Raw genomic sequence first — 55,787 nt, forward strand, 5'->3', positions numbered from 1 at the left:
TTGGGAGGACCATTCAAACGTCAACAATCGAGCTGACAACTCGGCTAATGGACGACGCAACTGTATGGGGTCATAGAGCGCTTCGCGTATTTGATCCTGCGACACCACGGAAGTTCCCCCTTCGGTCCACTAACCGCGGAAATCATCCCAACTGGCTGGAAGTCATTCACACTTCTCGGCGTCCGTTAAGGGACCGATGCTTGCGGGAGCATTACTGCCGTGGACATTCCGGAAGTCCGTCGCAGTAATTTCTAGATACATGACGGCACTCGAACCACGACTGGCAGCGTGACGTGTTGAACTGGAACGAGTAACCCTCCGGCTAGATTTATTGCGTGAGTTCTCTTGTTGAAGAAGCCCTAGAGGTGCTTTATGCGGCGAAGGTTCCTCTGGCTCCGGGCTTATCGCCATGGCAGCTCGAGGATGTTGAAGAGCAGTTCTCGTTCGAGTTCAGTCCTGATCATGCGCGGTTTTTGAGTCTGGCGATGCCTATAGGCCCTGGCTGGGTTGATTGGCTGGGCGACCCCGTCGGAATTCAGAAGAGGCTCGACTGGCCGCGCGATGGCGTGTTGTTTGACGTTCGGGAGAGTGCTTTCTGGCCTGAGGAATGGGGCGAGCGGCCAACCGAAGTTGAGGAAGCCCTCCCAGCGGCACGTCAGCGATTGCGCGCGGTGCCTGTCCTCGTCCCGATCTATTCGCACCGTTTCATGCCCGCAGCTCCTGCACTCGCCGGCAGCCCGGTTTTTTCCGTGTATCAAACTGATGTGATCTACTACGGCAGCGATCTCGCCTCCTACTTTCAAAGAGAGTTCTTCAACACTGCTGACCGAAAATCATCCCCGCATCGCATCGAGTTCTGGTCTGACCTGGCAGAGGGCCGGTGGATCTAAAGGCGTCTGCTAAGGGAAGCGTCGGGTGGGCAAAACTTGATTGCGGACTTCATCGAAGCCTGGAAAAAACTGCACAACGAGGCAGTAGGAAGGTGCACCGTGAAGGATCCCGTTGCGGAGCATGCTACCGAGACCGTCGTTGCGGTGATCCTCCACGACGAAAGCGTTCCCCAGCTGGAGTCAGGCACAACACTCAACGGGGCTCCCGGCGTCCGGTGAAAGATCGTTACCCGGACACATCTACCGGCCGGGATGCGGCCAAGTGACCAAGTTCAACTGGGCGTAGACAAGCTGTGCTGCATTCCGGCTCCCGCCGCGTTACTCTATCGTCAGAGTCTTTTGGCGATACGGGGGCGTCTTATGAATGAAGGCAACACCGCTTTTACAGTTGCCTTTCCCGAGGCTAAAAGAACGAGAACGGCCAGCACCTTGGCCACAGCTTCCTTCCTGGTGTTCTGGATTCTGTGGGGTATCGATTCTTTCGGGGGTTCGGATGTCCCGGACCTTCCGTGGTTCAGCCTAAGGCTCATCTCATTCGCGCTGTTCGTGGCATTTTCCATTTACGGGTGGCGGAAGCAGAAAGAGCTTGCACCCCTCATCAACCAGCGATTCGCCGCAGAGTTTGCCGCGCACACCAAAGAGGACTACCCAAAAGACGTTGACATCTTGAAAGTACAACAGTCTGTGGCTGTTATGAGGGCGGACGGATCAGTGCGCCTCTGGGGCGTGAAGAGTAAGAAGAACGTCTTCAACGTGTTCCCCATGACCTGAATCATTGCACACCCGGAATCTTCACCGGGGCGGGGTGTCGAATTCGGCATGCTATCGCTGGAGGCTCCAGGGATACTTACTCGTGGACTGCATGATCAGGTATCGATACGTTGCGCCCGTAATCGACGGGCATCCAACATGGACTTGGACGCCTGACAGGTCAGCGGCCGCACGGATGAACTCAGACCCTGTTGTCGATGATTGGGCAAGATCCGGTTGATGATCTTCCCGCCACAGAACGCATGGACTTGCTCGTCAGTCTGCTGGACTTCTAACCCCGTAAGCAGAAATACGCCATCCCTAGCACGCCTCGGTAGCCTTCTTCATATGCAGCGCGCTGTTCCTCATGTCTCGCGCGGACGTGCTCTGCCGCGGGGTGGTCGGCATCATGTGCTTCCAGCCAGCGGGTGAACCTGTCGCGATACCCGGCCTCAAAGACGTCCCACTCCTGAACGCTTGCCTGGTCGTGGTCCACTACCTCGAAACCAGCAGCCCTGATCTGATCGCGTAGCGCATGTTCTGTCAGGTACTCGTCATCACGCCCAGCGAGTGGTGCGGTGGCCGCGGGATGAGGTGCTGCTGACCAGATTGCCTCGCCATAGACGAGCCTTCCGCCGGGCAGCACCAAAGCCCGAAGGGCCCGCAGGGCTGCGGCGTAGTCAAGCGGCTGCGCGTCCTCTACCGGCGGTCCCCAGATCTGGCTCGCACCGATGCAGATGACCGCGTCTGCGGGCCGATCCTGGGCTTCCAGCCCGGGCACTGAATCAAAAGTCACTCTCTCAAGCAGTGCACGAGCCAAGGCTTGTTGCCTGGCCCGGTTGATGAACACGGAAGCACTGTCCACTCCGCGTCCACGAGCCTGCGGGGCCGAGTCCAAGACCCGAAGAAGCAGTTCACCCCATCCGCACCCCATGTCCAGAACCTCAGCCGGCGCCGGGTCGGTCAGGAATGCCACAAGGTGTGCAGCACGTTCTTCGGAGAGCGGGGTAAGCCAGGTCAAGGACTCGTACAGGGGCGGCAGTTCAAGCGAAGTACTGTCGGTCACTCAATGATGTTCTCACGACTCATCGAAGCGACTGCTTGTCTACTCGCACTGCACTCCAGTTGGCTGCCGGGTGAGGAATCCATGGAGAAACCTCCCTCTGTCGCTGTACAGCGACATCGACTACCCCCAGAGCAGCTACCCCGTGGAGAAGCCGGATAGACTCCACTTATGGCCACTACAAGCGAGTCACCGTTGATGAGGCAAAGCCGCCTGCAGAGAGCACTGGCGCTCGTATTCGGCCTGTCGATGGTGGGTTTGTTGGCCTCGATTTTCCTGACGGGTGGTAGCCCGCTCTACCCGGGGATGACGGGACCGCTGCTGGTTCTGGTCTTCTTCCTCGCCGCCGCAGGTAGCGTCGCCGGATTGGCCATCACCAGGTCGAGGCGAGCTGCCGAGGAAGCCGTTCACGGCAACTAAGGGCCGAGCCTCAGCGGACCAAGCGGCCCACCAGCTCGGCCGCCGCACCCACAACCTCGTCCGCCTCACGCTTTGAGGTACTCAACGCCACTTCCTGCCCCGAAACAGTCACGATGTCCGTGATCACCGCTACCGTCAATCGACCGAGGGTGTCGTCGCTGGCGCCAAGCAGGACCGAGTTCTGCCGGACCCATTCGCGTCCGCGCTCGCGCCGCAAAACCTCGAAGCCCGGGGGAGTGTCGCCCTCAATGAACACCCTCTCCAGTTCCCGGTGCTTCCAGGTGTAGTCGAAGTAGCTGCGGCTGCCCACGTTGAACAGTGCCAGCGGGTCTGTCTCGCCTGCCTTGCGTGCCTTGGCCACTGCGGAAGCCACCAGTCGCTCATGTTCATTCTGGTAGTCGTTCCACAGGGCAAGGAACAGCTCGGTCTTGCCGCCGAAGTGGTGGTAGAGGCTGCCTACGCTCGATCCTGCGCGGGAAACAATGTCCGAGATGCTGGCATTGGTGAATCCATGTTCCACGAATACCCCGGCCGCCGCGTCCAGCAAGGTGCGCTGCGTAGCCGCCGTCCGGGTCCACTGCCAGGAGCCCGCGTTGCTGGCAACTTCGGAGGTCTTGCGGACCATGGTGGGGCTCCTCCCTCAGTCAGAACGAAGACCGGTGTGTCTGCTGCCTATTTTCTGGAATCCTACCCCCGGAATAATCCACATAGCGAACAGCGAACCTTGACGGACCAGCGATTGGAAGGAAATAATTCTGGAAGTCTGTTCTAGAAATACATATTGCGGCATGTATCCGAATGCTGCGATTTTTGACGTCGGACGCCCCGAAACCCGGGTGCCGTTTTCACCGTCGGGCTGCAACTGGTTGAATCGCTATATAGCGCCAACTGGTCGCAGCCAACCAAGCCAGAGAGGAACGCGGCCTGATGTCCGTTTCAAGCAAGTCGTCCGGGATCACGTCGAACAGGTGGTTCAAGCCCGTCGTCGTCACCGCAGGAGCTTTGGTGGTGGCACTGATCCTCGTGCTCGTTGCGCAATGGCTTCGGACCCTTCAGCCGGTCCAGCAGTTCCTGACGGACTACCCCGGCCATTCCGCAATCCCCGAAGGCACGCCCACGGGGTTCCCGGCCTGGCTTGGCTGGCAGCACTTCCTCAATATGTTCTTCATCGTTTTGATCATCCGTTCTGGCTGGCAGGTGCGCACCACCACTCGCCCGCCGGCGTACTGGACCCGGAACAACAAGGGCCTCATCAAGACAAAGAACCCACCCGCCAAAATCAGTTTGGACCTTTGGTTCCACCTGACGCTGGACGCCCTCTGGGTTTTGAACGGCATCATCTTCATCGTGCTCCTCTTCGCCACCGGCCAATGGTTGAGGATTGTTCCCACCAACTGGGACGTCTTCCCGAACGCCGTCTCGGCCGGCCTGCAGTACGCCTCCCTGAACTGGCCGGTGGAAAACGGTTGGAACAACTACAACAGCCTCCAGCTGCTGACGTACTTCATCACCGTCTTTATCGCCGCCCCGCTGGCCATCATCACGGGTATCCGGATGTCTGGGGCATGGCCCAAGAAAGCCGCGATCAACAAGTTCTACCCGATCGAACTGGCCCGCAAGATCCACTTCCCGGTGATGATCTACTTCGTAGCCTTCGTCATCGTCCACGTAACCCTGGTGCTGGCCACCGGTGCGTTGAACAACCTCAACCACATGTACGCCTCGAACAACGATTACAGCTGGTGGGGATTCGCCATCTTCGCAGCATCGATCGTGTTCACGGCGGCCGCTTGGTTCCTTGCCAGGCCACTGTTCCTGCGACCTATTGCCTCGCTCATGGGCAAAGTCTCGCGCTAAGCGCCTGCAAAAGAAGAGCCGCCCCGGAAGGCTTTCCAGGGCGGCTCTTTCGCGCGCAGGCGCTCGGCTTTCGTACGCGGGTGCCAGCCTCTCGCACGCAGGAGGCGCTAGCTCAGCGCGCCGCCCTGCCACAGGGCATCAAACGGCGCCCCCGAGGCCACACGGTTCTTGATACCCGCCGTCACGAAAGCCTTGGCCGTACGGGCTGCTTCCACCGGGGTTGCGCCCTTTGCCAACTCCGCGGTCACAGCAGCGGCAAGCGAGCAACCGGCGCCCGACACGGCAACCTCGCCCACCTTCGGGGCCCGCAGGACTTCCAGCGTGTCGCCGTCGTAGTAGACGTCGACGGCGTCCGGGCCTTCCAGCCGCACCCCGCCTTTGGCGAGGACTGCCGCGCCGCTGATTTCGTGGATGCGGATGGCAGCAGCCTTCAGCGATTCTTCGTCCGTGATGGTGAGCCCGGACAGCGACTCGGCTTCAAAATGGTTCGGCGTCACGAAGGTAGCCAGCGGCAGGATTTGTGCCTTCAAAGCCTGGTCGGTGTCCAGCGCGTGGCCCGGTTCCTGGCCCTTGCAGATCAACACCGGATCCAGCACCACGTGTTTGAACGAGCCGTCCGTCAAAGCCTTCTCCACCGTGCTGATGGTTGCCGGGCTTCCAAGCATGCCGATCTTCACGGTATTCAGAACCGACGGTGCGCCGGAAGCGGCGCCGTATGCCGCCGTCGTGGCTTCCAGCTGGTCCGCGATGACCTGCTGGTCCACCGGCACGAAGCGGTGGTTCCAGTTGTCCTTCGGGTTGAAGGAAACGATGCACGTGAGGTTCGCGATGCCGAACACTCCGAGTTCCTGGAAGGTCTTGAGGTCGGCCTGGGCGCCGGCGCCACCGGTCGCTTCGGAGCCGGCGATGGTCAGGGCAATGGCAGGGGCAACGGCAGAAGTCATGACTTCATTTTGGCAGTTGCTCCGGTTTGACTCCTAAACGGGGCTAGCCGTGCAACGCCCGGTAAGCGGCCTCAGCGGCCGGATGCAGCGGCACCCCGGCAGTGTTGATCAGCGTTTCGGGACTGAGGAACTGGACCCCTGCGCTGGACTTGGGAACCAGGTCCTGGGCCTGCTCCACCAAAAGTTCGACGGTCTGCCGGACAACGTGGTCGGCAAGATCGCTCCGGCACAGGAGAAGGTTGGCGACCCCCACCGTCCAGACGGCGGGCGCGTCCCCGTAACTGTTGGCAGGGATGAGGACCCGGTCGTAGAAGAAGCCTGACTGTGCTCGCGTTGCCGGAATCAGTTCGGAGAGATCAAGAAGCCGCACGCGAAGGTCCTGCGCAGCCGCGGCGATCGGCGCCGTCGGGACCCCTCCGGACTGGATCATGACGTCGATCGAACCATCGGCAAGGGCCGCGATCGCCTGGTTCAAGCCAAGATTGACCTGTTTCAAGGACCGGTCCGGCGTGGCGGACTGCGGTGCCAGCCCCGCTGCGGCGATGATCCTTCCGGCGGTGAGGGTGGTCCCCGAACCGACTTCGCCCACCCCCGCGGTCTTGCCGGCGAGATCCGCGAAGGACCGGATCGAACTGTCCTCCCGCACAATGCAGTGCACGTAGTTCTGATAGACCTTCCCCAAAGCCATCAGACGTCCTTCGCTGTGGCTGTTCGCGGCGGGTTGGGCTGCCGCATCGGCGAGGGCGACGGCGAAGGTCGCCTCGCCGGACAGCACCCGCTGGATGTTCTCAAGGCTCCCGCCGGTGGTCAGTGCCCGCGCCTTGTCGGCGATCCGTTCCCGTTGCAGCAGGTCCGCAAGGAGGGTGGCGAACTCAAGGTAGAAGCCGCCCGATTCGCCACCGGCCACCGTGAGTTCCTGCGGCCGTTCCTCCGCGGAGCAGCCAACCGTTGACGCCAGCAGGCCGAACGACACAGCTGCCCTCATGGCATTCCTTCGCGTCACTGTGCGGCTTTCAGGCATCGGAACCGCCCTGCGGGTGCACAAACTCGAGGCGCGCCGTCAGCCCGTGCGGCACGCGGGGTTCCAGCACCAACCTTGCTCCGTTCGCCTCGGCCAACCGTTCCACAATGGTCATGCCCAGGCCATTGCCCGGGATCTTGCTGTGCTGCGGCGCCCGCCAGAACCGGGTGGTTGACGCGGCAAGCTGATCGGCGGGGAGGCCGGGACCGTCGTCGGAAACCACGACGGCGGTGCCACCCGGGGTGGGTTCGGTCGCCACCGTGATGTGGGAACCTGGGGCGTATTTGACGGCATTGGCCAGAAGCTCGCCCACCATATGCGCAAGTTCTTCCGGATTGCAGGCGATGGTGATGGGCCGGACAGGCTCGAGAAGCGTGATCGTGGCACCTGCCTGAAGGGCAGAGGGCGTGGCCCGTTCCGCCTCACCTTGCAGGACAGGAAAAGGGTCGATGACCGTCAGGCGCTGGTGTCCCGTTTCCTGATCCCCGCGGGCAGCCCCGGCAGAGGCGCGATGTTCCGCGGTGGCCAGCTTCAGCACGCCGTCGAGCATTTCCTCCACGCGCTCAAGTTCAGCGACGACGCCCGAAGCGGCGGCCTTTTCCGGTTCCGATCGCAAGGCGACCTGCAGCAGATCGATCCGCAACCGCAACGCCCCCACCGGATTGCGGAGCTGGTGCGAGGTGTCGGCGATGAGCCGCCGCTGCGACTCCATGCTCTCGCTCACGGCCTGGGCCATGGTGGTGAAGGAGCGGCTGAGTTCGCGCAGCTCAGGCGGCCCGGCTTCAGGCAGTTGGGTGGTCGCGCCGGTGGTTTCGAGCTCGTGGACGGCTTTGCTGAGGCGCTGGACCGGGCGCAAAACCCAGCCGGTGATACGGGCAGCGGCCAGCAGGAGCAGCGCGCCAAGCGCCACGGCGGCAACGACGACGACGAGCCACCGCTCCCGTAGCTTCTGGCGGGCGGCGTCGAGGTTCACCTCCATGACAACTTCACCGAGAACCTGGCTGGCCGTGCCGAAGGACCTTGAGATGATCTCGTTGCCCGTCCCGAAGGCGCGGATTGGACTGAGCGTTGTGTCGCTCAGGTTCAGGCTTGCCCTGCCGAGCGCGTCCATGACCTCCGGTTGATCGTCGCGAAGGCCGCCGGAATGGATGCTCTGGCCTTGCATGTGGATCAGTATTCCTTCGCCGTAAAGCTCGGCGTAGCGGTCCATTTCACGCTGCAGTTGAGTGGTGTTATTGTCCTCCAGGGCGTCACTGGCCAGCTGGGCGAAGCGGTTGAGGGCAGCGACCCTGTTGATCTGCAGCTCTTGCGTGAGCTCCCGGCTGGCCGACGTCAGGATCACGCTGGACACCGTCACCACAATCACCACCACCAGCAGGCTGAGGATGCCCAGGACCCGGAGTTTCACGGCTGCTCGACGCGGTAGCCGACGCCCCGGACATTGATGATGAAGCCGGGCAGCTGGAGCTTGGACCTGAGACCGGTCAGGTGCACGTCCAACGACCGGGAGTGCGCAAGAAACGCGTCGCCCCAGAGGGCGTCCAGGATTTGTTCCCGGGTGACCACTGAGCCCGCATGCCTGACCAGCAGGCCCAGGAGGTCGAACTCCGTGGCGGTGAGGGCCAGTTGCTTGCCTCCGACCGACGCCACACGGCGGTCGAGGTCCACCTCCAGCTCACCGAGGGCGATAGTGTGTGGTGCTGCCTGGCCGCCGCGGTTGGTCCGGCGCGTCACCGCCTCGATCCTGGCGAGCAATTCCACGAGTTTCACGGGCTTCACCAGATAATCGTCGGCGCCCGAGCGAAGGCCAAGGACCACGCTCCGCTCGTCATCGCGGGCCGTCAGGATCAGGATGGGGATCTGCGTGACCTGGCGGAGTTTCCTGAGGACGTCCAGGCCATCAAGGTCCGGCAAGCCCAGATCGAGCAGGATGACCTCGTGCTGACGGTGGGCCAGGAGCGCGTCCTCGCCGCGGGAAACCCGGGTGTGCTTGTGCCCGGCAGAGGCGACGGCGGCGCTCAAGGCTGAGGCCATGGCGTCGTCATCCTCGACGATGAGCACATGCACGGTGTAGTCCTTCGGGGGTTCGCTGAGCGGGGATCGCTGGTGGGGTTTCGCTGGTCGGGTTCGTTGGTTGGGTTCGCTACTAGAGCTTAACGTTGTGAGGCCCGCTCTGCGCCCTTCGGAGTATCCAAAGAGTGCAGAACGGGCCCCAAGAGGCAGCCAAGTCAGGCGTTGACGCGATCCTTCTTGTCGCCGTCGTCGTCTGCAGTGGCCCGGGCCTTGAACGCGTGGCCCTGCTCCGCATCCAAGTGCGTCGGCTTCTTGTTCTTCAGGGCGAAGATGTACACCAGCAGCGAGATGAAGATGGCCGCCGTGACGTAGGTGAAGAACAGGTCCACCTGGTCCGACTTCTGCAAAGCTGCACCAATCAGCGGAACCGTACCGCCGAACAGCGAGTTGGCGATCGCGTAGCCGAGGCCCACACCGAGCGCACGGATGGATGCCGGGAAGAGTTCGGCCTTCACCAAGGCATTGATGGACGTGTAGCCTCCCACCATCAACAGGCCGCCGAACATCAGCAGGAATGCCACGAACGGATCCTTGGTCCCGGCCAGCGCCGAGAGCAAAGGCCACGTGAACAGAACACCCGTCACACCGAACCAGATCAGCAGCGGCTTCCGGCCGATCTTGTCCGAAAGCATGCCGTAGACGGGCTGGAGCAGCATGAAGATGAACAGCGCCCAGAAGTTGATCACGGAGGTATCGGTCTTGGCTATTCCGGACGTATCGTTCATGAACTTCAGGATGAAGTTGGTGTACGTGTAGAAGGCAACGGTGCCGCCGAGTGTGATGCCGATGCAGATCAGCAGCGGCTTCCAGTGCTTGGTGAACAGGAGCTTCATGGTTCCCGGCTGGGCTTCGCCTTCAACCTTGACGTGCGCAGCACGCAGCTGATCGGCAGAGAGTGTCTCCTCCATGGAGCGTCGCAGCCAGAGCACTACCAGCGCGGCCACGCCGCCGATCGCGAACGGAATCCTCCAACCCCACGCGGTCAGGTCTTCCTTGCTCATGGTGTTCTGCAGGATCACGAGCACCAGGAGTGCCAGCATCTGGCCGCCAATCAGCGTCACGTACTGAAAGCTGGAGAAGAAGCCGCGGCGTTTGGCCGTAGCAGCCTCGGACATGTAGGTGGCGCTGGTTCCGTACTCGCCGCCCACCGAGAAGCCTTGGACCATGCGGATGAAGACCAGGAGGATCATGGCCCACAGACCGATGACGTCCTGGGTCGGCATGATCGCAATGGCGAACGAGCCGGCGGACATCATGGTCACACTGAGTGTAAGCGCGGCTTTACGGCCCTTGCGGTCGGCGTAGCGACCAAAGAACCAGCTACCGATCGGGCGCATGAGGAACGACGTCGAGAACACGGCCATCGCTTCAAGGCCGGCTTGGAGATCGTCCGAGGAGTTGAAGAAGTGCGACTGGAAATACGCCGCAAAAGCGGTGTAAACGTATACGTCGAACCACTCCACGAGGTTGCCCGCGGAGCCTTTGAGGATGTTGCTCACTGCCTTGCGTGTCTGGGCGGCTTCGCTCAGAGGTGCAGCTTGTTGGGTGCTCATCAATGAACCTTCCTGGCGGCTGCGCATGCGGCAGCCGTGTCTTGCATGAGTTCGTTCTGTCCATGAAGCTCGTGCTCATGGCGTCCTTGCGCATGGCTCTTCGTCGACTAAGAAAGGCCCTCTTGGGGTGAAGAGGACGTATTCCAAACTATGGGTGATGCACGGCACAACCAACGTGGGAGGGGATTTCCTAACACTTCCTTAGGTTTCGGGGTGAGGTGAAGTGGCCCGTTCCGGGTACAACCGACGCTTGCTCACATCCCTAGGGTTTGGTGGGGACGCTTGCTCACATCCCGGGGGTTTGGTGGGGACGCTTGCTCACATCCCGGGGGTTTGGTGGGGACGCTTGCTCACATCCCGGGGGTTTGGTGGGGACGCTTGCTCACATCCATCCGTCCATGATCGGGAGGGGCCTATTGATGCGAACGAGCTTCCAGATTGCGAGCCGTCCGAAGCCAGCTGCACTGGCTATGGACATTGAAAAGAAGATCGCGCCGTTCGGGGAGAGCCCGCCGAATGGCGCGCAGACGAGCAACGGGGCGAGGAAAAAGACCGCCACGTGGATCCATTGGTTGGTGATGCGTCGCAGGACGAGGCCGAGCAGAGATCCCGCGGAAACACCGATAGCCCACACTGGAATCAGGCTGTAAATGAAGAAGACGAGGGCCCAGCCCCCCGGTGACTGGACTGCAAGCAACAGGCAGAAAGTCAGATGCGCCACCGCGACGCCGACAGCGAGGCCTCCGCCTCCGATCACTACCCGGTCTTTCGATCCGTATCGCCAGCTATTCCGCGACCCAGGCGCCACCAGTCCGTACTCGGACTCGTCCGCCCAACTGTCATCGTTCATAGTTGCTCCCGGTTTGGTGAGTAAGGGTTGGGCGGATGGGGCGGTTTGGTGAGTGAGGGTTGGGCGGATGGGGTGGTTACGTGAGTGAGGGTTGGGCGGATGGGGTGGTTACGTGAGTGAGGGTTTGGGGCGCCCTGTGGCGATCTCGTTGAGCGCACCGGCCAACGATGGGTATTCAAATGCGAACCCCGCGTCGAGCAGTTTCCGGGGCTCCACCCACCGGCTCTTCAGCACCAGCTCGGTCTGGGTCCGAATGAGAACAGAGCCAGCCTCGAGCAGCCACGACGGCGTCGGGACGCCAAACGCAATACCAAGGCTCCGCCGAACCAGTGCCATCAGCTCCCGATTGTCCACGGTGTAGGGCGATGCTGCATTGACCGGGCCGCTCAGTTCAGGCCTGGCGTGGAGAAACAACACTGTCCGGAACAGGTCCTCCACATGGATCCAGCTGAACTTCTGCGTTCCGGGCCCCATGTGCCCACCCAAACCCAGCCGCGCAAGGTTCCGGAAAGGAGTCATGACCCCGCCGCCGGGACCCAGCACGATCGCAATCCTGAGCGGAATCTTCCGGGTCTCCGGCACAACAGCCGACGCCAACTCGTCTTCCCATGCCCGGGCAACGTCCACGGAAAACCCGCTGCCCAGTTCGCCTGCGATCTCTGACTGCGGACGGTCCTCGGCATGCCGATAAATGGTGCCGGTACTTGAGTTGATCCATGTCCTGGGCGGCTCGTCACATGCAGCAACGGCCCGGCCCAAGGCCCGTGTGGTCAGAACCCTGGAGTCCAGGATTTCCTGACGGTGGCGCTCGTCATAGCGGCAGTTCACGGATCGTCCGGCGAGGTTCACCAGCAGTTCCGTGCCGTCCAGCGCCTTGGTGATGGCGCCGTCGTCGTTCCATTGCGCGTCAGACGAAGGGCCGCGTCCAACCGTCCGCACCTGCCATCCGGCATCAGCAAACCGCCGTCGGAAGTAGCTGCCGATGAAGCCGCTCGCGCCCGCGATCACCACGGTCCGGGTCATCACGAGTCCTCCTTCACACTACGCACGAGTCCCAGGACGTCGTCAAACACCTTGCTCACTCCGGGAATTTTCGCGAGCGACAATCCACGAGCCACCAGCGGTGCCGCACCGTCGATCAGTTTTCGCGTGCGGCGTTGGCCCGCGGATTTGTCGTAAACCCAGAACAACGCGACGCCCATGTATGCCAGCCATAGCAGTTCGGGCAGATCGGCGCGCAGTTTCTTAGCGACCGCGGGGGAGGAGCCCTCGACGGCGGAACGGAAGATCGCGAGCGAAGCGTCGCGGGCGGCGGTGGACGCCTCGCCGAACGGGTTGACAGGCGACGTCGGCCGGATGGCCGTTGAGATGAAGTCGGAACCGAATTGGTGATACGGCGCCATGACATCGATTCCGGTGTGGAGGACCGCCTTGAGCCGGCCCGCGAGGTCTTGGACATTTTCGAGTGCCTGCGCTGCGGCAACTGCATGCTCATCCTGTACCTGGATGTATAGCTCTTGGACCAGTTCATCCTTGGATGCGAAGTAGTAGTAAGCATTGCCGACCGACACCCCGGCTTCCTGGGCGATGGCGCGCATGGTGGTTTTTTCAAAGCCGACCTCGCGGAACATTTTCAGCGCGACGTCGGCCACCAGTTGGCGGGTCTGCTCACTTTTCGCGGCCATGCGGTGCTCCTGACGGAAATTTTGAACGTGTTCAGAAATGAGTATGGCACATTATTGAACGTGTTCAAAAGAGGAGGGGGTGGGGTGTGAGGGAGGGTTTGGTTGAAGGGGGTGGGGTGTGAGGGAGGGTTTGGTTGTAGGGGGTGGGAGAATGGTGGAGGTGCCGGCTGCATGCCCCACCACCCCAGTGCTAATACAGCGGGGCTCCTCGGAACAGGATGCCTGCGCGAACCACTACGAAATGGATGACCCATGCCCTCGCCCTCCGGCTCCAGCACGCTGAGCAAGCCTGCACCCCGCTTCGCCTCGATCGGATCACCGTACTTCGGCATCATGCTTGCCGTCATGGCCGTGGTGCTGATCCTGTCCAATATCGGCGCCTCGAAGGGTGTGGTGCTCGGACCGATCATCACCGATGGCGGGTTCTTTCTGTTCCCGCTGGCCTACATCCTGGGCGATGTCATGAGCGAGGTCTACGGCTTCAAAGTGGCTCGCAAGGCCATCATCACTTCCTTTGCCCTCTCGGTGTTCGCATCCCTCTGCTACTGGGTGATCATCATCCTTCCCGGCTTCAACGACGACTACGGAACCGCCAAGCAGGCCGCCATCGAGGGCGCACTCGGCCCCGTGCCGCAGATCGTGCTCGCGTCGCTGCTTGCCTTCCTGGCCGGCCAGACCATCAACTCGTGGATCCTTGTGAAGATGAAGGCACGCACGGGTGAGAAGAGCCTGTGGGCACGCCTCATGGGCTCCTCGGTGGTGGGCGAGTTCGTGGACACTCTGATTTTCTGCAGCATCGCGGCGTCGGTCATCGGCATCACCGACGCCGGCTCGTTCGTCAACTACGTCCTGGTGGGCTTCGTCTACAAGACCGCCGTGGAGTTCCTGTTCGTGCCGGTCACCGTGCTGGTTGTCGGCTGGATCAAGAAGCGCGAGCCGAGCTACGGAGTTAGCTGAGTTCGCCGGAACAGCGCTGCGGGAAGCGGGATCTGTGCGAGATCGCCGGACACGAGCGGCGATCTCGCACAGATCCCGCTTCCCGCGCAGTCCAGGCGATCTCGCGAACCAGCACGACGGCGGTCCTCGCGGCCGGCGTTGAGCTCACCGACGGAGGGCTTTCAGGACGCCCGCTTTGAACTCCTGCTCCTGAAACAGGTCCCGCCACTCCACCCGGATAAAGAACCAGCCGTCCTCGACGAGTGCTTTCTCCCGGCGTCGTTCCTCGAAGATCACCCGATCCGTACGGGCGTACTTGAAGTACTTCACCTCTCCGTCGAACTCCAGGGCAACCTTCTCCTTCTTCCACGCAAAGTCCATCCGGTAGCTGCCGATCCGGCTTTGCACCTCTACCTGCGACTCGGGCATCGGCAACTTGAGCCGCTGGAGGAGATCACGGCACAGCGTCTCACCTGCGGATTCGGAGGCGGGGTCAGCATTGGCCAAGCATCTCCGCAGGGTCGTGACTCCTCGGCGTCCCGTTGAGGCACCGGCGCACGCCATCATGAGAAGCCTGTCGGCTCCGAGCCGAAGCGCATGATCCATGATGATCAGGGCCTGCGGGTAGCTCAGGGTCATGGCACAGTCCACCACCGTTCGTTCCAGGTCCGTTACGGGTAGGTACTCCACGGTGACGATCTGGGAGGCCGGCAACCGCAGCCTGTGGCCGCGGACATCCTTGCCAAGCCGGCCGCTGGAGGGGTTGGTGGGAAGAATGACATGGATCAGCTGGTCCACGTTCCATAGGAACAAGCCGTGCAGGCGGGCCGCGGAAGTATGGCTGTAGACGAAGTCCCCTTTGGACGTGACGAGAGTTCCGTGAGCATGCGCGTGAATCAGTTGTTTACCGCGGGCATCGACGGGCTGTTTGTCCCACGCCGCCTTTCGGACGTAGCATCCCCGGCGTACACGGAGAAGCTCACCCTTCCGGACCAATCCGGCGATTGCGCGTGAACCAAGTCCCAGTTCGTTGAGTTGCTGTGTGCGCCACAGTGTTCCCAGCTGGGGGAGGGTCGGCATAAGTTTCTGGCTCATGTAACCAGCCTTGGCTGCGCGTCCGCCCCAAGACAGCCCCTGCTGCCGCTATGTGGAAAATGCTTGAGATCGCTGTAGTCATGCCGACGACGCGGGAGCTGTGCGAGGTCGCGGCTCAGCTCCAGCGATTTGGAACCGGACTAGCGATTTGGCGCCGGACCCGCGATCTCGGGGCGGGCGCGCCAGCGGGAGCGCGCCAGCGGGCGTCGGGCCGGGAGCGAGCGCAACCCCGGCCTACGAGTAGTAGCGCCCCAGCGTCTCGGCCTTGAACTCAAAGAAGTCCCCGGATTCGATGGCAAGGCGGGCATCGTCCACCATCTTCACCACGAACCGCTCGTTGTGGATGGAGATCAGCGTTGCCGAGATCATTTCCTTGGCCTTGAACAGGTGGTGGATGTACGCGCGGGAGTAATTCACGCACGTGTAGCAGTCACAGCCGTCCTGCAGGGGGCCGAAGTCCGTCTTGTAGCGGGCTCCCGACAAGTTGAAGCGCCCGAACGGAGTGTAGAACGCGGAGTTCCGGGCCACGCGGGTGGGGGAGACGCAGTCGAACGTGTCGGCGCCGTTCTCGATGGCCGTAAAGATGTCGTCCGGCTCGGAGATGCCCAGCAGATGCCGCGGCTTGTCCTCGGGAAGTTCCTCGTTGCACCAGCGGACGATCGTGCCCAGGTTCTCCTTCTCCAGCGCACCGCCGATTCCGTAGCCGTCGAAGGGCATGGCACCGAGGTCCTGGCAAGCCTTGCGGCGAAGGTCCTCATACTGGGCGCCCTGGATCACGCCGAACAGTGCCTGGTACGGCTTGCCCACGCGGGACGCGGTCAGTGAAGCGTGCTCTTCCAAACACCGCAGCGCCCACAAACGGGTCCGCTCCAGTGACTCTTCCTGGTACGCCCGCGAATTTTGCAGCGTGGTGAGCTCGTCAAAGGCGAACATGATGTCCGCGCCGATCTGGTGCTGGACCTGCATGGAGATCTCGGGGGAGAAGCGGTGCCGGTCCCCGTTCAGGTGCGACTTGAACCAGACGCCGTCATCGTCAATGTGCGCCAGCCGCTCCTTGCCGGGAGCCACGGCGTCATCGGGGCCGGAAGAATCCACGTTCTTCATGTCGATGACCTTCTTGAACCCCGAACCCAGGCTCATCACCTGGAATCCGCCGGAGTCGGTGAAGGTGGGCCCGGACCAGTTCATGAACGCGCCCAGCCCGCCGGCGGCGTCGAGGATTTCGGGGCCGGGCTGCAGGTACAGGTGGTAGGCGTTGGCAAGGACGGCCTGGGCGCCGAGCTCGGCGATGGACTCAGGCAGCACCGCTTTGACGGTGGCTTTGGTCCCGACGGCGATGAACGCGGGCGTCTGGATGGTCCCGTGCGGCGTGGTGATGGTCCCGGTGCGGCCCAGGAAGGCGCCGCCGTTGGCGTCCACTTGAGCGTCCGACGGCGAGCACGTCTCAGTCAGGCGCGTGCCCACCGAGAAGGAGAACTCGGATTGCCGGTCGGACAAACCGGGCAGCGCAGGGGAAGAAGCAGGAGCAGGAACTGAAGCTGGCACGCTACCAAGTGTGCCAGCTTTACCGTGGGTAACCTGCCCGGGTAAGGCTACGACCCGTAGTTTTCAGCTTTCCAGTTGTCCCACGACGACCGGATGTCCGCCAAGGTGTGGGCCCCCAGATCGTACGTGGAGGCAATCACCATGGAGCCGCCGTCGGGCCTTTTCTCCGGAATTGGCAGCTGCTCGGCGACGATCAAAAGCCCATCCCCGTGCTCGGCGTAGCTGTGGACGGTGAGGCCAACCTGGTGCCGGCTCTTGAACCAGACCTTGCCGGAGATCTTCTCACCCGTCGCGAGAGTGAGCGAGTACTCCTCCCCAACGGGCGGCAAATCTCCGAGCCCCAGCTTCTCGATCGCGGGGCCGCCTTTGCCCGGCAGCGAGACGAAATGCGTCCGCCGGTGCCCGTGCGGGTGCCGTTCCAGGGCGAAGCGCAGCTGGTGCAGGAAAGTGAGCCAGCCCTGCGTGATGTCCTCGTCCCAGTCAGCCCACTCGGAATCGTGGTCCAGGGCGACCCTGGTGATTCTTACTTCCGTGCCGCCGGAGACGGGGTGCAGTTCAAAGATGTCCCCGCCGTTGACGGTGAGGCTGGTGTGATCGGGTCCTTCCACAACGTCCGTGTTGAAGTAGATTTGCTTGATTTCGTCGGCGAGATCGTCGGCTTCCCAACCGTGCCATTGGGCAACCAACGACGGTTCGCGCAGCATGGTCCAAACCTGCTGCGCATCGGCATTAACCACAACGCTCAGATTGTTCGTCATGGCCCCGAATCTACCGCCGTTGGCGCCCACATAACAGGTCTTGAATTTCCCGGAAAACGGCTTAGGCGCGGACCGATTCCAGTTCGTTTGCGATCCTTCGGGCCAGCTCGTCCTCGCCAATGGTCTTGGACCCGCCGTGGGCGCGCAGGAACATCAGCGCTTCGAGGCGCAGGAAGCGCCATTCGCGTTCGGCTTCGTGGTTGCCGTTGTCGATCGCGCGGAAGATTTCCTTGTCATAAAGGTTGGGTTCGTTGAGCGAGCGCTGCCGCACCCTGGCGTTGATCCGGGCCTTGAACGGGTCCTCTTCCTGGGACTCCGGTGCCCGGAGCAGCTTCTCGTAGACGGCGGCGCGTTCAGGCTGGCCGGCCTCGCGGCAGATGAAACTGGACAACGCCAAAGCACGCTCGATCGACGCCCACCGGTCCAGGTTTCCATCGAACGGCAGAACGTTCAGCAGATCCGCGACCTCCAAAGCGTGGTCCGGATCCCGCAGCACAATGCACAGATCGAATGCGAGGTTGCTGAGGTCCCGGAGGCAGCTACCGGATTTGGTGTTGATGCCCTTCGCGAGCCGGTCTGCGAGCACTTGCACGCCGTTTTTGCCCTTGTGGTTGGCCGCGGCGGCGCTCACCACAGCTTCCGGGGTTCCTTCGGGTTCGGGAATGAGCGCGAGTTCTTCAGCACTCGGTCCGGTGTAGGCGGGCGGCGTTTCCGGGCGTGGAGGCACGACGACGGCGGGTCCGGCGGGAGCATCGGCGTCGGCTTCGGAGGAGGTGCTGGAGTCCGTGGTGCCGGAGTCGGGCCCGGGCGAGTCGGCCGTGCCAGCGTCGCCGGCGTCCGCGCCTGAGCCGGCCGGAGCCCCGTCACCCACAGGAACACTGGACGCGACAGCGATCCGCACCGTGCCGCCGTCGTCCATTGCCAGGCGCAGCAAAGCGGCAACGCCGTAGTCATCGTTCTCGACGTCGATACTGATGATTTCCTGGGCCGGCCCGTCACCGGGCGGGAACACAAAGTCCCCGGGCCGCAGGTCCCCAGCCTGCTTCTCTCTGTACTGCTGTGTGGCTGGGCTGTGAGTCATCGGAAGTCCTTTGGTTCTCTTGGGGTCCGCCGTCCAGTCTACAAAGACGCGCTGCTGCCGGGGCCGGGACCCGCTAGAGGATCACGCCCGAGAATGCCAAAGCCTGCCGCACGAGGTTGCCCCGGCCGCCGTCGAATTCCTGCTGGACGTTCTCGCTCAGCACTTCCTGGGGCGTCATCCAGGTCAGTTCCAGGGCGTCCTGGCGCGGATCGCATTCTCCGGTCACCGGAATGACATAGGCGAGGGAAACCGCGTGCTGGCGGTCGTCCGTGAAGCCTGTCTGGGACGGCGCCGGGAAGTATTCGGCCACCGTGAAGGGAACGGGGCTGATGGGCAGCTGGGGGAAGGCCAGGGGGCCGAGGTCCTTTTCCATGTGCCGTAGAAGCGCCGCGCGGATGGTTTCGCGGTAAAGGACGCGGCCGGAGACGAGGTAGCGCACCATGTTGCCATCGGCGTCGCCCTGCAGGAGCGTGCCAACCTCGTTTACGTATCCGAGCGGATCCAGCCGGACGGGGACGGCCTCCACGTAGACCATGGGGAGGCGGCCGCGGGCTTCGAAGAGGTCCTCATCAGAAAGCCAGCCTGGATACGGGTCCGGTGTACGTACGCTCATGGTTAAGTTCTACCGCATCCCCGGCCGAAGTTCCGTGGAGGCATTCCGGTTGCCGGGGCCGTTACGCTCTCGGCTGTATTACGGATGGGAGCCGGGGGCCTTCTCCACCACAATCGACGCCGGCGCGGAACCGCCCACGGCATCCGGATTGGCCACGTACAGGACGTCCTCGCTGATCCTCGCCTCGATGTCCGCTGCCTTCAGCCGTCCCAGCAAGGGTTCCAGATCGCCGTCGTATTCGAACGCGAGGTCGCCGTTGGTGCTGTCCGCGCCGTGGATAACCCGCAGGACGCCGCCGTTCTTTGTGGTGAAGGAGGCCGATTCGTCGTCGTCGGCGCGTGGGCGTGCGCCGATGTTCCGGAGGTCGACGGCGGCCAGGGCCACCAGCGGGCTGACCCAGGTCGCCACGACAGTGAGGGCGGGATCAGCGTCGGCGGACGTGGCCCAGGAGCCATCAGCGGCACGCGTGGCCGGGAAGGCGAAGAACTCGAATCCGTCGTCCGACGAGATCCGGACGGCAGGCCCGTCGGGGCCATGGTGGACTTCGGCTTGCGTGCCGTCGTCGTCGGTACGCCGCGCGAACTCATCCAGGTCTCCTGCCTCGACGCTGAAGACCGTGCTGCCATCCAGGGGGTGTCCGTGCTCCACACGCCCCAGGGCGACGCGCCCGGAACCGGCGTCGAACTCCAACCAGTCACCGTCCTCGACGGTCACCACCAAACCCAGGGCCCGCATGAGTACGGACCACTGTTCCGGACGGGACGTGTAATGGATGGGGCGTGCGCGCAACATTGGTCCTCCAGGTTCCGGGTTTCATTCCAAGCCTATTCCGCGTGGCCGTATCCGGTCCTGCCTTTTCACCAGCAGAATGGGACCATGCCCATTGAGCTTGAGGAATTGGTGGTCAAAGACGGCACAGCCTGGCGCGCCTGGCTGGCTGAACACGCAGCAGAGAGCCCTGGCGTGTGGTTGATCCTGCACAAAAAGGGCGGCAACGTCACGGAACTGGACTACGACGCCGCCCTGGACGAGGCCCTGTGTTTCGGTTGGATCGACGGGCAGTCCCGGAGCCGGGACGCCGAGAGCTACTTCCAGCGCATGACCCCGCGGGGTCGTCGCAGCATCTGGTCCGCGCGGAACGTGGGCCATATTGCCCGGCTCGAAGCCGAGGGCAGGATGACAGACGCCGGCCGCGCCGCCGTCGGCGCCGCGAAAGCCGACGGACGCTGGGAAGCTGCCTACGCCGGCCCTGCCGACTCCGTGGTTCCGGACGACCTCGCCGCTGCCATCGCCGCTGTTCCTGAGGCGCAGGCCATGTTCGACGTCCTCACGTCCCAGAACCGCTTCGCCCTGATCCACCGCACCAACCTCGTCAAACGGGCCGATACCCGGGCGCGCAAAATCGCCGGGTTCGTGGACATGCTGTCCCGCCACGAAACGCCTTATCCGCAAAAGAAACAGCCCGCCACACCCCCGAAACCCGCCGGCTAAAGCGTGGCGGCGGCCTCGAAAGTCATCCAGGCCTGCAGTTGGGTGGAAAGTTCGACGCCGGCACCCGCCGGATAGGTCTCGGTCGCCGGACTCAGGGGGTTGGGGGAGAAGAGCAACGGAGTGTGTCCTGTCGGCGTGCCGCGCACCAGCTCCGGTGCTTCACGGCGGCCTGTCCAAAAGGCCCCGGCGGTGGCGAGGACCAGTTCGCGGGCAACCGTGCGCGCCTCCAGGGGAAGCCGTTCGTCCCGTCCCGCCAAAGCGAGGTAGCGGACCAGGATCCCGGTGAACAGGCCGCCGTCGCCGGTTCCATCGCCTCGGATCACCCGGGTGCCGGGAACCGTCAACTCCCGGTCAACGGCCGCAACCAGGTGCGCTGCCCGTTCAAGGTTGTCCGGGCCGCCGAGTTCCAGGAGCGCCCCAAGAACCGGGCCTTGGTTGTAGGTGTACACGGCTTCCTCCAGGACGGGTTCACCGTTCCTGATCCGGATCCCGTCCTGATAAACGCCGCGTTCGGGATGAAGCAGCCTGGAATTGAGCCAGCCCACCAGGGCCTGTGCCCGCTCGCGGCGGCCGGTCCGGGCGAAATACAGGGCCACGGGTGCGGTAGCAGGAGTGTTCTTGAAGTCCCTCTTGGTACTCCAGAACGTCCCGCCGCCCAGGTCATCAGTGGACGCAGAATCGAACTGCAGCGTCAACCGTTTTTGGACGTAAGCGTTGCGTCGGCGCCCCGGCTTCCGGGTCTCCTCCGCGAGCCTTTCGAGCCTGAGCGTTGAGAGGGCGAGCCATGCCATGTCGTCGTAGTAGTGGTTCTCGAACCTGAACAGGTTCCTAAGCCGGATAGTGGTGACCAGCCGGGAAGCGAGCCTTCCGGCGCTCGGGCGGGACCCGCCGTCGAACCTTGTTTTCCTGGCGAGCTCCCGGCGACCCGTGTCCACCAGGCAATCCACATAATGTGCCTGCCACCAGTAGTGCCAGGGGCCCAGCAGGCTGCGGAGCGTGTTCCCCGGGATCCTGATGGCGCCGATGTGCGTGCCGGGCAGGAAGAGCAGCCGCCGCCCGAAGCTGCGGGTCACGGAACGGGCTGCCTGGTCGGCGCGGCCGGCCCAATCGGCATCATCCGGGGTGGGAAGCGGTTGGTTGTCGAGGGCATCGTGCACGGGCATGGGAACAGCCTATCCGGGGACCGGGTGTGCACTGGCTCACAATTCCAGTTAACATGCATTAACGGATTTGGGTTCTGCATCAAGGAGGATGGATGGACATCAACGGCACGGTGGCACTGGTCACTGGAGGAGCTTCAGGTTTGGGCGCTGCCACCGCAAAACGCCTGTTCGACGCCGGAGCATCAGTGGTTCTGGTGGACCTGCCCCAGTCCGCAGGCGAGGCCTACGCGGCGGAACTCAACGCCGGGAGCAGCGGAGGCAAGGCGGTCTTCGCTCCTGCGGACGTCACCAACGAGGCCCAGGTCCAGGCCGCCGTGGACGCGGCGACATCACTGGGGCCGCTGCGCATCGTGGTCAACTGCGCCGGTATCGCAACGCCGGGAAAGGTCCTCGGCCGGGACGGCGTCCTGCCCCTGGAGACCTTCAACAAAGTGATCCAAATAAACCTCATCGGCACGTTCAACGTGATCCGGCTGGCAGCTGCTGCCATGGTGGAAACAGAACCGGTGACCACCGGGCTGGGCGGTCCCGAACGCGGCGTCATCATCAACACCGCATCCGTGGCGGCCTTCGAAGGCCAGATCGGCCAGCCCGCCTACGCCGCCTCCAAGGGAGCGGTGGCTGCCATGACGCTGCCACTGGCGCGCGAGCTGGCGCGCTCGCTGATCCGGGTGGACACCATTGCCCCGGGCATCTTTGAAACACCCATGATGGCCGGACTTCCCCAAGCGGCCCAGGACTCGCTGGGCCAGCAGGTCCCGCACCCCGCACGCCTGGGCCGGGCTGCCGAATACGCCAACCTGGCCGCGCACATCGTGGAAAACGCCATGTTGAACGGTGAAACCATCCGCCTGGATGGGGCCATCCGGATGGGCATCAAATGATGGGCGACTACAGCGGCACACCGGTAACGGCGGGATCCTCAGGTGGCTCACAGGCGTCAGCAGCGGATCTTCCCACAGCGGACTTCTTCGACTTCGAGTCGCTCCTGAGCGTCCAGGAACAGCGGAAACTCAACGAACTCCGGGCGTTTCTCGCCTCCGAGATCGCGCCGTATGCCGGGCAATGGTGGGAGAAAGCGGAATTTCCGGAGCATATCCTGCCGAAACTCGCCGCGCTGCGGCTCAGCGCGCCGGCCCAGCGGGGGTATACCCATCTTTTCGCCGGCCTGGTCATCGCGGAGATGACGCGCGTCGACACCTCGATCGCCACCTTCTTCATGGTCCACCACGATCTCTTCGTCGAGTCCCTGTACGACTTCGGCAGCGACTCCCAGCAGGACCGCTACCTCGACGACGCCTCGAACCTCCGCACCACAGGCGCCTTTGCGCTCACCGAACCGGACCACGGTTCCGACGTCGCCGGTGGCATGGAAACCACGGCCCGCCGCGTGGCACGCCCAGCGTCCGACGGCGGCGACTACTGGGTGCTCAACGGCGCCAAGCGCTGGATCGGCAACGGGACGTTCTGCGATTACATGTTGGTATGGGCCAAGGACGCAGCCGACGGAGCCGTGCGGGCATTCATCGTGGACGCTTCGTTGCCCGGCATCACCAGGAGCCGGATCGAGAACAAAATCGCACTCCGGACCGTGCAGAACGCCGACATCGTCTTCAGGGACGTGGAAGTGGCCGAGGCAGACAGGTTCTCAGGCATCAGCAGCTTTGCCGACACCAACCACCTTCTGCGCGGCTCCCGCATCATGGTCGCCTGGCAGGCGGTAGGCCAGCAGTTGGCCGCTTTCGACGTCGCCCGGCAGTACGCCGTCGAGCGCTTGCAGTTTGGAAAGCCGCTGGCCAGGTTCCAGCTCATCCAGCAGCACCTGGTGGAAATGCTCGGTAACGCGGTGGCCAGCATGGGGATGATGGTCCGCATAGCCCAACTGCAGGAGGATATCTTCACTGACGCGCAGGGTCTCCGGCACGGTGGTGCGGATATGGCCCAAGTGGCGCTCGCGAAGGCCTACTGCAGTGCGCGGATGCGCGAAACCGTGGCGCGGGGCCGTTCCATCCTGGGCGGGAACGGGATCGTCACCGATTACCGGATGGCCAAGATCTTCGCTGACGCCGAGGCAATCTACACCTACGAAGGCTCCTATGAGATCAACTCGCTGATCGTAGGCCGCGCCGTGACGGGCGTTTCCGCTATCGCCTAGGCCCAGGCCGGAGCCGGGGCTGACTAGGCCTGGGGGACCTTCTCACCGGCCTCCACCCGGACATCGATCGAATTTCCCCGGACGGGCATGGGGCAGGTGCCGTATGGAGTGAAGGCGCTGGGGTAGTTGATGGCACGGTTGAAATCGATCACCACCGAGCCGTCAGGCCGGGGCCGGGGAATGAAGACCTTGCGCCACTCGTCCGTTGTGTCGCCATTGGTTTCATCGTGGAACGTGACGTTGAGCGCGCCGAGCTTCTCCGCCTCGGCATGGAGCCGGATCCCGTGCCCGATGCCGGGGACATGGAAAACAACCTCGCCCACGGAACGGTGTACGCCGTCCACCAGGGGGTTGGCCGTTCCGATGGGGACGTCCCGGGGTTCTTCATACGGCTCGAAGCGGCCAGTGACCACCCAGTCAGGGTTGTAGTCGTAGGTCGGCACGCCCGTGAACTCTGTCAGGACCGGAGATGCGTCATCCCGGGTCCGGATGGCGTACTTGTCGGCACGCATGGCCAGTTCAACCACTACCTGCTTGCCGTCTGCGCCTCCGTACTGGACCCACATCAGGGATTCTTCGTCTTCCAAGACCGCGCTGATGGTGCCGTCCACCTTGTCACCGCTGGCCACCAATGTGAGGCCGTCTGCGGCGCTGGCAGTCAGGAATGCTGTTGTTCCGTCAGTGGACCAGAGCCCGGGCGCGAGCTCGACCTCGGACGGTTCTTCGGCCAGCCACTGGAAGGAGGTCAGGGTCAGCCAGCCATGCCCTGTGGCAAGCGCTGAGTTACGGCCCTCACGGAACCGCTCCCATCGGGCGATCCGCGGGTCGGTTGCTGTGGCAGATGAACTCATGGCTCTCCTTGGCTGGCGGTGGTGCGTTGGTGCACTTTCCTCAACCATGCACCGGGCTGCGGCATTCCCCGAATTCCTGTCTCCGGCACATGGCGTTGGAACGGCTCGCGCTGGCCCCCAACCCATGCCAGCGCGAGCCGCGTTTGATGGTCGATCCCCGGAGAGCCCGGGAACGATCCATCAGAGGGTGAGTGGCCGTACCGCGCATTTCATGACGCGATGGAACCCGGGTCTTAGTTCGATTCGAAGAAAGAGACCACCGGGGCTTTGGAGGGGACGGCTGTTGATACTGCCGCCGTCCCTCCTGCCAGTGGATAGAACTTGATGCGCGACGGCGTGAGGGCGCCGTCACCGACCTCCTCCATGGCTGTTCTGCATTTCATCACCCGGGCGAGGTTGCCTTCACTGAGCGGAAAGAGAACATGGACGGCGGAGTCCAAGTACATGGCTGTGGCGCCTGTTCCACCCAGTTGCGCCTTGACGACCTCCCCTATGAGGGCCAGCAACGTCCAGCAATGACTGCGGGTTTCCTGCGGGCCGGGAACCGAGATGACGGCCAGTGCGTGTGCACCCTGACATTCAGTGGCGATCCCGGACACTTCATGGATGCGTCGCTGAAAATGGGCTTTGCTGGCCAGGCCCGTGTACACGTCGGTGCAGGAAATGGGCGGGGCCGTCTCAGCAACTTCCGCCCAGCCTTCTGCCAATGATTGGAGGGCATCGATGTCCAAGGATTGTTTGGCTGCAGTAAAAAGTGCCCTGAAATCCGTCATGGTCTCGCCGATGCTCACGCCGTTCCTCGCCCTGGCGGCGCCCAGGGATTTGGCTGAGGTTGCCGGAACCGCCGCGCTTGTGGCGAGGGAAGTCACCACGGAGCGGACCTCCGGCTGAAACCAATCCGAGCGGAAACGCCAGCCGGCCTGATAGCTGGTGCTCTGCCATCTGCGCAGCAGAAGGTGCCGCGCAAAGGTGCATTCGCCCAGTGATTTTGTGCGGAACGATGTCATATTCGAGCAGTGCACTTTTCGGGCGTTTCGTGACGAAACAGCTCCAAGAGATCGTTGGTAAACATTGTGGACAAATTCGCGTCACGACTTCCGGGCGACCCCCACTTCATATGTATGGGCAGGGTTCATTACGTTTTGGGGGCGCTTAGATGGCACGGCGGTCACGCTCGAGCAACAAATCAAACCGCGGAGTCAACGACGATGGACATCTGATTGAGCTGGTCCGCAGCGGGGATATGTCGGCCTTTAACCACCTGTATGAGCGCCACGTAGCCATTGCCTCCACCGTTGCCAAGCGCAATGTGGATAATCCGAGCGATGCTGAAGATGTCGTGGCCGAGGCCTTCCAGTCAGTTCTTCAGAGCCTGGTGGCCGGCAAAGGCCCGGACACATTCTTCCGGGCATATCTGTTGTCCACGGTGACCCGGTTGTCGCATCAGCAGAATCGTAAAAGCAGCAGGGTTGTTCCCAGCGGGGATGATTCGGTGCTGGACCAGACCATGGCCGAGCCCGATGCCGCCGTCCAGGCTTTCGAGTCGAGCACGGTGGCCCGGGCGTTTCGCTCATTGCCGGAACGGTGGCAGGCAGTCCTGTGGTACCTGGACGTTGAACGCATGAAACCGGCGGCTGTTGCGCCAATACTGGGAGTGTCTGCCAACGCCGTTTCCGCTTTGGCCGTACGAGCCCGTGAAGGTCTGCGGAGACAGTACCTGCAGTTCCACCTTGACGAAAAAGCCGAGGGCGCCTGCGCGGAGTTTGTCACGAAGCTCGGCTACTTCATTCGCGGCGGCCTCTCCAGCGGTGCCGAGGCCAAAGTCCGCGGACACTTGCGCGGCTGTGCAAAATGCACGGCAGCCCTCGCCGAGCTGAACGATGTCCAAGGAACCATGCGTGCCGTCCTTCTGCCCTTGATCACGGGCATCCCGCTTGCAGCATGGGTGGGGAAAGGTGCCGGACTTGGGATGCTGGGCGGGATTCTGCCGGTCAAGGGTTTCCTTGCCGTGCCTGCGCTTGCGCAGCCGGCGGTCATGGCACTCTCCACTGCTGCCGCCGTTGGATTGGTGCTCGGTGCCGTGGGAATCGTCGACCTCATTTCGCCCGATGCTTCATTGGAGCCCCGGGCCCTTGAAACCGGCGCTGTGCATGTGGATCCCAGTCCATGGCCCTTCACACCCCCGCTCCCACCTACACCCACTACCGCGCCCACACCTGCCCCTGCTCCCGTGGAAGAGCAACCGGTACCCGTCACTTCCCCTGAACCGGTGGCGACGCCTGCTCCGGTGCCGACGCCGTCCGCCGCCACCGCGCCCAAGCCGCCTTCGACGTCGCTGGCCGTTGTCGGCGGTTCAGCGAAATGGGTCACTACGACGGATCGGAACGGCGCGAAGACTTCCAGCGTTTCAAGCTGGGATATCGCTTTCACCGCATCAGGCACACAACCCCTGGGTAACGGCAAAGTCGTCATTGCGCTGGAAAACGGTGACCTGATCCAAGCCAGGTCCGTTGCGGCTCCTGATGGTTGGTCGTGTTCGGCAGCAAGTTCCAATGCTGTCTCCTGTGTAACGGATTCAGTCCAGAGGAGCGACCTCCACTTCCATCTGGAGTCCGCCCCCAAAGTGCCCAATACCGGCGGAGTGCTCAGGTACTCCCTCAGCGGCACGGGGCTCACGCCGGCCAACTTTGCCTGCGAGTACTGAGGGGAGTTGCGATGGTGCGGGTATTGGTAACAGGCGTTGGCGGTGCAGCCGGGCTTTCTTTGTCCCGTCAGTTGCGGGACCAAGGACACTGGGTTTTGGGCGTTGACATGCGGCGGGTCCACGCTTCGGCGGCAGATGCTTTGGCGGTGGTTTCGCCAGTCGACGCACCGGCGTATTTGTGGGAGCTGCGCGGACTCGTGGCGGCCCACGGGATCGAGTTGGTCATCCCTACGGTGAATGCGGAGCTGCTCACCGCCTCGGTTGCCCGGAAAGGCTTCGCGCCAGGGGTGGAGGTGCTGATCGCCGATCCGGCTCCGATGTCCATCGCCAACGACAAATACCTGACGATGGGATGCCTTGCCACCGCGGGGGTGGGTGTTCCCGATTTCGGGTTGCCGGGGGACTTCAGCTCCGTTAACGAGGCCATGGCCAGGATGGGCGGATGCCTGGTGGTGAAGCCAAGGGTTTCGCGTGGTGGCCGGGAGGCGCGGGTGTTGAAAAGACACAGCGACGGCGGCCGGAACGCCGAACGGTTTTGGCGTTCCCTGGATGACTCCTGGCTTGTTCAACGCTGTGCCTCCGGAACCGGATACGCGTCAATGGTTCACCGAGATGGAGCAGGCCATGACCACGACACCCTTGTGGTGGTCCTGGAGAAATCCAAGCTCACCCGCGGGCGTTCGGACAACGTGGTCCCGCTCAAGAGACTGGAAGCGTCGATGGCACCGGACGTGGCCAGGACGGCAGCGGCAGCGACTGAGGCGCTGGGGCTCACGGGCGCCGCTGCCATCGACATCCGTCGAATGCCCGACGGGCGCCCTGTGGTTTTGGAAGTCAATGCCCGCTTTGGTGCCAACAGTGCCTACGCGCCCGAGCTCCTGGAGCACGCCATGAGGCAGTACGCGGCCGGGCAGATGCTCCGGGGAGCCGTGTGACTGATTGCAGTCCGGCAGGCTGGCTGGAACGAGCTCGAACCAACCGGGTTGGGACCCGATGGTCGTCGCGGAGCCCGGCCATAGTGCGTTACGGACGGGAGTAGAAGCCCGTGCCAAATTTTGAGACGCATTCTTTGCTGGGGTCGGGGCCGGGTAAGATCCCGTAGGAAACAACAGTAATCCGGCTCACAGTATCCAGCGCAGTGTACGGGCCAAACCTGACCCCGAAGGTATGTATCCATGGTTCACACTGCCCATCAAGACACCGACCTCGCTGCAGAACTGCGGGCCGACGTGCGTCGCGTTTCGACTCTTCTGGGGGAGTCGCTGGTTCGGCAGCACGGTCCGGAATTGCTCCAGCTCGTGGAGCAGGTGCGTCTGCTGACCAAGGAATCGAAGGAAGCCGCGCGGGGCGGCGCGGATGCGACGGGTCCATGGAGCGCGCACGACGTCGTAGCCCAGGTCCGCGAGTTGCTCGCCTCCCTGCCACTGGACCAGGCGACGGATCTGGTCCGAGCCTTTGCGTTCTATTTCCACCTCAGCAATGCGGCCGAGCAAGTGCACCGCGTCCGGGGACTCCGCACCCGTCAGGAAAAGGACGGCTGGCTGGCCAAGGCCGTGTCCGAGATCGCCGGGCAGGCAGGCCCGCAGGTTCTCCAGGACGTCATCAATGAACTCGATGTGCGTCCCATCTTCACGGCGCACCCCACGGAGGCTTCGCGGCGTTCTGTGCTGGACAAGGTCCGCAAGCTCTCTGATGTCCTGGCCGAAGCTACGGAGGAAGGCACCTCGGCGAGGCGCCGCCAGGACCGCCAGCTTGCCGAAATCATCGACCAGATGTGGCAGACGGATGAACTCCGCCAAGTGCGCCCCACTCCCGTGGATGAAGCGCGCAATGCCATCTACTACCTGAACAGCATCCTCACCGACGCGATGCCGGAGATGCTGACTGATCTGTCCGAGCTCCTCGAGGAACACGGCGTGAAGCTGCCCGCAGCGGCTGCCCCTCTCCGTTTTGGTTCCTGGATTGGTGGAGACCGCGACGGCAACCCGAATGTGACGGCTGCCGTAACCCGCGAGATCCTGCAGCTCCAGAACCAGAATGCCGTGCGGATCAGCATTGCCCTGATCGATGAGCTCATTTCGGTCCTGTCCAACTCCACGGCCCTTTTCGGTGCCGACCAAGCGCTGCTTGATTCCATCACCGAGGACCTGAAGAACCTGCCGGGCCTGGATAAGCGCATCCTTGAACTGAACGCGCAGGAGCCGTACCGGCTCAAGCTGACCTGCATCAAAGCGAAGCTGATCAACACGGGCCGCCGGGTTTCCGGTTCCACGCACCACCAACCGGGCCGCGATTACGCCACCACGTCCGAGCTGCTGGCAGAGTTCGGCTTGCTCGAGGATTCCCTGCGGAACCACTCGGCCGGGCTGGTGGCCGATGGTGCCCTGGCGCGCGTTCGCCGGGCCATCGCCGCCTTCGGCCTCCACCTGGCCACCCTGGACATCCGTGAGCACGCCGACTACCACCATGACGCCGTCGGACAGCTTGTGGACCGCCTCGGTACCGAAAAGCCGTACGGCGAGCTGACCCGCGAGGAACGGTTCGCGTTTCTCGGTGCGGAGCTCGCGTCACGCCGGCCCCTCTCCGGCCACCCGATCAAGCTCGAGGGCACGGCAGATGGCACGTACGACGTTTTCCGGAGCATCCGCCAAGCACTGCACACCTATGGCCCGGACGTGGTGGAAACCTACATCATCTCCATGACCCGCGGCGCGGACGACGTCCTGGCCGCAGCTGTGCTGGCCCGTGAAGCCGGCTTGTTCGACCTCTTCGGAGCCAAGCCCCACGCCAAGATCGGTTTTGCTCCGCTGCTGGAAACCGTGGAAGAGCTGCGTGCTTCGGCGGAGATCGTGGACCAGTTGCTGTCCGATCCTTCCTACCGCGAACTTGTCCGCCTCCGCGGCGACATCCAGGAAGTCATGCTCGGGTACTCGGATTCCAACAAGGAGTCCGGCGTGATGACCAGCCAGTGGGAGATCCACAAGACCCAGCGCAAGCTGCGAGACATTGCTGCGAAGCATGGCGTGCGGGTGCGCTTGTTCCACGGCCGCGGCGGTTCGGTTGGCCGTGGTGGCGGACCTACCTACGACGCCATCATGGCCCAGCCGAACGGTGTGCTCGAAGGGGAGATCAAGTTCACCGAGCAGGGCGAGGTCATCTCGGACAAGTACTCGCTTCCTGAACTGGCCCGCGAGAACCTTGAACTGTCCCTGGCGGCGGTGATGCAGGGTTCGGCGCTCCACCGCACTCCGCGTACCTCCGAAGACGAGCGCGAGCGCTACGCCAACGTCATGGAGACCATCTCCGACGCCGCGTTTGCCCGGTACCGCAAGCTCATTGACGATCCCGACCTTCCTGCCTACTTCCTCGCCTCCACCCCGGTGGAGCAGCTGGGGTCCCTGAACATCGGATCACGTCCTTCCAAGCGTCCGGATTCCGGGGCAGGACTCGGCGGGCTCCGTGCCATTCCGTGGGTCTTCGGGTGGACGCAGTCCCGGCAGATCGTTCCGGGCTGGTTCGGTGTGGGCTCAGGGTTGAAGGCTGCGCGCGAGGCCGGGAACACCGGACAACTCGTTGAAATGATGGACCGTTGGCACTTCTTCCGTTCAGTTATTTCGAACGTGGAAATGACTTTGGCCAAGACGGACATGGAGATTGCGGGGCACTACGTTTCCTCCTTGGTCCCTGAGGAACTGCACCGCTTGTTCCACATGATCCGTGACGAGTACGAACTCACCGTGGCTGAGGTTGAACGGCTCACCGGTGAGATGGAGTTGCTGGACGCCCAGCCGACGCTGAAGCGTTCCCTGGAAATCCGCGACCAGTACCTGGATCCGATCAGCTACCTGCAGGTGGAACTTCTCCGCCGCGTACGCGAGGAGTCGGTCTCCGGTGCCGAGATCGACGAGCGGCTTCAGCGGGCCATGCTCATCACGGTCAATGGCGTGGCAGCCGGCCTGCGCAACACCGGCTAGGCAGCCGCCGGACCGGAATGCTCCCTCACTTCCTGGTGGGGGAGCATTCCTGCTTAAGCGGGCCACGGGAGGGCGTTAGGGTGGTGGGATGCCGTCGTTCCAGACCAAGTTGAAGATCACTGGCCTCAAACCGGGCAACGCTCCGGAGTCCGTCATGGCCGCAGCGGTCGAAGCCTTGGAAACCCGCCACCACGTTGAAGCGAACCAGCTGGATATCGTGGGCGGCGTCCCGCAGATCAGCCTTCGTTTCATGGTGGATGCCCGGGACTATTCGGGTGAGAACGACGAGGCCCGGACGTCGGCTGCGATGATGCGTGACGCCGTCGAACGTGTTGCGGTGACCGGCAGCCTGTACGTGCTGCGCCGGAACCGGGGCCGCTGGTCGCCTGTCTAGGGCTGCAGGCCCTCTTCGGGCCGCGCTACGTCGCCGGGAGCGTCGCCGTCGAACGGTTCGTCCACGGGGGAGCGGGTCCCGCGCCGCCGGGTGACGATCAGGCCAACAACCACGCCGATCACCAGGCCCACACCAACGCCGATAAGCGAGCTGGCCCAAAACGGCAGCTTGGTGGTGGAGCCGGTGAAGTAGCCCAGACCCACCTGCCACACAGCCCACAGGACTCCGCCCAGGCTTGCACACAATCCGAATCCGCGGACCGAAACGTTGGCAATTCCTGCGGCGGCCGACGTCGCGAGCCGGCCGCCGGGGATGAAGCGCGCGCCGATAATGGTGCCGTAGGTGGAGGAGCGGCCGGCTTTGGCGATGGCCTCGTGGATTCCGCGGTGGACCCGGCGGCCCCATGACCAGCGGTCCAGGACATGGCTGATCCGCCGTTTGAACAGAAGGAAGACCGCCATGTCCCCGAGCCAGGATGCGAAAGCGGCCAGGAAAAGAATCAGCCAGAAGTTGGCGTGTCCATCGGCTGCGAGCGCTCCACCGGTGATGACCACCATTTCGGAGGGGATGGGCGGGAAGATGGCATCGCCCAGCACAATGGGGACGATCCACAGGTAGATAGCGGATCCCCATGTCTCCGGGGCAGTGATGTCCATGGGCACAAGGTACCGCACTTGCCGACCCCGCCGCGCGGGCGCGAGACTGTGGGCATGCGCATCGACATCCTGCACGGTGACATCACAACGCGTTCAGTGGACGCAATCGTCAATGCAGCCAATTCGTCGCTGCTCGGTGGAGGGGGAGTGGATGGGGCCATTCACCGGGCCGCCGGTCCGGACCTGCTTGATGCGTGCCGGGGGCTGAGGCACGCGGAATTGCCCGGCGGGCTGCCGGTTGGCGCGGCTGTCGCGACGCCTGGCTTCCGGCTTCCGGCACGTTGGGTCATCCACACGGTGGGCCCCAACCGGCATGCCGGAGAAACTGATCCGGCATTGCTTGGATCCTGCTTCCGCGAAAGCCTGAAAGTGGCGGCCGGACTTGGTGCCCGGTCCGTCGCCTTCCCTGCGATCAGCGCCGGAATCTATGGATGGGACGCCCGCCAGGTTGCCGAGGTGGCGTCCGACGCCGTCGGGTCGTTTGCGTCGTCAGCGGAACGCGATGCGGCCGCTGGTCCGCTGGAGTTGGTGGAGTTCGTGCTGTTCTCCGAAGATACGACGGCGGTCTTCCGGTCCGTGTTCGACGCCTGACACCGGCTACCTTGGGTTGCTTTAAGAGGGGTGGGCTTCGCTGAGTTCCAGCTGGCTCCGGTATTCCACGGGCTGCTTGGTGATGGGGTCCACGAAGGTGATGCCGCGTGCCAGGAGTTGGAGCGGCTTGCTGTAGTCGTCCGAGGCTTTGTCCAGCAGGTCCGGATAGAAGGCGTCATTGACGATGCCCAATCCGAGCGAAGCCATGTGCACCCGCAGTTGGTGTGTCTTGCCGGTGTGCGGCTCCAGCCGGTACAGCGCGTGCTGCCGGGTTCCGGCGTCGAACGTCCTTACCTGCTCTATGCGCGTTTCCGCGTTCGGTTCGCCGTCGATGACTTCGGCCAGCAGGTAGCTGCGGGACTTGGTCATCCGGTTGCGGACGGTGGCGGGAAATTCGACGGCGGGAAAACCTGCGGCAGGTGTCGCGGCGGACACGCACTCGTATTCCTTCCGGACCTGGCGCTTCTCGAAGAGGACCTGGTACTTGCCGCGCGTCTCCGGGTTGGTGGAGAGCAGGAGCAGGCCGGCAGTCATGCGATCCAGCCGGTGCATGGGGATGAGGTCCGGGAGATCCAGCAGGTTCCGCAGCCGGACCAGGGCGGATTCCTGGATGTAGGTTCCGCCGGGGGTGGTGGGGAGGAAGTGCGGTTTGTCCACCACGAGGATGTGCTCGTCCTGGTGGAGGATGCTGATCTCCACGGGCAGCCGGGTTTCCGGGGGCAGGGTGCGGTAGTACCAGATGAAGGTGTGGTCCTCCAGCTTGGTGCTGCGGGTCAGCGGTACGCCGCCTTCGCCCACGATTTCGCCGGCATCGAACCGGTCCTCGATGCCCTGGGGGTCGATGTGTCCCCAGCGGTGCATCATGTAGTCCATCGCGGTGACCCAGGGCCCCTCGTCCGGGAGGCGGAGGCGGGTCGCGTTCACGCCGTCGCGCACGGGGAGGGGGGATTGCATCACCGGGCAATTCTACTTTGCCTGCGTTGTGAGGCCTGCTTTGCGTCCAATTCCCGGCTGAAAGCGCGCAGAAGAGGCCCCACAACAGATGCAGCTTCCGAACATAAAAAAGTTCTTGACAATAAAAGTTGTCGGTGGCCATACTGTAAGCATGTTGGACATCGAAGTGATTGAGGACCCGGCGGCGGCAGAAGCTTCGCTGGACCCCATCCGGACGCGGATCCTCCAAGAACTCGTCGAGCCGGCGTCGGCCACGCAACTGGCTGCCAAAGTCGGGCTGCCCCGCCAAAAGGTGAACTACCACCTCAAAGCCCTGGAGCGCCACGGCTTGGTGGAACTGGTGGAGGAGCGGCGCAAAGGCAACGTCACGGAACGGGTCCTGCGCGCAACGGCGGCCTCCTACCTGATCTCGCCCGTTGCCCTGGCTTCCGTCGCGCCGGACCCGCGGCGGTTCTCCGACCGCTTCTCGGCGTTCTGGCTGTTGGCGCTCGCCTCCCGCACCGTCCAGGAGATGGGCAAGCTCATCTCCGGTGCGGCCCTGGCAAGGAAGAAGCTGGCCAGCTTTGCCATCGACGGCGAAATCACTTTCCGCTCCGCCGCTGAACGCGCGGCGTTCGCGGAAGAACTTGGGGTGGCGGTAACGCGCCTCGTGGACAAGTACCACGACGGCGGTGCTGCCGCGGTGGCGGGCGGCGGGCGCAAGCACCGGCTCGTCGTCGTCCTCCACCCCGCACTGAAGACCCCCTCGCAAACGGAAAAACCGGCAGATAAGGACCAAAGCAATGACTGACAACCGTAAATTCGAAATCGTGGCGGACACCGAGCTGCCCGGCACGCCCGAACGCGTCTGGAACGCCGTCACTGCCGACACAGCGGCCTGGATGTTCCCCACGGACCAGTGGCCCGCGGAGAAAACGGTGGAGGAGTACCCCACTCATTTGGTGTCGCGGATGGAGGGCCCCGACGGCTGGTTCAACCAGTTGGAACACGTCCTGGAGCCGTTGGAAGGTGGCCGCGCCAAGCTGCACTACGTCCACAGCGGGATTTTCGCCGACAACTGGGATGAGCAGTACGACGGCGCCAGCAAGCACACCCGCTTCTACCTGCACACCCTGGGCCAGTACCTGCAGTACTTCGACGGCAAGCCGGTGACGTTCACGGACATCCAGGCGCCGGCGGCGTCGCAGGTGCCGGATGGTTTCGTGCAATTGAAGAAGGCCCTGGGAGTCGACGGCACCGCTGCCGGGACTGCTGTTGACCTGGAGCTCGACGGCGTTGGGCGGCTGAGCGGCGAGGTGGACTTCTCTGATGAGAACTTCCTCGGCCTGCGGACGGCGGATGCCATGTACCGGTTCTTCGGCCGCAACGTTTTCGGGGCCCCGGTGGGGATGACCGTGCACGATTTCAGTGGTTCCGGAGATGCGGAGCTTACCGCGAAAACCTGGGGCGCCTTCCTGGAGAAGGTGTACGCGTAGGGTTCCCCTGTCCGGGGATTAGGGGGCCCAGGCGCGGGCCACCGATTCCAGGGCGGCTTCGTAAATGCCGGCCCAGTCGGTTTCCGGCGCATTCATCCGGGCCAGTTCCAGGCCCACCAGGCCGTGGACCTGGCCCCAGATAGCCATCGCCACCACCGTAGGGTCTCCGGCCCGGAGCCTTCCCGCTTCCTGCGCGGAGGTGACCGCCTCCACCAGGGGAAGCATCGAGTCGGAGGCGACTTCCGGCGTCGGAGTGCATTCAACGTACGCCGCCAGCGCGCCGCCGAACATCAGCCGATACAGCGCCGGGTGGTCCAGGGCCCAGGTCCGGTATGCCCGGCCAAGGTCCAGCAGGCCGCCCGGAGCCGCCTGTCGCTGGGATTCGCCAAAGGAGCGGAAGCCGTCGTCGATGGCGGCCTGCAGCAACTGGGCCTTGCCGCCGAAAAGCGAGTAGATGGCCGATGTTGACGTTTCCGCTGCCGTGGCGACGTCGCGCAGGGTGACGCGGGCGGGGCCCTCGCGGTCGACGAGTTCGGCCGTGACGGCCAGGAGTCTTTGCTGGACCAGATGGTCATGAACGATGGGTCTTGCCATGCCTTCCATTGTTTCATAACATCGTTTCATAACGTTGTTATGAAACCGGACCTGAGAGTCCACAAAGCGAAGGAATGTCATGGCACAAAAAGTCTTTCCCGGCCGCTTCACCGCGGACATCGGCCGCAGCGACGTCACGGTCTTCCTCATCGGCATGCGGGCCAACAAGTGGTGGAAGATGGGCCAAGTAGCCAAGGTTGCCTCGGCCATGCCCGCCATGATGCAACACCTCGCCACCAACCCCGACGCCGGCCTGCTCGGGAGCGAACAGTGGTTTGGGCGCACCACCATCATCCTGAGCTACTGGGAAAGCCCGGAACACCTACGGCGGTTCGCGGCGGACCGGGACTCGCCCCACCTTGGGCCCTGGCGGAAGTTCATGAAGGAGATCGCGGGCAGCGGCGACGTTGGCGTTTGGCACGAGACGTACCAGGTTCCCGCGTCCGGCATCGAAGTGGTGTACAACGGCATGCCGCTGTTCGGGCTGGCCAAGGCGACAACGCAGGTTCCCATCGGCCCCGGCACGAACACGGCCAAGCAGCGGATGGGTTCAGCCAAGCTCGCGGGGCACTAGGCGACCGCGACGGCGGTGGCCGGTCCGGTCTTGAGGGTGCGGCGGAGCTGGGGTGTTGCGTCGAGCCTGTCCTGGGCGGCGCGGAGCGCACCGACGGCAATCTCCAACTGAGCCGGGGGCAAGGTGTAGGGCACGCGCAGGTAGTGCTCGAACGCGCCTCCCACGCCGAAGCGCGGACCGGCGGCCAGGCGCACGCCGAAGTCAGGTGCCAATACCGTCAGGGCGGTGCTGCATGGACTCGGCAGCCGGCACCAAACAGTCAATCCACCCTTGGGCGTTTCCACCTCCCACTCGGGCAACTGCTGCCCCAGGAGTCGCAACAGTGATTCCCGGTTATGGCGCAGCTCCTCGAGGCGTGCGTCCAGGGGATCGGAGAACGACCTGATCAGGCGCGCCGCTGCCAGTTGCTCAACCACGGGGCCACCCAGATCCATGACGGTACGGGTCGCTATGAATCGGGCAACGAGGTCCTCGTCCGCCCGGATCCAGCCGGTCCGCAGGCCCGCCCAATGGGACTTGCTGAGCGAGCCGATGGAAACCACGGCGGTACTGAAGGCGGACATCGGAGCTGTGCGGACGCCGTCGAGGTTCAACCCGCGAAGCGTCTCATCAACAACCAGCACCGTCCCCGCGGACGCGGCCGCGCGGGCCAGTCGCCGGCGCTGCAGATCGGACATGATGCGCCCGGTCGGGTTGTGGAAGTCCGGAACGAGGTAGGCCATCGCGGGCCGCTGGTGGTTCATCATGGCCACCATGGCGTCGATGTCCCACGCCGGAGAGGTTCCCGCAGGCAAGGCGACCGGGAGGATCCGGCATCCTGCGGCACGGATGGCATCCAGTGCGTTGGGGTAGCTGGGGTGTTCCACCATGACCCGGTCCTGCTTGCCCGCCAGGGTGCGCAGGACGATGTTCAGCGCATGCTGCGCCCCGGAAGTGACAAGGATCTGGTCAGGGGTGGTGGGCACGCCTTCTGCCGAGTATTTGTCCGCGATCGCCTCGCGAAGGGCCGCTACGCCCACGGCGTCGTAACCGAAGCCCGGCAGGAGCGCCGGCAGCTCGGTGAGTGCTTCCGCGAAGGACCGGTGCACTGCTTCACCCGCCGCGGGCAAGGAGGCGTAGGCCAAGTCGAGGATACCCTCCGGTGCGGCCAGGCCAGGCATGCTCGCCGGTGTCGAGCGGAAGGGGATGCAGGTCCGCCCGCGGCTGCCCTGCCCGGCCGTGAGGAATCCTTGTTCCCGGAGGCTCGCGTACGCGGCCGTCACGGTGGTGCGGCTGACGCCCAGCGACTGGGCCAGCGCCCGCTCGCTGGGCAGCGCGACGTCCAGCGGGATGCGACCGTCCATCACGAGTAAACGCACGACGTCGGCGAGCTCGCGGTAGGCGGGCAGGACGCCGGCGTTCCACTGCCCCAGGAGGCGGAGGAGGGCGGTGGGATTCAGTGAGGGAGCCATAAGACCAGTATTCCAAACTGGCTATGGAATACAAGGCCAGTTTTCTTGGAGGATGGAGAACATGATGACCCGCAGAATCACTCAACTCCTGATCGGCCTGGCGATGTACGGCATTTCCCTGGCCATGTTCATCCGGGCCGGCCTTGGGCTGGACCCTTGGGATGTGTTCCACCAAGGCCTCTCCCAGAAGACCGGCTTCAGCATCGGCGTAGTGGTCATCGCGGTCAGCTTCCTGGTTCTCCTGCTCTGGATCCCGCTCCGGCAGATGCCCGGCATCGGTACCATCGCCAACGCGGTCCTGGTGGGCCTCTTCGCAGACCTTGGACTCTGGCTTATCCCGTCGTTCTCGCACCTCGGCGGGCAGATCGCCATGCTGGCCGGCGCCGTCATCCTCAACGGCATCGCCTCCGCCTGCTACATCGGAGCCCGCTTGGGTCCCGGCGCGCGTGACGGGCTCATGACGGGCCTTGTCCGGCGCACCGGGTGGTCCGTGCGACTGGTCCGCACCGGCATCGAAGTAGTGGTCCTGGCTGTGGGGTTCCTGCTGGGCGGCTCCGTGGGAGTGGGCACCGTGGTCTACGCCCTGGCCATCGGTCCGATCGTGCAGGTCCTGCTGCCGAAGTTCATGGTCCCGGAGCGGCCAAAGGCAACGGCCCCCACGGAAGCCGTGGAGGCCGCAGCCGCTGCGTGAGCCTAGTCCTCCCGCTTAGCGGCACGCCCCCAAGTCCTCGCCGTAGCGCAACCAGTCCGGCAGGTCCCGGGCCAGCGCGTCGCGGATGGTGGGCGATCCTGCGCTCCTCCAGTCGACGTCGTCGTTAATCTCGATCTCGTACTTCTTCCACTCGAACCAGTTGATCATTTTCAACTGCGGATACTTTTGGTGGGTTTCGGCGGAGAAGACCTGGCGCCACCATGCCTGCTTGACGTCCAGCTCGGAGGCCCCGCTGCGGGCAGGAGTGAAAATCGCTGCGGTCTCCGGGATGGCCACAGGGCGGTTATGGTCCACACCGTACACCTGGTAGAAATCCGGCACGGCACTGTCGTTACCTGCTGTGCCGCTGTACGTGCCCGTGAGCATGGCCAGGAACTTGCCCGGTTCGGCAATGTCGTTGTTGCCCCAAGGCCGCTGGTTGCCCCAGTGATAGAGCGAGACGCCCACCCAATCCACGGCGTCATCCCCCGGATAGTAGGGAGCGTAGGTGTCATCGGACATCGTGAGCGTGCCATCGTGGTCGGTGTCCAGCGCGGCAAAATCCGGAGTGCCCGGACGGGCCGCGAACTGGCCACCCGTGAACGGATAGCCTCCGCCGTAGTTGGGCGCCCACATCATGGAGGTGCCGGGGGCTTGGGAATGAATGGCTGCCGCCACCTTCCGGAACACCTCCACGTAGTGGATCGGCTGCTGGCCCCACGAGTACCAGGAGCCGTTCATCTCATGCGCAAAACGCACGACGACGGGCGTCCCCTGATCGTTGATGGCCCGCAAGTCTGTGGCCAATTTCGCGATCACCTCATCGCTCATGGTCGCCAGGCCGCCGTGCGGCTCAAGGGTCAGGAGCAGCGCACCGCCCGTTGCCCGGACCTGGGTGACGGCGTTCGTGGTGTGGGACCACGTCTCGTCGTCGTAGGGGATGTCCGAGAACTGGACCACCACCGCGGGATCATGGCCGAGGTTTGCGCGGTGTTCGGCCAAGGTCTCTGAATCCCAATCCAGGTTGACCCCAAGAAGCACGCCATCTTTGGGAATGATGGATGCCGCATCCGCGGCCTTGCACAAGGACAACGCCTGGACGATGGGGACCACTTCCCTGGAAGCGAACCCCAAACCGGTGGCGGCCAGTGCTGTTACCAGGACGGGAACAAGAAGGCTTGCACGCCTCCGTTTGCGGTCAGGATGGCCAGTGAAGGAAGGCGGAGCCGGCTTCTGGCGCGGCGGCCGTGGCGGAGACACTAATGTCCGGGCCATGTCAGCCCCAACCAAGAGTGCGCGGACGTCGGGTGAACAGGTTGAGCCAGGCGAACCTGGACGTGAGGCGGCGTGCACGCACGAGTGTCCGACCACCGTCTACGGCTTCCTCGCGGTTCTCGTAGACACGGGCGACCTGCCCCAGGTGGGCCTGGAGGCGGGTGGTTTCGAGCGCCGGGGAGTTACCGAAGAGGCGAAGATCTCCTCCGCGGGCGCGCAGGAAGTGCAGCACCTCCAGAAGACCGACGACGCCGGACGCGCCGATGGTGGTCACTGCGGTCACGTCGAGCAGGACCAGCACGGGCCCGTCGGTTGCTGCCTTGGCTGAGTCCTGCCGGATGGCCTGAACGGTTGCCGCGTTCAACGCACCGGTGAGGGTCAGGTCGACGTGCGCCAGTGATGTGGGGACGATGTTGTGGACACGGGAAAGTGTGGACATGGTGGTCGCTCCTGGCTGGGGGTTGGAACGGCGGTCGTGGGGAAAGGTAGCCGGTCAGCTCTCACTGTGCGGCGTTGTGATGTGCGGTGCTCAGGTGTGTGGCCCTGCGCTGTGCGGGGCTCCAGCGGAATCCGGCCCGAGGACCTCAACGAGTTCCCTGGGGACGGGCACGGGATCCTTCAGGTCATCTCCGGGACCCCGGTACCTTGCGGCGCCGATCACCACACTCAAAAGGGCCAGATCCAAGGCCACCCAGGCAAGGGTGATGAGGGTGGGGTACAGGGGAGCTTCGCTGGTCGCTGCCCTGGCTATCCCTATGCCCGAACACAAAACCAGGACGGCCATGGCCCCGATCTGGAGCCGCACGTGCTGGAAACCGCGCCCAGTGGCCTGTTTGCTTTTGGCAGTGACCGAGAACGCCAGGTGTTTGCCCAGAAAGACGGCTGCCGCGCCGGAACATGTCGCCGCGATCCACGTGGGGAAGAGAGCAAAGGACCACTGCTGGCCGCGCCAGAGACCCTTGGCTCCGTTGCCCGCCACCTGGAAGAGCAGCTGGCAGGAAATGAAGAACGGCAGGAACAAACAGAAGAAGACCACGGGGCTCGCCGTGAGGGGGTAGGTTCCCGCGACCAGGAAAACCACCGGCGCCGCAATGTAGCTCAAGGCGGCGAAGCCGTTGAGGTAACTGGTCATGGTGCCCAGGTACATGAGGCGCTGTGCCAACGTCAGGCCGCGAAGGAACAGCGGATTGTCTTTGAAGAACACCTGCATGGTGCCGGCTGCCCAGCGGTGGCGCTGCGACAACATGGTGGACACGTCCTCCGGGGCCAGCCCGTGCACCAGCACTTCATGGTGGTAGACGCTTCCCCATCCCATGGCGTGAAGGTGCATGGCGGTTGCCATGTCTTCGGTGATGGTGGTGGTGTCCATCGGGTGGATGGCAAGTGCCTGGTCCGTGTGCGCCACATCCACCGATTCCAGCACCGCGTCAAGTTCAGGCACCACATCGTCCATGGCATCGGGGTTCCCCAACGCCGCAGCATGGAAGGAGACGCGGAGTTCGAAGGTGATTTCCGCCAGGACATCGCCCCTGCGGACCTGATGTTCCGCGCGGGTGATCGCCTCCAGCGCCTGCTCAACCACCGGCATGGCCGCCGGATGCCGCCTGCCCAGCTCGCCAAGGAGATCCTGCAACCGGGTGCGACCCCTGCGCAGGGCGCTCCATGTATGTTCGGTGGCGGTCCGGGTGTAACGCGTCAGGCCCAGGGCCATGAGGGCTTCCCTGCGCAGGACAGCATTGGAACCGCAAAAGAACGCCGCATCCCACCCGTCCTTGCCCTGCTGGATAGGTCCATAGAACAGCTCTGCCTGGCTGCCCAGGGGATCACGGTCCGGAACATTCCAAAAGTGCTGCGGCGTCTGGACGAACGCCACCTCTCCGGCATCAAAATAGCCAAGGACACGGTCCAGGAACCGGGGTTCCGGGACTTGGTCCGCGTCCAGAATGGCCACGAATTCACCAGTGGTCATGGAGAGGGCATTATTGACGTTGCCTGCCTTGGCGAACCGCTGCCGGCCATCCCATTCGGGGCCCCGCCTGATGTATCCGACGCCGATCTGCCGGGCTGCCGTGGCGAAGTCACTGCGGTCGCCATCGTCCAGGATCCACGTTTCGTGCGGATATTCCATGTCCCTGGCCGCGATGGCCGTCCTGAGGACGAGGTCGAGCGGCTCGTTGTAGGTGGCGATGAAAACGTCCACGGTCCTGCCCGGCAGGGCAGGAGGGGGAGGCGGCCGCCGTCGTGCATTCCACATGGTGGCCGCGTACAACGCCGATTCGCCCAGGCTGTACGTTTCCGCCGCAACGAGGGGCAGGGAAATCCACCATGCGTCCCACGCAACGGTGCCCGACCAGCGCCAACTGATGTAGATCAATCCAAAGGAAACCACCAGGACGGCAAGGATCCTTACCAAAATCTGCTTACGAATGCCCATTTTTAGCCTCCGGGTAACTGCTGGGGAAAAGGCAAAGGCACGTCAGTCTGTCCGGACGCCGCTAGGCGAAAGTTGGGAAGACACGGCTGACGCGCCTGGAGCATGCATCGTCGATGCTCAGAGGAAGGAAATACGTTGCGAACGGAATTTACCTGTCCTTATCCCACTCTCGCCCGCTCACATTTCGTCGCCGTTACGGACTTGATAAGTAATTTCGCGCGGAATATTTCCTCGCAGTGACGTTTTGCGTGTCGCTACAAAAAGCCTTGCGTGCGTGGCGAAAAGGCGGTCAGAGTGGCAACCATGAAGCGAAGACTCATGCCTTTGGTGATGGTCATCGTCGGACTGGCCGTCTCAGCGACACTCATCGCTCCTGAACCGCCGGCGCTGGCAGCGGCCGGCATGCCGGCTCCCGGGGCGTTGGTGTGGAGCGATGAATTCAACGGACCAGCCGGAACAGCGCCCGACTCCGCCAAATGGGTCCACGACACCGGGGGATCGGGGTGGGGTAACGGCGAACTTCAGTACTACACCGCCAGCACGCGGAACGCCGCCGCCGACGGGCAGGGCAACCTTGCCATCACCGCGCGGCGGGAAAACCCGGCCGGTTATCAGTGCCATTACGGGGCATGTCAGTACACCTCCGCGCGCCTCTTGACGGCGGGGAAGTTCAGCCGCACCCAGGGCCGGTTCGAAGCCCGGCTCAAACTGCCCAAAGGACAAGGAATGTGGCCCGCGTTCTGGATGTTGGGCGACAACGTTTTCACTGATGGCTGGCCCAACAGCGGCGAGCTCGACGTCATGGAAAACGTCGGCAAGGAACCCGGGACAACGTGGGGAAGCATCCACGGTCCCGGGTATTCAGGTGCAAACGCCGCCAACGCCAGCTACACCTTGCCGCACGGTGCCGCGTTGGGGGACGCTTTCCACACGTTCACCGTGGATTGGGCGGCGGATTCAATCACTTGGTACATCGACGGGATCCCGTACTCACACAAGACCAAGGCCAACACACCCGGGCCATGGGTATTCGACCACAACTTTTTCCTGCTGCTGAACCTGGCCGTGGGTGGTTATTGGCCCGGAGCGCCGGATTCAGGCACCACTTTTCCGCAGTCGCTCCTGGTCGACTACGTCCGTGTGTACGAGCTCGCTGCGGCTCCGTCAGCGGCTCCCGCCAGTGCCAGGATCCAGGGCTACGCGGGCAAATGCATCGATGTTGCCGGACGCCAGGCCACCGACGGTGCCCAGCTGCAACTGTGGGACTGTGAGGCGGCTGCCTCCGAACAATGGACGGTCGCTTCCAACGGCACGCTGCAGTCGTTGGGCAAATGCATGGACGTGGCCTGGGGTTCCACCAGTAACGGCGCTCGCGTCCAGCTGGCCACATGCAACGGAAACGCCGCGCAGCAGTTCGTGCTGAACTCTGCCGGAGATCTGGTAAACCCCCAGGCGAACAAATGCGTGGACGTAGCCGACTGGTCGTGGTCGAATGGTTCACGCCTGCAGTTATGGGATTGCGCCGGGTCCGCCAACCAGAAATGGTGGCGGACGGTGTAGAAAACGTCCGACGGCGACGCGCAGCCAGCGCGGATCCGACGACTATTGCTGGGGCGGCTGGGGAGCTTCCTGGAGTAGTCGGCGCGGTTTGCATGGGGCGCGGCGCCGTCGCGGCGGTTGCCGGTGTGCCCGGCCGGGACGAATCTGACGTCTCCGGCCGGGCCACGGTTTCACGGGCAGGTGTCTGGAAAGTGGGCTGGCAAGAGCCGGTGTCCGGGGACTTGGTCTCCAGGCAGCGGCTTCTAGGGAGCGGGTTGGCAGCGCGGGCAGAAGTAGATGTCGCGTTCTTCGGTTCCGTCCGGTCCTGACAGCAGGCCACGGCGGATCGTGGCGCCGCATCGCCTGCAGGGTTGGCGTTCCCGGCCGTAAACCCAGTAGCCGGGACGCAGGGCTCGTGGGCCCAAAGTGGTCCGGCGGCCAGGTCCAAGGTTTTCGCCCAGGAGGCGTTTGGCGTCGGTGACGGTCTTGGCCAGATCCGGGACTTCTCCGACCGGCAGGGCCGGGTGGATGCCCGAAAGGTAGCATGCCTCGCAGCGGTAAATGTTGCCGATCCCTGCCAGTTTCCGTTGGTCCAGCAAGGCGAAGCCGACCGTAACGTCCGGCTCGGCCTTCAGCCTGCGCAGGGCTTCTTCCTCGTCCCAGTCCGGCCCCAGGAGGTCGGGTCCGAGGTGTCCCACGATTTTGTCTTCCTCGGCGGTGGGCACGACTTCCAGGATGCCCAGGGAGAACCCGACCGCGTCGGCAGTTGCCGTGCGGAGGACGCAACGTGCCGTGTGGCCCGGCTTGGTCCATCGACCACCCGGCGGGTAAATCATCCAGTTACCCTCCATTTTGAGGTGGGAGTGGATGGTCAGTGCCCGGGGTTTCCTGCTGGCACCGGGCTCGTCGTCAACGGGGCCGGTCAAGCGCATGAGCAGGTGCTTGCCCCTGGGGACCACTTCGGTCATGGTCCAGCCAGTCAGGTTGAGGGTGGCGAAACGGGGTACGCGGAAGTCGGAAGCTGTGATGACTTGGCCCGCCAAGGCCTCGTTGAGCCGGTTGGCGGCCCGCCAAATGGAATCGCCTTCAGGCACGGATCCGTAGTCCCTTCGGAGTGGAGTAGGCCCCGGCGGACGCCAAAGCTGCGGCAATCGGGGTGTCCAGGAGGTCGTGGCCGTTGACCTTCTCCATGAAGAGCTTGTCTACGGCTCCGCGACGCACCACATCAACCAGCGCCTGGGCGGCAACAGCCAACACGGGCTCTTCCTGGTTGAAGGTGAGCAGCGTCTTGCCGCCGCGTTCGACGTAAAGGACCAGGGCGCCGTCGACCATGACCACCAGCGCCCCCGCCTTGCGTCCGGGCCGGTGGCCGGACCCGGCGTCGACGGACAGGGCCGGCCAAGGGAGCGCTGCACCGTACGGGTTCGCGGGATCGGTTGCGGCCAGTGCAAGGGCAACGGGCTCCGCCTTGGAGATGCGGGCGTCTTCAGTGGATGACCTCAGCCGGTCCACCGTCGCGGGGACGGCGAACTGGGCCGCTCCGAGGTGCTCGATGAAGTAACCGCGGCGGCACCGCCCGGCTTCTTCGAGCCGTGCAAGGACTTTGTACATGAGGCCGAAGCCGCCGATGATGTTCTCCGCCATGACCGAACCGCGGGTCACCACACCGTACCTGTCCAGCAGCAGCTCAGCGGTGCCCCGGGCATGGATGGTGGGGTCCAGTTCGGGCGCAGGCAACGCCGACCACCGGCCCACAGCCGAGGGTGGTGCCGGTGCAACGCCGCCGCTAACCGAGCCGTAGCGTCCGCCGGTGAGACCGGGCGAGCCCAGCAGTCCGGTCCCGTGCGAGCGGCCAAGCCTGCTCATCCGCGGAGTCCTCGCCCTGGGGGCCTTGGCAACTTGCCGGTGGGCTGTCTTGCCGCCGGAGATCATGGCCCGCACGGGGGCGAAGGTATCGCCGGTGACGCGGCCGGCCCACACCAGGTCCCACAGGGCCGTCACGACGGCGTCGTCGCTGAGTACTGCGTCCATGCCGCCTGCCACTTCGGTAAGTTGCCGGAAGAAGTAGCCGCCTCCGGCGCTGAAGTGTTCCAGGAGCCGCTGCTGTGCGTCGCCCGGTTCAAAGTCAGGTGCGGGGTTGAGGGTCAGTTCTGCGGAATCGGCCACGTGCAGGCTGATCCAGCCGTCGTTTCCTGGCAGCGACCCGGCCCCGGACCAGAGCAGTTCCCCGGCCGCCATCAGTTCATCGAGCATGGCCGGTTTGTAGTCAGCCACGCGGCTCGCCAGCACCAGCAGTTCCCAGGCGGACGCGGGGATGGGTACTCCGGAGAGCTGGTCCACGGCCGTGATGATGCCGTCGAGTCCGCGGAGCGCCTGGCTGCGGGACTTTCCGGGGGTGGTCACGTTCTGCCATGCAGGAAGGAACCGTCCGTAGGCTGCTGTGTCCACGGGTTCCACTTCGGCCCGCAGCGCGGCGAGGGAACGACGCCGGAGCTTCCTGAGGACCTCGGCATCGCACCACTCGCTGGAGGGCGGTGCGTCAAGGGTCATCAGTTCCGGTTCAACGGCTTCGGTGGGCTGCTCCGCCACAGCGTGCGGCCGGAACTCGCCTTCCACCACGCGGCCATCCCCGGCCAGGCGTTTCAGGGCGGTATTGACGACAGCGACGCCCAGCCCCAGCCTCGACGCTGCCTCCGCGGCAGTGAAGGGCCCATGGGTGCGGGCGTAGCGGGAAACGAGATCGCCCAGGGGATCGCTGACCGGTTCGATGAAGGCCAGCGGAACGCCCATGGGCAGCGGGACACCGATGGCGTCGCGGAGCCGGGCCGCGTCCTCTACCGCAGCAAAGCGTTCGACGCCGCCGATTGTCACCTTGAGTGCACGGTTGGCTTTCTGCAGCGCAGCAAGGTGGGATTCGGCGTCGGACACTGTGCCGTGGGGAGCGGCCGGAGGTGTTTCCTCAACGTGGTCCGGATCATCGGGGTCCAGCGGATGGTCCAGCGGCTGGTCCAGCGTGGCCGGTTGCAGGGCAGCCTCCGGCTGTTCCATCCCTTGCAGCCGCTCGGCCACCTCGTCGATGCTGAGTGGGCCGAGGAGTCGCAGCAGGTCGGCGACTCCTTCCATCCCACGGACCCGGCGGTCCGGTGCAAGCCGTTGCAGCTCCATTTCGGTTGCGTCGATGACCGCGGCGTCCAGGAGTTCGCGCAGTTCCACGCGGCCCAGGAGTTCGTTGAGCAGCGTCGAGTCCAGTGCCAGGGCGGCAGCCCGCCGCTCTGCCAAGGGGGAGTCGCCCTCGTAGAGGAACTGGGCTACGTATCCGAACAGGAGTGACTTTGCGAAAGGCGAGGGCTGCTGGGTGGTGGTTTCCACGATCCGTAGTTCGCGGCGCTCCACGGATGCTGCGATGTCTTTCAGCGCGGGCAGATCGTAAACATCCTGCAGGCATTCCCGCACCGTTTCGAGCACGATGGGGAAAGAGGGGTACTTCCGGGCGACATCCAGCAACTGGGCCGAGCGCTGCCGTTGCTGCCACAGGGGTTGACGCTTTGCGGGATTCTGCCGGGGGAGGAGCAGGGCCCTGGCGGCGCACTCGCGGAATCGTGAGGCGAACAGTGCGCTGCCACCGACCTCTGCCGTGACAATCTGTTCAAGTTCTTCGGGGTCGAAGAGGAACAGCTCAGCTCCGGGTGGTTCGTCCTCCATCATGGGCACGCGGAGGACAATCCCGTCGTCAGCGGCCATGGCCGAGCCATCCAGGCCGTAGCGTTGATGCAGGCGTTGTCCGACGGCGAGGGCCCACGGGGCGTGGACCGGCATGCCGAAGGGACTGTGCAGGACCACCCGCCAGTCTCCGAGTTCATCGTGGAAACGCTCCACCACCAGGGTCCGGTCACTGGGAACGATTTCCGTGGCTTCCTTTTGTTCCCGGAGGTATTGCAGCAGGTTGCTGGCGGCAAAGGCATCCAGGCCGCTGGCTTGGCAGCGTTCCATGGCGGGGGCATCATCGGCAGCTGAGAGTTCCCGGATGAAGGCGCCCAGTGCTTTGCCCAAATCAACAGGACGGCCCAGGGAATCACCCTTCCAGAAAGGAAGCTTCCCGGGCTGGCCGAAAGCGGGGGAGACCAGCACGCGATCGTGGGTGATGTCCTCGATCTTCCAACTGGTGGCACCGAGGGCGAAAACGTCGCCTACCCGGGACTCGTACACCATCTCTTCGTCGAGCTCGCCGACGCGGCGTCCGCCCTTCGCTGTGCGGGCAGAGGCCGTGGGTTCACTGCCGTCCGCACTGGCCGGGGAGGACGAGCCCTCAACTTCTGTGCCGATGATGTAGACGCCAAAGAGGCCACGGTCCGGGATGGTACCGCCGGAGGTTACCGCCAGGCGTTGGGCGCCGGGCCGGCCTTCGATGGTTCCTGCGTGCCGATCCCAGATGATGCGTGGCCGGAGCTCAGCAAATTCGTCCGAGGGGTAGCGGCCTGCCAACAGGTCCAAGGTGGCCTCGAACGCTGAGCGTGGAAGGCTGGCGAACGGCGCCGAACGACGCACCGTGCTGAACCACTCTTCGACGTCGATGCTTCCCAATGCCGTGGCTGCGACCGTCTGCTGGGCCAGGATGTCCAGGGGGTTGGTAGGTATGCTCAGCCGCTCGATCTGGCCACTGAGCATCCGCTCGACGGTGACGCTGGTGTGCAGGAGGTCAGCCCGGTGCTTGGGGAACAACACGCCTTCGGAGATCTCGCCCACCTGGTGGCCGGCACGTCCCACGCGCTGGAGGCCGCTGGCTACCGACGGCGGTGATTCCACCTGGATCACGAGGTCCACGGCACCCATATCGATGCCCAGTTCCAAGGAGGACGTGGCAACGACGCAACGCAGCCTGCCCGACTTGAGGTCGTCCTCGATCATGGCGCGCTGGTCCTTGGAAACCGAGCCGTGGTGGGCGCGGGCGAGGACAGGATCCGCGCCGGTGGTACTGCCTGCCTGGGCCATCATGTGCGCGGGGGTTGACGTGGAGGCCGGAACGGCAGGGTTGGGCTCGCCCGCCTTCGACTCGGGGGCCGCCCATTCCCCGCCTCCCACTGCCATCAACTGGCGTTCGGCATAGATCTCATTCAAGCGGGCCGTCAGGCGCTCCGAAAGGCGTCGGGAGTTCGCAAAGACAATGGTGGATTGCTTGGACAGGACCAGATCCACGATCTGTTCCTCCACATGCGGCCAGATCGACGCCTGCGGTTGCAGCCCTGACGCCGGGCCGGAATCGAACGCTCCGGCCGCACCCTGCAGGTCCGACATGTCCTCCACAGGCACAGTGACCGTGAGGTTCCAGTTCTTCTTTGACGGCGGAGCGACGATTTCGACGGGAGCCTGGCCGGCCAGGAACTGGGCCACCAACTCGCGGGGCTGGACCGTGGCAGAGAGCCCGATGCGCTGAGCGGGTTTGGGAAGCAACGCATCCAAGCGCTCAAGGGAGACAGCCAGGTGTGCCCCACGCTTGGTACCCGCAACGGCGTGCACTTCGTCAATGATGATGGTGTCCACTTCGCTGAGCGTCTCCCGGGCACGGGACGTCAGCATAAGGAACAGGGATTCCGGGGTGGTGATGAGGATGTCCGGAGGGTTGGTCAGCAGCGTGCGGCGATCCGCCGCCGTCGTATCTCCGGAGCGAACGCCCACCGTCACCAGTGGTGCCGGCAATCCCAAGCGCTTGGCGGTCTGCGTGATGCCGATCAGCGGTGACCGGAGGTTTCGTTCGACGTCGACACCCAGCGCCTTGAGCGGTGAGATATAGAGGACGCGTGTTTTGGTTTTCGGACGCTTGGCCCGCCCCTTGCCGTTCGCCGGCACGCTCTCCAGCCCGGGGAGCGTGTCAGTGGGGGTGGCGTGGAGTCTGTCCAGGGCCCACAAGAAGGCGGCGAGCGTTTTACCGGATCCGGTGGGCGCTACGACCAAGGCATGGGAACCCGAAGAGATGGCATTCCAGGCGCCGTCCTGCGCAGGCGTGGGCTCGGAAAAAGCGCCGAGGAACCATTCCCTGGTTGCCTGGCTGAAACGGCTGATGGCGCCAACGGACGTCTGCGGCTCCTGCATTCATCCATCATGCCCCACGGCTCCGACAGAATAAGCCGGAACCGTGGGGAAGCGGTCAAACAGCCTGGAAGGCAGTGACTGTCAGCAGCTTGATCCCGGCGTTGCTGCACGCATCGTGCTGTTCGGCGACAAACAGCGAGGCAGTGTCATTCGGCGGGTAGATGCGCAGCCCGGCCGCAGGAACCTTGGTGCAGTCGCCGTAGTTGCCCGCCTGCGTGTAGCGGATTTCCGCCCACGCCGACTTGCCCGGAGCCAGCTCGATCTTGGTCACCGGGGTGGTGGTTTCCCGGGTCGCCGGTTCGCCGATCGGTTCGCCATTGGCGTCCGCCGTCAGGGATACCCCGGCGAAGCCCTCAACAATGCAGGGAGCCGTTCCCGAGTTGGTCAGGATCAGCTTCTCGTAGACGCTGCCGGCTGCTCCGCCGCCAGTGGCATCGGTGGCCGCAGTCAGGCTTGCGGCCTTGCACTGTCCAACGGCTGCAGGAGGCGCGGACGTGGTGGTCGGGGTGGGAGACTGCGAAAGCGTTGTGGAGGCCGTCGCGGAGGGGGAGGCCGACGTCGACGATGCCGAGGGAGTGGAAGAACTTGGCGGGGCACTGCTTGATTCCGCCGGGCTGGGGCTTGGCCCGCAAGCCGCAAGAAGCAGCAGCGAGGCGGCCGCCGTCGTCGTCACAAGACCGGTTTTGATGCGCTGAGTCCACATGGGCACCAGCCTTGCTTCGGCGGTGGCGCTAGTCAATTCAGCCACGGGTTACAGGGCAGATTGGCGCCCGGATCGTGATCTTCCGGGCGCCACCTGCACTGATTTACTTGGTGTCTGCCTTCACTGCGGCGGGCTTGGCCGAGCGGCTGCGGAAGAACGCCGCGCCACCGAGTCCGAGGCCCGCGATGCCTGCGATCAGGCCGGCCCAGCTCCGGGCCTGCGACCCGTCGTCGGTTACCGAGGACGCCTGCTCGGTGGAGACGCTGGCGGCAGCGTGGTGGTCTCCCGCAGCGTCCGCCGGGGTGATGGCGATGGCCGGAGCGGGCGACTTCAGGTCATCCTCGCTCTGGCCGTCCTTGGGAATCTCGATCCAGTCCGTCTTTCCCGTTTCGCACGTCTGGAACGTGGGGAAGTAGATGGTCTTGCCGGCGGCGTCAGGCAGCTTCACCGAGAGGACCAGGGCATCGCGCATGTGCGGATCCAGTGGCGCCTTGGCCGTGTACACGATCTGGCTGGTGCGCTTGGTGATGGACGTGCCGTCGTCCAGCTTCTTGGGCTCGGCGAGGTTTTCCGTCACCTTCTCCACGTTCCAGTTCGGGTTGACGGTGGGGGTTGCGTCGGTCAGTTCCTCGGGGAGGCTGATGGCAATTTTGGTGGTGCCGGATGTGCCGCAACCGTGGGGAACGCTGAACGTCAACAGAGCGTAGGAGTTTGCCGCGGTCTTGTTGGGGTCGACACCGACGTGGGCCGACGCCCCTGCGATACCGGCCATCATCAGGGCAGCGGTTCCACCGGCAACGGCGGTAGCGGACAGGGTACGGCGAAGCGAGGACTTCTTCATGGGGTTGCCTTTCGGGTGCGCCAAGTGAGGGGGCGCTGGGGTACGGGTTTGGGAGCCCGTCACCGTGCAAAGGCGTTTGCTGGCTTTGCAGCATTGGTGCTTTGCAGCTTGGGTGCCGGGCGGAACTAGCTAAGGACGACGACGGCGGGCGGGCCGCGGCGGCTGTCTTGCCTTAGGTTCCGCCAGGGGCGGGGGATGAAAACGTCAGGTGCGCCTACTGCGACAGGCGACGCACCGGCGTCGGGCCTGAACAGCAGCGTGGGCAGGGCAACCAGCGGTCGGAGCCACGCGGCCAGCTGCCAGAGCGCATCCTCGCCCTTGGCCAGGACGAGGGCAGACCCCAAGGTGGCCGCGACGTGCGCCATCAGCATCAGGACGCCCACGGTGGAACCAAGCTCGTGGGTATGTTCTGTCACCGTTTGCAGGGCAGGGTTCAGTGATTCGTTGCCGAGGTGGTGGGCTGTTCCTGGTGAGTCGGCAGCAACGGGCCCGAGGGCAGTGAAAGCCTCATGGAGTGCGAGTTGTCCTGCGCCAAGCAGGGCCGCCATGGTGACGGCGTTCAGCCGGAACCGGGTGGCCAGCGTGGTGGCCAGCGCCGTCAGCGCGAGCAAGGCCAGGAGCACCGGGGCCATCGGCAGCAATCCGCCGCCAATGACGTGGGCTCCGGCAGCCAAGCCAAGGATGACCAGCGCGATCGCGCCGGACCGCAAGGCGTGGAAGGGTGCCCGGGGCTGTGAAGTGCGCACGGGTCCTCCCTTTCTTCTTGCTTGTGTTGGCTTGTCGACGTGGACGGCAACGGCTTCGATTCTATCGGGAGTTCGGTGCCGGTCTGGTCCCGGATGGGTTCGCTGCCGCGTCTTGGGCGGCGGCTGCCGTCCGCCCCGCGATTGCGCTGGCCGCAATGGTGATGAGCGCGCCCAAAAGCATCGCCGCGCCCTCGCCCGGTTGAAGAAGGTGCGACTGTGCGCCGATGGTCACGGCCGCCACGGGCACGCCGAGTTGGGATGCGGAGAGGACGGCCAGCGGCAGAGGCTGTCCAAAGAGCCGCATGGCGGCGTGAACCAAAAGGGTGCCTGCGCCAAGGCAGAGGCCCAGGAGAATCATTTGGGGGTTCGATCCGAGGTCGTTCAGGTTCAAGGACGCGCCAAGCCATACGAAGAAGACCGGTCCGAGGAAACCGTCACTCACTGCGAAAAGCTGATGGGCAAGCCGCCGGGGTTCACCCACGGCTGCCACGACAAGGCCAAAGGAGAAGCCGGCCAGCATCACGGACACGTGCCCCAAAACGGCCAGACCTGCCAAGGCAAACAATAAGGTCAACTGGATTCGTAGCTCCAGCGCGAACTTTCTGTCTTCGGAGACGTCGTGCAGGCGGCCGCGTGTGCCGCGGCGTTCCAAGGCGCGAAGGATGACGTACAGGAGCAGCGCGCTGACCGCTACCGCGGCGGCGCCCAGAGCTGCGCGGCCCGCGTTGGGCGGATCGACCGCCAGGGGGAGTGCCACGATGCAGGCTATGTCGGCTATCGCCACCTGGGCGGTCATGGTCAGTACCTTCGGTCCGCGCAGTCCCAAGGAATCGACGATCGGCAGCACCAAGGCGGCCGAAGACGACGCCAGCAACACGATGTACACGGGCGCATGGCCGGTTCCGAAAACGGCAGCAATCCCCAAACCCGTCACGACGGCCAGTAGTGCCGCGGCCCCCGCTCTGGTCGCGCCGCCGCCCACGGCAGCCCTGATCGCTTTGTCCCGTATAGGGACGTGCGTGCCGGCAACGAACATGATCAGCGCGAAGCCGACATCGGCCATCAACGTAAACGCAGGGTCCCCGGGGTCCACTGCCTGCAGGCCTGTCCGGCCAATGACGATGCCCGCCAGCAGTTGGCCCAGGACAACAGGCAAATGCCATTTCCGTGGCAACGCGAGCAGCGGCCCCAAGAGGGCCGCTGCCGAGATCAGGGCGAGCTGAAAGAATGTCAACTGCTTTGCCCGGGAGTTGCTTTGCGCCGCGGAGTGAAGGTCGGACCCGGCGGTGCCGGTACGCGGGCCGGATCGGCTGTGGACCTACGACGGCGGAGCTCAAGTTTCAAGCTTTCCTCACCTCGCGCCATGGCCCAGTGATGGTTCGCGGAGAAGGCCGGTTTGAGGAGCCAGCTCAGTCTGCGTAGTAGCGGTTTGGCTGTGCTGACCCGCCAGTCGTAGGTGATGACAACTTCGGGGCCGTCGGTTTCGAACGTCCAGCGGCCGGTTCCATTCAGGTCGCCCTTGGCTGTGAGTGCGAAGCCGTCAAGGGAGACAGGTTCGGTGATGGTGAGCCGCCACCGCAAGGTGTAGGGGAGCCATCCCTTGGTGTGGAGGTCGAAGGAAGCACCCACGCCGTCGGGGTCGCCCGGGGTTACTCTCGTAACGTCCAGGTAGACCGATGGCCACCACTCCGTGAGGGTTCCGGCGTCGCCGAGGACGTCCACGACTTCCTCACGTGTGCCGGCCACTCGCCACACGGTGACGAACTCGTAGTCCGTGCTTTTGCCTTTTTGCTGTGATGACGTGGCCATTGCCGCCTCCACGGTCCGTGAGGTTCCGAGGGTGCCATGCGGCATCCGGCCTAAATCTACTCCTGGCCGCGGCGAAGGGTTAGATCCCGGCTCTTTGCCTTCGCGAAAGTCCCGAAACCTCGCCCCTCGACGCGCTATTTGCCGGTTTTCAGCAATTTGTCCATGTCGAACAGGGCTTCAAGGAGGCCCGCGGTCTCGGTCAAAGGCTGATCGGATCGGCCACCGCAGTTTTCAACTGACTTGGAGTAGCGTTCCCCGCCGCTGTCCCGGATGGTGATTTTCGATCCCGTGCCTCCCGTGCAACCGGGTTTGGGTTCGCTGATCTTGGCGGCACGGGAGGGCAGGGTTTTTGCCGAGTCCAAGACCTGGGTCCACGTATCGGCCGGCATGACACTGGTCTCCTGGCCCAGCACGTCGCCATATGAGTCCACGGTGATGGATGCCTCGTCTTTCGAAGCTTTGATCACGAAGCTGCGGTGGTACTGGGGCGGGACTGAGCTGTCGCGGAAGCTGTACTCGACAGTTGTGGTGCCGGCATCCAACTGAAGAGGAGCGGAGCCGGCGCAGGATGTGGCCATTCCCGCACAGAAGACCGCCAATGCGGCCAACACGATGCGTCGACGCATGTGGATTCCCCTCTTTGGATGGCGGCAGTGGCCTTTCCGAAATGGCTTATTGGTGGACGACCACTGCTCGAAAAATACACCACAAAGACGCTGAGAATGCGGAAAAACCCCGGTTTCCCAGGGGTTCTCATTGGCGGTGACGGTGGGATTTGAAACCTCTCCCGCGACATCAGTGGGGGCGACAACCTTGAGATTGCGGGGATTTACATCACCCGACATCACTGGAAATAGCCGGAGATGTGCCCAAAATGTGCCCAGATTGTGCCCTCTGCGTCTGAGAGACTTGCCCACATGCCTCACCATCCCCAAGCAGACTGTTGCCCATGCCATGCCACCAAGCTCGCCTACACCTATCCGGAAGCCGCGGCCGCGGTGGGCGTATCAGTCCGAACTCTGCAAAGGCTCGTCGAACGCGGAGACATCGCAGTCAAGTACATCGGCAGCAAACCAGTCATACAAGCAAAGGAGCTGGACGCCTGGCTGGACGCGCTGCCGTCCGAACTTGGCTAGAAGTCAGGCGAAAGGGTCTTTCTCTGGCTCGGCCTCGGTCCACCACTCGTCCTTTTTTGACTGCTTTGCCCGTACCCAGACGATGATGTTGGTGATGTCGTCGGCGTGCAGCATGATGCGGTTTTTGCTAAGCCGTGTGTGATGGCCGGATTCTTTGCAGTAGCGCCGGAGTTCGGTCTTGGTCATGCCCAGCTCTGGGGCGACTTCTTCAGGCGTGCGGAAAGCTTTGTCAGCGCTCACGAGTGGCCACTAGGGGGCTCGGCCGGCAGCTCATCCAACCATTTAGCTAGGTCTTCCACTCGGATCACTCCCTTGGAATTGGCGTAGCGGGCCATGAGGTTGCCGTCATAGACGGCCTGCTTCAA

The 55,787-nt window shown here is 64.0% G+C and carries 55 protein-coding genes (1 of these 55 cut by a window edge); 19 read left to right on the plus strand and 36 right to left on the minus strand.

Going from position 1 to position 55,787, the window contains the following annotated elements; genetic code table 11:
- Positions 1-108: the start of a hypothetical protein gene (locus PYR64_RS01375; protein ID WP_275777862.1), read on the minus strand. The gene continues 270 nt to the left of window position 1, outside the view; the window shows 108 of its 378 coding nt (coding positions 1-108); its start codon is at positions 106-108; its stop codon lies off the left edge, out of view.
- 227 nt (positions 109-335) lie between these two features.
- Here PYR64_RS01375 and PYR64_RS01380 point away from each other — a divergent pair, with 227 nt between their 5' ends.
- Both PYR64_RS01380 and PYR64_RS01385 read left to right on the plus strand, forming a co-directional pair.
- Complete coding sequence (locus PYR64_RS01380; RefSeq protein WP_275777863.1) at positions 336-890, plus strand: hypothetical protein; 555 nt, start codon at positions 336-338, stop codon at positions 888-890.
- 360 nt (positions 891-1,250) lie between these two features.
- Entirely contained in the window at positions 1,251-1,661 is a 411-nt protein-coding gene (locus PYR64_RS01385; protein ID WP_275777864.1) for a hypothetical protein, read from the plus strand.
- Between the two features lie 271 nt (positions 1,662-1,932).
- On the opposite strand, the gene PYR64_RS01390 is transcribed toward PYR64_RS01385, so the two are convergent.
- Positions 1,933-2,706, minus strand: coding sequence for a class I SAM-dependent methyltransferase (locus PYR64_RS01390; RefSeq protein WP_193590852.1), 774 nt, complete (start codon positions 2,704-2,706; stop codon positions 1,933-1,935).
- 168 nt (positions 2,707-2,874) lie between these two features.
- Here PYR64_RS01390 and PYR64_RS01395 point away from each other — a divergent pair, with 168 nt between their 5' ends.
- Positions 2,875-3,123 carry a hypothetical protein gene (locus tag PYR64_RS01395; RefSeq protein WP_275777865.1) on the plus strand — a complete coding sequence of 83 codons (249 nt, stop codon included), beginning with the start codon at positions 2,875-2,877 and terminating at the stop codon, positions 3,121-3,123.
- Positions 3,124-3,133: 10 nt separating this feature from the next.
- Here PYR64_RS01395 and PYR64_RS01400 read toward each other — a convergent pair whose 3' ends face one another.
- Positions 3,134-3,748, minus strand: coding sequence for a TetR/AcrR family transcriptional regulator (locus PYR64_RS01400; protein WP_055976915.1), 615 nt, complete (start codon positions 3,746-3,748; stop codon positions 3,134-3,136).
- A 302-nt stretch (positions 3,749-4,050) separates the two neighbouring features.
- On the opposite strand from PYR64_RS01400, the gene PYR64_RS01405 reads away from it, so the two are divergent.
- A complete protein-coding gene (locus PYR64_RS01405; protein ID WP_275777866.1) occupies positions 4,051-4,980 on the plus strand; it encodes a cytochrome b/b6 domain-containing protein in 930 nt (309 codons plus the stop codon).
- Between the two features lie 107 nt (positions 4,981-5,087).
- Here PYR64_RS01405 and PYR64_RS01410 read toward each other — a convergent pair whose 3' ends face one another.
- The 8 genes from PYR64_RS01410 to PYR64_RS01445 form a co-directional block, all read right to left on the minus strand.
- The gene (locus tag PYR64_RS01410) at positions 5,088-5,924 is read right to left on the minus strand and encodes a hydroxymethylpyrimidine/phosphomethylpyrimidine kinase (protein ID WP_275777867.1); all 837 of its coding nucleotides are present in this window, start codon (positions 5,922-5,924) and stop codon (positions 5,088-5,090) included.
- Between the two features lie 43 nt (positions 5,925-5,967).
- Positions 5,968-6,909 (minus strand): TAXI family TRAP transporter solute-binding subunit, encoded by a 942-nt coding sequence (locus PYR64_RS01415; protein ID WP_275777868.1) that lies wholly within the window; start codon positions 6,907-6,909, stop codon positions 5,968-5,970.
- Between the two features lie 28 nt (positions 6,910-6,937).
- Entirely contained in the window at positions 6,938-8,353 is a 1,416-nt protein-coding gene (locus PYR64_RS01420; protein WP_275777869.1) for a HAMP domain-containing sensor histidine kinase, read from the minus strand.
- The gene (locus tag PYR64_RS01425; RefSeq protein ID WP_018778026.1) at positions 8,350-9,012 is read right to left on the minus strand and encodes a response regulator transcription factor; all 663 of its coding nucleotides are present in this window, start codon (positions 9,010-9,012) and stop codon (positions 8,350-8,352) included. Before PYR64_RS01425 ends, PYR64_RS01420 begins: the two co-directional genes overlap by 4 nt.
- Positions 9,013-9,173: 161 nt before the next feature.
- Positions 9,174-10,571, minus strand: coding sequence for an MFS transporter (locus PYR64_RS01430; RefSeq protein WP_018778025.1), 1,398 nt, complete (start codon positions 10,569-10,571; stop codon positions 9,174-9,176).
- A gap of 382 nt (positions 10,572-10,953) precedes the next feature.
- On the minus strand, positions 10,954-11,421 hold the full coding sequence (locus tag PYR64_RS01435) for a hypothetical protein (protein ID WP_110504954.1): 468 nt from the start codon (positions 11,419-11,421) through the stop codon (positions 10,954-10,956).
- Positions 11,422-11,529: 108 nt separating this feature from the next.
- Positions 11,530-12,447, minus strand: a complete 918-nt coding sequence (locus tag PYR64_RS01440) for a TIGR01777 family oxidoreductase (RefSeq protein WP_275777870.1) — start codon at positions 12,445-12,447, stop codon at positions 11,530-11,532.
- A complete protein-coding gene (locus PYR64_RS01445; RefSeq protein WP_018778022.1) occupies positions 12,444-13,106 on the minus strand; it encodes a TetR family transcriptional regulator in 663 nt (220 codons plus the stop codon). The genes PYR64_RS01440 and PYR64_RS01445 overlap by 4 nt, the downstream gene beginning before the upstream one ends.
- Positions 13,107-13,358: 252 nt before the next feature.
- On the opposite strand from PYR64_RS01445, the gene PYR64_RS01450 reads away from it, so the two are divergent.
- Positions 13,359-14,063: a queuosine precursor transporter gene (locus PYR64_RS01450; protein WP_018778021.1), complete on the plus strand. Its 705-nt coding sequence runs from the start codon at positions 13,359-13,361 to the stop codon at positions 14,061-14,063.
- Between the two features lie 144 nt (positions 14,064-14,207).
- Here PYR64_RS01450 and PYR64_RS01455 read toward each other — a convergent pair whose 3' ends face one another.
- From PYR64_RS01455 to PYR64_RS01480, 6 genes are all read right to left on the minus strand, one after another.
- On the minus strand, positions 14,208-15,137 hold the full coding sequence (locus PYR64_RS01455) for a type IV toxin-antitoxin system AbiEi family antitoxin domain-containing protein (protein WP_275777871.1): 930 nt from the start codon (positions 15,135-15,137) through the stop codon (positions 14,208-14,210).
- Positions 15,138-15,371: 234 nt separating this feature from the next.
- Entirely contained in the window at positions 15,372-16,682 is a 1,311-nt protein-coding gene (tgt, locus tag PYR64_RS01460; protein WP_039239673.1) for a tRNA guanosine(34) transglycosylase Tgt, read from the minus strand.
- A gap of 47 nt (positions 16,683-16,729) precedes the next feature.
- Positions 16,730-17,440, minus strand: coding sequence for an SRPBCC domain-containing protein (locus PYR64_RS01465; protein WP_275777872.1), 711 nt, complete (start codon positions 17,438-17,440; stop codon positions 16,730-16,732).
- A gap of 61 nt (positions 17,441-17,501) precedes the next feature.
- Complete coding sequence (locus PYR64_RS01470; protein WP_275777873.1) at positions 17,502-18,521, minus strand: DUF6707 family protein; 1,020 nt, start codon at positions 18,519-18,521, stop codon at positions 17,502-17,504.
- 73 nt (positions 18,522-18,594) lie between these two features.
- The gene (locus PYR64_RS01475; protein WP_018778016.1) at positions 18,595-19,134 is read right to left on the minus strand and encodes an NUDIX hydrolase family protein; all 540 of its coding nucleotides are present in this window, start codon (positions 19,132-19,134) and stop codon (positions 18,595-18,597) included.
- A 78-nt stretch (positions 19,135-19,212) separates the two neighbouring features.
- Positions 19,213-19,926, minus strand: a complete 714-nt coding sequence (locus tag PYR64_RS01480; RefSeq protein WP_275777874.1) for a hypothetical protein — start codon at positions 19,924-19,926, stop codon at positions 19,213-19,215.
- Positions 19,927-20,010: 84 nt separating this feature from the next.
- Here PYR64_RS01480 and PYR64_RS01485 point away from each other — a divergent pair, with 84 nt between their 5' ends.
- Positions 20,011-20,625 (plus strand): YdeI/OmpD-associated family protein, encoded by a 615-nt coding sequence (locus PYR64_RS01485; protein ID WP_275777875.1) that lies wholly within the window; start codon positions 20,011-20,013, stop codon positions 20,623-20,625.
- Here PYR64_RS01485 and PYR64_RS01490 read toward each other — a convergent pair.
- On the minus strand, positions 20,622-21,788 hold the full coding sequence (locus PYR64_RS01490; RefSeq protein ID WP_275777876.1) for a glycoside hydrolase family 76 protein: 1,167 nt from the start codon (positions 21,786-21,788) through the stop codon (positions 20,622-20,624). The genes PYR64_RS01485 and PYR64_RS01490 overlap by 4 nt on opposite strands.
- Before the next feature lie 92 nt (positions 21,789-21,880).
- Here PYR64_RS01490 and PYR64_RS01495 point away from each other — a divergent pair, with 92 nt between their 5' ends.
- Together PYR64_RS01495 and PYR64_RS01500 are read left to right on the plus strand one after the other, a co-directional pair.
- Complete coding sequence (locus PYR64_RS01495; RefSeq protein ID WP_018778012.1) at positions 21,881-22,672, plus strand: SDR family NAD(P)-dependent oxidoreductase; 792 nt, start codon at positions 21,881-21,883, stop codon at positions 22,670-22,672.
- Entirely contained in the window at positions 22,669-23,943 is a 1,275-nt protein-coding gene (locus PYR64_RS01500) for an acyl-CoA dehydrogenase family protein (RefSeq protein WP_275777877.1), read from the plus strand. The genes PYR64_RS01495 and PYR64_RS01500 overlap by 4 nt, the downstream gene beginning before the upstream one ends.
- Positions 23,944-23,966: 23 nt before the next feature.
- Here PYR64_RS01500 and PYR64_RS01505 read toward each other — a convergent pair whose 3' ends face one another.
- Both PYR64_RS01505 and PYR64_RS01510 read right to left on the minus strand, forming a co-directional pair.
- Positions 23,967-24,794 (minus strand): DUF1684 domain-containing protein, encoded by an 828-nt coding sequence (locus tag PYR64_RS01505; protein WP_275777878.1) that lies wholly within the window; start codon positions 24,792-24,794, stop codon positions 23,967-23,969.
- A gap of 233 nt (positions 24,795-25,027) precedes the next feature.
- Positions 25,028-25,801, minus strand: coding sequence for a hypothetical protein (locus tag PYR64_RS01510; RefSeq protein WP_275777880.1), 774 nt, complete (start codon positions 25,799-25,801; stop codon positions 25,028-25,030).
- 149 nt (positions 25,802-25,950) lie between these two features.
- Between PYR64_RS01510 and PYR64_RS01515 the strand changes: the two genes are divergently transcribed.
- From PYR64_RS01515 to PYR64_RS01530, 4 genes are all read left to right on the plus strand, one after another.
- Positions 25,951-27,498, plus strand: a complete 1,548-nt coding sequence (locus PYR64_RS01515; RefSeq protein ID WP_193590868.1) for a sigma-70 family RNA polymerase sigma factor — start codon at positions 25,951-25,953, stop codon at positions 27,496-27,498.
- Between the two features lie 11 nt (positions 27,499-27,509).
- Complete coding sequence (locus PYR64_RS01520; protein ID WP_275777883.1) at positions 27,510-28,433, plus strand: ATP-grasp domain-containing protein; 924 nt, start codon at positions 27,510-27,512, stop codon at positions 28,431-28,433.
- A 240-nt stretch (positions 28,434-28,673) separates the two neighbouring features.
- The gene (gene ppc / locus PYR64_RS01525; protein WP_110504971.1) at positions 28,674-31,472 is read left to right on the plus strand and encodes a phosphoenolpyruvate carboxylase; all 2,799 of its coding nucleotides are present in this window, start codon (positions 28,674-28,676) and stop codon (positions 31,470-31,472) included.
- 88 nt (positions 31,473-31,560) lie between these two features.
- On the plus strand, positions 31,561-31,866 hold the full coding sequence (locus tag PYR64_RS01530; protein ID WP_018778005.1) for a hypothetical protein: 306 nt from the start codon (positions 31,561-31,563) through the stop codon (positions 31,864-31,866).
- Here the strand turns inward: PYR64_RS01530 and PYR64_RS01535 are convergent.
- Positions 31,863-32,522: a VTT domain-containing protein gene (locus PYR64_RS01535; protein ID WP_035733737.1), complete on the minus strand. Its 660-nt coding sequence runs from the start codon at positions 32,520-32,522 to the stop codon at positions 31,863-31,865. The genes PYR64_RS01530 and PYR64_RS01535 overlap by 4 nt on opposite strands.
- 54 nt (positions 32,523-32,576) lie before the next feature.
- Between PYR64_RS01535 and PYR64_RS01540 the strand changes: the two genes are divergently transcribed.
- Positions 32,577-33,113 carry an O-acetyl-ADP-ribose deacetylase gene (locus tag PYR64_RS01540; RefSeq protein WP_275777886.1) on the plus strand — a complete coding sequence of 179 codons (537 nt, stop codon included), beginning with the start codon at positions 32,577-32,579 and terminating at the stop codon, positions 33,111-33,113.
- A gap of 21 nt (positions 33,114-33,134) precedes the next feature.
- On the opposite strand, the gene PYR64_RS01545 is transcribed toward PYR64_RS01540, so the two are convergent.
- Positions 33,135-34,067, minus strand: a complete 933-nt coding sequence (locus tag PYR64_RS01545; protein ID WP_275779871.1) for an RluA family pseudouridine synthase — start codon at positions 34,065-34,067, stop codon at positions 33,135-33,137.
- A 151-nt stretch (positions 34,068-34,218) separates the two neighbouring features.
- Here PYR64_RS01545 and PYR64_RS01550 point away from each other — a divergent pair, with 151 nt between their 5' ends.
- Positions 34,219-34,857, plus strand: a complete 639-nt coding sequence (locus tag PYR64_RS01550; protein ID WP_055977153.1) for a helix-turn-helix domain-containing protein — start codon at positions 34,219-34,221, stop codon at positions 34,855-34,857.
- Positions 34,850-35,542 (plus strand): hypothetical protein, encoded by a 693-nt coding sequence (locus PYR64_RS01555; RefSeq protein WP_055976859.1) that lies wholly within the window; start codon positions 34,850-34,852, stop codon positions 35,540-35,542. The genes PYR64_RS01550 and PYR64_RS01555 overlap by 8 nt, the downstream gene beginning before the upstream one ends.
- 18 nt (positions 35,543-35,560) lie before the next feature.
- Here PYR64_RS01555 and PYR64_RS01560 read toward each other — a convergent pair whose 3' ends face one another.
- Positions 35,561-36,136 (minus strand): TetR/AcrR family transcriptional regulator, encoded by a 576-nt coding sequence (locus tag PYR64_RS01560; protein ID WP_231949127.1) that lies wholly within the window; start codon positions 36,134-36,136, stop codon positions 35,561-35,563.
- A 79-nt stretch (positions 36,137-36,215) separates the two neighbouring features.
- Between PYR64_RS01560 and PYR64_RS01565 the strand changes: the two genes are divergently transcribed.
- Positions 36,216-36,710, plus strand: a complete 495-nt coding sequence (locus tag PYR64_RS01565; RefSeq protein WP_275777888.1) for a DUF4188 domain-containing protein — start codon at positions 36,216-36,218, stop codon at positions 36,708-36,710.
- Here the strand turns inward: PYR64_RS01565 and PYR64_RS01570 are convergent.
- The gene (locus PYR64_RS01570) at positions 36,707-38,161 is read right to left on the minus strand and encodes a PLP-dependent aminotransferase family protein (RefSeq protein WP_275777890.1); all 1,455 of its coding nucleotides are present in this window, start codon (positions 38,159-38,161) and stop codon (positions 36,707-36,709) included. The two genes, PYR64_RS01565 and PYR64_RS01570, sit on opposite strands and share 4 nt — an antisense overlap.
- 61 nt (positions 38,162-38,222) lie before the next feature.
- Here PYR64_RS01570 and PYR64_RS01575 point away from each other — a divergent pair, with 61 nt between their 5' ends.
- Positions 38,223-38,852 carry a membrane protein gene (locus tag PYR64_RS01575; protein WP_026267203.1) on the plus strand — a complete coding sequence of 210 codons (630 nt, stop codon included), beginning with the start codon at positions 38,223-38,225 and terminating at the stop codon, positions 38,850-38,852.
- Positions 38,853-38,867: 15 nt separating this feature from the next.
- Here the strand turns inward: PYR64_RS01575 and PYR64_RS01580 are convergent, their stop codons facing one another.
- From PYR64_RS01580 to PYR64_RS01590, 3 genes are all read right to left on the minus strand, one after another.
- Complete coding sequence (locus PYR64_RS01580; RefSeq protein ID WP_064722594.1) at positions 38,868-40,127, minus strand: glycosyl hydrolase; 1,260 nt, start codon at positions 40,125-40,127, stop codon at positions 38,868-38,870.
- 1 nt (position 40,128) lies between these two features.
- Positions 40,129-40,566 carry an STAS domain-containing protein gene (locus tag PYR64_RS01585; protein WP_055976851.1) on the minus strand — a complete coding sequence of 146 codons (438 nt, stop codon included), beginning with the start codon at positions 40,564-40,566 and terminating at the stop codon, positions 40,129-40,131.
- A 90-nt stretch (positions 40,567-40,656) separates the two neighbouring features.
- A complete protein-coding gene (locus tag PYR64_RS01590; RefSeq protein ID WP_275777895.1) occupies positions 40,657-42,561 on the minus strand; it encodes a glycosyltransferase in 1,905 nt (634 codons plus the stop codon).
- A gap of 303 nt (positions 42,562-42,864) precedes the next feature.
- Here PYR64_RS01590 and PYR64_RS01595 point away from each other — a divergent pair, with 303 nt between their 5' ends.
- Positions 42,865-44,121, plus strand: coding sequence for a family 16 glycosylhydrolase (locus PYR64_RS01595; protein WP_275777898.1), 1,257 nt, complete (start codon positions 42,865-42,867; stop codon positions 44,119-44,121).
- 242 nt (positions 44,122-44,363) lie between these two features.
- Here the strand turns inward: PYR64_RS01595 and PYR64_RS01600 are convergent, their stop codons facing one another.
- The 8 genes from PYR64_RS01600 to PYR64_RS01635 all read right to left on the minus strand — a co-directional run bounded on the left by PYR64_RS01600 (position 44,364) and on the right by PYR64_RS01635 (position 54,912).
- Entirely contained in the window at positions 44,364-45,194 is an 831-nt protein-coding gene (locus PYR64_RS01600) for a DNA-formamidopyrimidine glycosylase family protein (protein ID WP_275777900.1), read from the minus strand.
- On the minus strand, positions 45,187-50,187 hold the full coding sequence (locus tag PYR64_RS01605) for a DEAD/DEAH box helicase (protein ID WP_275777901.1): 5,001 nt from the start codon (positions 50,185-50,187) through the stop codon (positions 45,187-45,189). Before PYR64_RS01605 ends, PYR64_RS01600 begins: the two co-directional genes overlap by 8 nt.
- A 55-nt stretch (positions 50,188-50,242) precedes the next feature.
- Positions 50,243-50,890: a DUF4232 domain-containing protein gene (locus tag PYR64_RS01610; protein WP_275779873.1), complete on the minus strand. Its 648-nt coding sequence runs from the start codon at positions 50,888-50,890 to the stop codon at positions 50,243-50,245.
- A 103-nt stretch (positions 50,891-50,993) separates the two neighbouring features.
- Positions 50,994-51,731 carry a YcnI family protein gene (locus tag PYR64_RS01615; RefSeq protein WP_018777984.1) on the minus strand — a complete coding sequence of 246 codons (738 nt, stop codon included), beginning with the start codon at positions 51,729-51,731 and terminating at the stop codon, positions 50,994-50,996.
- Positions 51,732-51,856: 125 nt separating this feature from the next.
- Positions 51,857-52,477 carry a hypothetical protein gene (locus PYR64_RS01620; RefSeq protein WP_018777983.1) on the minus strand — a complete coding sequence of 207 codons (621 nt, stop codon included), beginning with the start codon at positions 52,475-52,477 and terminating at the stop codon, positions 51,857-51,859.
- Positions 52,478-52,538: 61 nt separating this feature from the next.
- Positions 52,539-53,711 carry a cation:proton antiporter gene (locus PYR64_RS01625; protein ID WP_275777903.1) on the minus strand — a complete coding sequence of 391 codons (1,173 nt, stop codon included), beginning with the start codon at positions 53,709-53,711 and terminating at the stop codon, positions 52,539-52,541.
- The gene (locus tag PYR64_RS01630) at positions 53,708-54,286 is read right to left on the minus strand and encodes an SRPBCC family protein (protein ID WP_275777905.1); all 579 of its coding nucleotides are present in this window, start codon (positions 54,284-54,286) and stop codon (positions 53,708-53,710) included. The genes PYR64_RS01625 and PYR64_RS01630 overlap by 4 nt, the downstream gene beginning before the upstream one ends.
- A 134-nt stretch (positions 54,287-54,420) precedes the next feature.
- Entirely contained in the window at positions 54,421-54,912 is a 492-nt protein-coding gene (locus PYR64_RS01635; protein WP_189076139.1) for a hypothetical protein, read from the minus strand.
- A gap of 291 nt (positions 54,913-55,203) precedes the next feature.
- Here PYR64_RS01635 and PYR64_RS01640 point away from each other — a divergent pair, with 291 nt between their 5' ends.
- A complete protein-coding gene (locus PYR64_RS01640; RefSeq protein WP_275777907.1) occupies positions 55,204-55,422 on the plus strand; it encodes a helix-turn-helix domain-containing protein in 219 nt (72 codons plus the stop codon).
- Positions 55,423-55,425: 3 nt separating this feature from the next.
- Here the strand turns inward: PYR64_RS01640 and PYR64_RS01645 are convergent, their stop codons facing one another.
- A complete protein-coding gene (locus PYR64_RS01645) occupies positions 55,426-55,662 on the minus strand; it encodes a hypothetical protein (RefSeq protein WP_275777908.1) in 237 nt (78 codons plus the stop codon).
- Between the last annotated feature and the right edge of the window lie 125 nt (positions 55,663-55,787).

It is taken from the genome of Paenarthrobacter sp. Y-19 (assembly GCF_029223985.1).
Classification (GTDB): Bacteria; Actinomycetota; Actinomycetes; order Actinomycetales; family Micrococcaceae; genus Arthrobacter; species Arthrobacter nicotinovorans.

Bases quoted from the DNA above. Each gene is read 5' to 3' on its own strand.
- PYR64_RS01385 (WP_275777864.1), top strand. From the start codon at position 1,251: ATGAATGAAGGCAACACCGCTTTTACAGTTGCCTTTCCCGAGGCTAAA.
- PYR64_RS01395 (WP_275777865.1), top strand. From the start codon at position 2,875: ATGGCCACTACAAGCGAGTCACCGTTGATGAGGCAAAGCCGCCTGCAG.
- PYR64_RS01400 (WP_055976915.1), bottom strand. From the start codon at position 3,748: ATGGTCCGCAAGACCTCCGAAGTTGCCAGCAACGCGGGCTCCTGGCAG.
- PYR64_RS01405 (WP_275777866.1), top strand. From the start codon at position 4,051: ATGTCCGTTTCAAGCAAGTCGTCCGGGATCACGTCGAACAGGTGGTTC.
- PYR64_RS01410 (WP_275777867.1), bottom strand. From the start codon at position 5,924: ATGACTTCTGCCGTTGCCCCTGCCATTGCCCTGACCATCGCCGGCTCC.
- PYR64_RS01415 (WP_275777868.1), bottom strand. From the start codon at position 6,909: ATGAGGGCAGCTGTGTCGTTCGGCCTGCTGGCGTCAACGGTTGGCTGC.
- PYR64_RS01430 (WP_018778025.1), bottom strand. From the start codon at position 10,571: ATGAGCACCCAACAAGCTGCACCTCTGAGCGAAGCCGCCCAGACACGC.
- PYR64_RS01435 (WP_110504954.1), bottom strand. From the start codon at position 11,421: ATGAACGATGACAGTTGGGCGGACGAGTCCGAGTACGGACTGGTGGCG.
- PYR64_RS01445 (WP_018778022.1), bottom strand. From the start codon at position 13,106: ATGGCCGCGAAAAGTGAGCAGACCCGCCAACTGGTGGCCGACGTCGCG.
- PYR64_RS01450 (WP_018778021.1), top strand. From the start codon at position 13,359: ATGCCCTCGCCCTCCGGCTCCAGCACGCTGAGCAAGCCTGCACCCCGC.
- PYR64_RS01455 (WP_275777871.1), bottom strand. From the start codon at position 15,137: ATGAGCCAGAAACTTATGCCGACCCTCCCCCAGCTGGGAACACTGTGG.
- PYR64_RS01465 (WP_275777872.1), bottom strand. From the start codon at position 17,440: ATGACGAACAATCTGAGCGTTGTGGTTAATGCCGATGCGCAGCAGGTT.
- PYR64_RS01470 (WP_275777873.1), bottom strand. From the start codon at position 18,521: ATGACTCACAGCCCAGCCACACAGCAGTACAGAGAGAAGCAGGCTGGG.
- PYR64_RS01475 (WP_018778016.1), bottom strand. From the start codon at position 19,134: ATGAGCGTACGTACACCGGACCCGTATCCAGGCTGGCTTTCTGATGAG.
- PYR64_RS01480 (WP_275777874.1), bottom strand. From the start codon at position 19,926: ATGTTGCGCGCACGCCCCATCCATTACACGTCCCGTCCGGAACAGTGG.
- PYR64_RS01485 (WP_275777875.1), top strand. From the start codon at position 20,011: ATGCCCATTGAGCTTGAGGAATTGGTGGTCAAAGACGGCACAGCCTGG.
- PYR64_RS01490 (WP_275777876.1), bottom strand. From the start codon at position 21,788: ATGCCCGTGCACGATGCCCTCGACAACCAACCGCTTCCCACCCCGGAT.
- PYR64_RS01495 (WP_018778012.1), top strand. From the start codon at position 21,881: ATGGACATCAACGGCACGGTGGCACTGGTCACTGGAGGAGCTTCAGGT.
- PYR64_RS01500 (WP_275777877.1), top strand. From the start codon at position 22,669: ATGATGGGCGACTACAGCGGCACACCGGTAACGGCGGGATCCTCAGGT.
- PYR64_RS01505 (WP_275777878.1), bottom strand. From the start codon at position 24,794: ATGAGTTCATCTGCCACAGCAACCGACCCGCGGATCGCCCGATGGGAG.
- PYR64_RS01510 (WP_275777880.1), bottom strand. From the start codon at position 25,801: ATGACATCGTTCCGCACAAAATCACTGGGCGAATGCACCTTTGCGCGG.
- PYR64_RS01515 (WP_193590868.1), top strand. From the start codon at position 25,951: ATGGCACGGCGGTCACGCTCGAGCAACAAATCAAACCGCGGAGTCAAC.
- PYR64_RS01520 (WP_275777883.1), top strand. From the start codon at position 27,510: ATGGTGCGGGTATTGGTAACAGGCGTTGGCGGTGCAGCCGGGCTTTCT.
- ppc (WP_110504971.1), top strand. From the start codon at position 28,674: ATGGTTCACACTGCCCATCAAGACACCGACCTCGCTGCAGAACTGCGG.
- PYR64_RS01530 (WP_018778005.1), top strand. From the start codon at position 31,561: ATGCCGTCGTTCCAGACCAAGTTGAAGATCACTGGCCTCAAACCGGGC.
- PYR64_RS01535 (WP_035733737.1), bottom strand. From the start codon at position 32,522: ATGGACATCACTGCCCCGGAGACATGGGGATCCGCTATCTACCTGTGG.
- PYR64_RS01540 (WP_275777886.1), top strand. From the start codon at position 32,577: ATGCGCATCGACATCCTGCACGGTGACATCACAACGCGTTCAGTGGAC.
- PYR64_RS01545 (WP_275779871.1), bottom strand. From the start codon at position 34,067: ATGCAATCCCCCCTCCCCGTGCGCGACGGCGTGAACGCGACCCGCCTC.
- PYR64_RS01550 (WP_055977153.1), top strand. From the start codon at position 34,219: ATGTTGGACATCGAAGTGATTGAGGACCCGGCGGCGGCAGAAGCTTCG.
- PYR64_RS01555 (WP_055976859.1), top strand. From the start codon at position 34,850: ATGACTGACAACCGTAAATTCGAAATCGTGGCGGACACCGAGCTGCCC.
- PYR64_RS01560 (WP_231949127.1), bottom strand. From the start codon at position 36,136: ATGGCAAGACCCATCGTTCATGACCATCTGGTCCAGCAAAGACTCCTG.
- PYR64_RS01565 (WP_275777888.1), top strand. From the start codon at position 36,216: ATGGCACAAAAAGTCTTTCCCGGCCGCTTCACCGCGGACATCGGCCGC.
- PYR64_RS01570 (WP_275777890.1), bottom strand. From the start codon at position 38,161: ATGGCTCCCTCACTGAATCCCACCGCCCTCCTCCGCCTCCTGGGGCAG.
- PYR64_RS01575 (WP_026267203.1), top strand. From the start codon at position 38,223: ATGATGACCCGCAGAATCACTCAACTCCTGATCGGCCTGGCGATGTAC.
- PYR64_RS01580 (WP_064722594.1), bottom strand. From the start codon at position 40,127: ATGGCCCGGACATTAGTGTCTCCGCCACGGCCGCCGCGCCAGAAGCCG.
- PYR64_RS01585 (WP_055976851.1), bottom strand. From the start codon at position 40,566: ATGTCCACACTTTCCCGTGTCCACAACATCGTCCCCACATCACTGGCG.
- PYR64_RS01590 (WP_275777895.1), bottom strand. From the start codon at position 42,561: ATGGGCATTCGTAAGCAGATTTTGGTAAGGATCCTTGCCGTCCTGGTG.
- PYR64_RS01595 (WP_275777898.1), top strand. From the start codon at position 42,865: ATGAAGCGAAGACTCATGCCTTTGGTGATGGTCATCGTCGGACTGGCC.
- PYR64_RS01605 (WP_275777901.1), bottom strand. From the start codon at position 50,187: ATGCAGGAGCCGCAGACGTCCGTTGGCGCCATCAGCCGTTTCAGCCAG.
- PYR64_RS01610 (WP_275779873.1), bottom strand. From the start codon at position 50,890: ATGTGGACTCAGCGCATCAAAACCGGTCTTGTGACGACGACGGCGGCC.
- PYR64_RS01615 (WP_018777984.1), bottom strand. From the start codon at position 51,731: ATGAAGAAGTCCTCGCTTCGCCGTACCCTGTCCGCTACCGCCGTTGCC.
- PYR64_RS01630 (WP_275777905.1), bottom strand. From the start codon at position 54,286: ATGGCCACGTCATCACAGCAAAAAGGCAAAAGCACGGACTACGAGTTC.
- PYR64_RS01635 (WP_189076139.1), bottom strand. From the start codon at position 54,912: ATGCGTCGACGCATCGTGTTGGCCGCATTGGCGGTCTTCTGTGCGGGA.
- PYR64_RS01640 (WP_275777907.1), top strand. From the start codon at position 55,204: ATGCCTCACCATCCCCAAGCAGACTGTTGCCCATGCCATGCCACCAAG.